Source organism: Nonomuraea cavernae, assembly GCF_040655715.1.
Lineage (GTDB): Bacteria > Actinomycetota > Actinomycetes > Streptosporangiales > Streptosporangiaceae > Nonomuraea > Nonomuraea cavernae_A.
The window spans coordinates 55,659-111,761 of record NZ_JBFAKL010000021.1 but is presented as its reverse complement, the minus strand read 5'-3'; the positions used below and the strand labels follow the sequence as shown (position 1 = coordinate 111,761).

53 protein-coding genes and 1 pseudogene (2 of these 54 running past the window's edge) are annotated in these 56,103 nt (G+C 71.9%); 38 read left to right on the top strand and 16 right to left on the bottom strand.

What is annotated here, in order from left to right; translation table 11 throughout:
* Nucleotides 1–427 carry the 5' portion of a SanA/YdcF family protein gene (locus AB0I38_RS27795; protein WP_358479014.1) on the bottom strand. The gene continues 290 nt to the left of window position 1, outside the view, so the window shows 427 of its 717 coding nt (coding positions 1–427); its start codon is at nt 425–427; its stop codon lies beyond the left edge, outside the window.
* Between the two features lie 61 nt (nt 428–488).
* On the bottom strand, nt 489–1,475 hold the full coding sequence (locus AB0I38_RS27790; RefSeq protein ID WP_358479004.1) for a COX15/CtaA family protein: 987 nt from the start codon (nt 1,473–1,475) through the stop codon (nt 489–491).
* 119 nt (nt 1,476–1,594) lie between these two features.
* Between AB0I38_RS27790 and AB0I38_RS27785 the strand changes: the two genes are divergently transcribed.
* The 8 genes from AB0I38_RS27785 to AB0I38_RS27750 are packed head-to-tail and all read left to right on the top strand — an operon-like array spanning nt 1,595 to nt 8,992.
* The gene (locus AB0I38_RS27785; protein ID WP_358478999.1) at nt 1,595–2,758 is read left to right on the top strand and encodes an NAD(P)/FAD-dependent oxidoreductase; all 1,164 of its coding nucleotides are present in this window, start codon (nt 1,595–1,597) and stop codon (nt 2,756–2,758) included.
* Complete coding sequence (locus tag AB0I38_RS27780) at nt 2,755–3,003, top strand: (2Fe-2S)-binding protein (protein ID WP_358478997.1); 249 nt, start codon at nt 2,755–2,757, stop codon at nt 3,001–3,003. The genes AB0I38_RS27785 and AB0I38_RS27780 overlap by 4 nt, the downstream gene beginning before the upstream one ends.
* Before the next feature lie 46 nt (nt 3,004–3,049).
* On the top strand, nt 3,050–4,483 hold the full coding sequence (locus AB0I38_RS27775; RefSeq protein WP_358478995.1) for an NAD(P)/FAD-dependent oxidoreductase: 1,434 nt from the start codon (nt 3,050–3,052) through the stop codon (nt 4,481–4,483).
* Entirely contained in the window at nt 4,480–5,373 is an 894-nt protein-coding gene (locus AB0I38_RS27770; protein WP_358478991.1) for a dihydrodipicolinate synthase family protein, read from the top strand. The genes AB0I38_RS27775 and AB0I38_RS27770 overlap by 4 nt, the downstream gene beginning before the upstream one ends.
* Nucleotides 5,370–6,371 (top strand): proline racemase family protein, encoded by a 1,002-nt coding sequence (locus AB0I38_RS27765; protein ID WP_358478985.1) that lies wholly within the window; start codon nt 5,370–5,372, stop codon nt 6,369–6,371. Before AB0I38_RS27770 ends, AB0I38_RS27765 begins: the two co-directional genes overlap by 4 nt.
* Nucleotides 6,368–7,339 (top strand): proline racemase family protein, encoded by a 972-nt coding sequence (locus AB0I38_RS27760; RefSeq protein WP_358478980.1) that lies wholly within the window; start codon nt 6,368–6,370, stop codon nt 7,337–7,339. The genes AB0I38_RS27765 and AB0I38_RS27760 overlap by 4 nt, the downstream gene beginning before the upstream one ends.
* Nucleotides 7,340–7,347: 8 nt before the next feature.
* Nucleotides 7,348–8,328 carry an ornithine cyclodeaminase family protein gene (locus AB0I38_RS27755; RefSeq protein WP_358478972.1) on the top strand — a complete coding sequence of 327 codons (981 nt, stop codon included), beginning with the start codon at nt 7,348–7,350 and terminating at the stop codon, nt 8,326–8,328.
* Nucleotides 8,321–8,992, top strand: coding sequence for a GntR family transcriptional regulator (locus tag AB0I38_RS27750; RefSeq protein WP_358478971.1), 672 nt, complete (start codon nt 8,321–8,323; stop codon nt 8,990–8,992). Before AB0I38_RS27755 ends, AB0I38_RS27750 begins: the two co-directional genes overlap by 8 nt.
* Here the strand turns inward: AB0I38_RS27750 and AB0I38_RS27745 are convergent.
* On the bottom strand, nt 8,984–9,931 hold the full coding sequence (locus AB0I38_RS27745) for an EamA family transporter (RefSeq protein ID WP_358478963.1): 948 nt from the start codon (nt 9,929–9,931) through the stop codon (nt 8,984–8,986). The genes AB0I38_RS27750 and AB0I38_RS27745 overlap by 9 nt on opposite strands.
* A 118-nt stretch (nt 9,932–10,049) precedes the next feature.
* Between AB0I38_RS27745 and AB0I38_RS27740 the strand changes: the two genes are divergently transcribed.
* The gene (locus tag AB0I38_RS27740; protein WP_358478958.1) at nt 10,050–11,309 is read left to right on the top strand and encodes an MFS transporter; all 1,260 of its coding nucleotides are present in this window, start codon (nt 10,050–10,052) and stop codon (nt 11,307–11,309) included.
* On the opposite strand, the gene AB0I38_RS27735 is transcribed toward AB0I38_RS27740, so the two are convergent.
* Both AB0I38_RS27735 and AB0I38_RS27730 read right to left on the bottom strand, forming a co-directional pair.
* Complete coding sequence (locus AB0I38_RS27735; protein ID WP_358478951.1) at nt 11,271–12,035, bottom strand: ABC transporter permease; 765 nt, start codon at nt 12,033–12,035, stop codon at nt 11,271–11,273. The two genes, AB0I38_RS27740 and AB0I38_RS27735, sit on opposite strands and share 39 nt — an antisense overlap.
* Nucleotides 12,032–12,940: an ABC transporter ATP-binding protein gene (locus AB0I38_RS27730; RefSeq protein ID WP_358478946.1), complete on the bottom strand. Its 909-nt coding sequence runs from the start codon at nt 12,938–12,940 to the stop codon at nt 12,032–12,034. Before AB0I38_RS27730 ends, AB0I38_RS27735 begins: the two co-directional genes overlap by 4 nt.
* A gap of 337 nt (nt 12,941–13,277) precedes the next feature.
* Here AB0I38_RS27730 and AB0I38_RS27725 point away from each other — a divergent pair, with 337 nt between their 5' ends.
* The 10 genes from AB0I38_RS27725 to AB0I38_RS27680 all read left to right on the top strand — a co-directional run bounded on the left by AB0I38_RS27725 (nt 13,278) and on the right by AB0I38_RS27680 (nt 23,253).
* Nucleotides 13,278–14,501 (top strand): multidrug effflux MFS transporter, encoded by a 1,224-nt coding sequence (locus AB0I38_RS27725; RefSeq protein ID WP_358478933.1) that lies wholly within the window; start codon nt 13,278–13,280, stop codon nt 14,499–14,501.
* A 171-nt stretch (nt 14,502–14,672) separates the two neighbouring features.
* Entirely contained in the window at nt 14,673–15,380 is a 708-nt protein-coding gene (locus tag AB0I38_RS27720) for a helix-turn-helix transcriptional regulator (RefSeq protein ID WP_358478925.1), read from the top strand.
* Complete coding sequence (sufB, locus tag AB0I38_RS27715) at nt 15,377–16,789, top strand: Fe-S cluster assembly protein SufB (RefSeq protein WP_358478916.1); 1,413 nt, start codon at nt 15,377–15,379, stop codon at nt 16,787–16,789. The genes AB0I38_RS27720 and sufB overlap by 4 nt, the downstream gene beginning before the upstream one ends.
* Nucleotides 16,789–17,913, top strand: coding sequence for a Fe-S cluster assembly protein SufD (gene sufD / locus AB0I38_RS27710; RefSeq protein ID WP_358478910.1), 1,125 nt, complete (start codon nt 16,789–16,791; stop codon nt 17,911–17,913). The genes sufB and sufD overlap by 1 nt, the downstream gene beginning before the upstream one ends.
* Complete coding sequence (locus tag AB0I38_RS27705; protein ID WP_358478906.1) at nt 17,910–18,227, top strand: Rieske (2Fe-2S) protein; 318 nt, start codon at nt 17,910–17,912, stop codon at nt 18,225–18,227. Before sufD ends, AB0I38_RS27705 begins: the two co-directional genes overlap by 4 nt.
* A gap of 4 nt (nt 18,228–18,231) precedes the next feature.
* Nucleotides 18,232–18,978 carry a Fe-S cluster assembly ATPase SufC gene (gene sufC / locus AB0I38_RS27700; RefSeq protein WP_358478904.1) on the top strand — a complete coding sequence of 249 codons (747 nt, stop codon included), beginning with the start codon at nt 18,232–18,234 and terminating at the stop codon, nt 18,976–18,978.
* A complete protein-coding gene (locus AB0I38_RS27695) occupies nt 18,975–20,252 on the top strand; it encodes a cysteine desulfurase (RefSeq protein WP_358478899.1) in 1,278 nt (425 codons plus the stop codon). The genes sufC and AB0I38_RS27695 overlap by 4 nt, the downstream gene beginning before the upstream one ends.
* Nucleotides 20,253–20,254: 2 nt before the next feature.
* Nucleotides 20,255–20,695 carry a Fe-S cluster assembly sulfur transfer protein SufU gene (sufU, locus tag AB0I38_RS27690; protein WP_358478891.1) on the top strand — a complete coding sequence of 147 codons (441 nt, stop codon included), beginning with the start codon at nt 20,255–20,257 and terminating at the stop codon, nt 20,693–20,695.
* A 10-nt stretch (nt 20,696–20,705) separates the two neighbouring features.
* Nucleotides 20,706–21,065: a metal-sulfur cluster assembly factor gene (locus AB0I38_RS27685; RefSeq protein ID WP_358478881.1), complete on the top strand. Its 360-nt coding sequence runs from the start codon at nt 20,706–20,708 to the stop codon at nt 21,063–21,065.
* A 313-nt stretch (nt 21,066–21,378) separates the two neighbouring features.
* Nucleotides 21,379–23,253 carry a DEAD/DEAH box helicase gene (locus AB0I38_RS27680; protein ID WP_358478874.1) on the top strand — a complete coding sequence of 625 codons (1,875 nt, stop codon included), beginning with the start codon at nt 21,379–21,381 and terminating at the stop codon, nt 23,251–23,253.
* 39 nt (nt 23,254–23,292) lie between these two features.
* On the opposite strand, the gene AB0I38_RS27675 is transcribed toward AB0I38_RS27680, so the two are convergent.
* Both AB0I38_RS27675 and AB0I38_RS27670 read right to left on the bottom strand, forming a co-directional pair.
* Nucleotides 23,293–24,522 (bottom strand): MFS transporter, encoded by a 1,230-nt coding sequence (locus AB0I38_RS27675; RefSeq protein ID WP_358478864.1) that lies wholly within the window; start codon nt 24,520–24,522, stop codon nt 23,293–23,295.
* A gap of 88 nt (nt 24,523–24,610) precedes the next feature.
* Entirely contained in the window at nt 24,611–25,774 is a 1,164-nt protein-coding gene (locus tag AB0I38_RS27670) for a cytochrome P450 (RefSeq protein ID WP_358478851.1), read from the bottom strand.
* 188 nt (nt 25,775–25,962) lie between these two features.
* Between AB0I38_RS27670 and AB0I38_RS27665 the strand changes: the two genes are divergently transcribed.
* From AB0I38_RS27665 to AB0I38_RS27655, 3 genes are all read left to right on the top strand, one after another.
* Nucleotides 25,963–26,226 carry a phosphoribosyl-ATP diphosphatase gene (locus tag AB0I38_RS27665; RefSeq protein ID WP_189126889.1) on the top strand — a complete coding sequence of 88 codons (264 nt, stop codon included), beginning with the start codon at nt 25,963–25,965 and terminating at the stop codon, nt 26,224–26,226.
* Between the two features lie 62 nt (nt 26,227–26,288).
* The gene (gene hisG / locus AB0I38_RS27660) at nt 26,289–27,134 is read left to right on the top strand and encodes an ATP phosphoribosyltransferase (RefSeq protein WP_358478836.1); all 846 of its coding nucleotides are present in this window, start codon (nt 26,289–26,291) and stop codon (nt 27,132–27,134) included.
* A 115-nt stretch (nt 27,135–27,249) separates the two neighbouring features.
* Entirely contained in the window at nt 27,250–27,903 is a 654-nt protein-coding gene (locus AB0I38_RS27655) for an acVLRF1 family peptidyl-tRNA hydrolase (protein WP_358478825.1), read from the top strand.
* A gap of 25 nt (nt 27,904–27,928) precedes the next feature.
* Here AB0I38_RS27655 and AB0I38_RS27650 read toward each other — a convergent pair whose 3' ends face one another.
* Complete coding sequence (locus AB0I38_RS27650; protein ID WP_358478818.1) at nt 27,929–28,747, bottom strand: NAD(P)H-binding protein; 819 nt, start codon at nt 28,745–28,747, stop codon at nt 27,929–27,931.
* Between the two features lie 85 nt (nt 28,748–28,832).
* On the opposite strand from AB0I38_RS27650, the gene AB0I38_RS27645 reads away from it, so the two are divergent.
* The 5 genes from AB0I38_RS27645 to AB0I38_RS27625 all read left to right on the top strand — a co-directional run bounded on the left by AB0I38_RS27645 (nt 28,833) and on the right by AB0I38_RS27625 (nt 34,415).
* The gene (locus AB0I38_RS27645) at nt 28,833–29,408 is read left to right on the top strand and encodes a TetR/AcrR family transcriptional regulator (protein ID WP_358478788.1); all 576 of its coding nucleotides are present in this window, start codon (nt 28,833–28,835) and stop codon (nt 29,406–29,408) included.
* Between the two features lie 185 nt (nt 29,409–29,593).
* Nucleotides 29,594–31,192 (top strand): ABC-F family ATP-binding cassette domain-containing protein, encoded by a 1,599-nt coding sequence (locus AB0I38_RS27640; protein ID WP_358478753.1) that lies wholly within the window; start codon nt 29,594–29,596, stop codon nt 31,190–31,192.
* A 113-nt stretch (nt 31,193–31,305) separates the two neighbouring features.
* Nucleotides 31,306–31,521: a helix-turn-helix domain-containing protein gene (locus tag AB0I38_RS27635; protein ID WP_020547488.1), complete on the top strand. Its 216-nt coding sequence runs from the start codon at nt 31,306–31,308 to the stop codon at nt 31,519–31,521.
* Nucleotides 31,522–31,641: 120 nt separating this feature from the next.
* Nucleotides 31,642–32,475 carry an enoyl-CoA hydratase/isomerase family protein gene (locus AB0I38_RS27630; protein WP_358478728.1) on the top strand — a complete coding sequence of 278 codons (834 nt, stop codon included), beginning with the start codon at nt 31,642–31,644 and terminating at the stop codon, nt 32,473–32,475.
* A 71-nt stretch (nt 32,476–32,546) separates the two neighbouring features.
* Nucleotides 32,547–34,415: an ABC transporter ATP-binding protein gene (locus tag AB0I38_RS27625; RefSeq protein ID WP_358478713.1), complete on the top strand. Its 1,869-nt coding sequence runs from the start codon at nt 32,547–32,549 to the stop codon at nt 34,413–34,415.
* Nucleotides 34,416–34,429: 14 nt separating this feature from the next.
* Here AB0I38_RS27625 and AB0I38_RS27620 read toward each other — a convergent pair whose 3' ends face one another.
* Nucleotides 34,430–35,314 (bottom strand): sulfotransferase family protein, encoded by an 885-nt coding sequence (locus AB0I38_RS27620; protein WP_358478704.1) that lies wholly within the window; start codon nt 35,312–35,314, stop codon nt 34,430–34,432.
* Nucleotides 35,315–35,432: 118 nt separating this feature from the next.
* On the opposite strand from AB0I38_RS27620, the gene AB0I38_RS27615 reads away from it, so the two are divergent.
* Together AB0I38_RS27615 and AB0I38_RS27610 are read left to right on the top strand one after the other, a co-directional pair.
* Nucleotides 35,433–36,326: a S66 peptidase family protein gene (locus AB0I38_RS27615; RefSeq protein WP_358478691.1), complete on the top strand. Its 894-nt coding sequence runs from the start codon at nt 35,433–35,435 to the stop codon at nt 36,324–36,326.
* Between the two features lie 41 nt (nt 36,327–36,367).
* Complete coding sequence (locus AB0I38_RS27610; protein ID WP_358478683.1) at nt 36,368–37,231, top strand: hypothetical protein; 864 nt, start codon at nt 36,368–36,370, stop codon at nt 37,229–37,231.
* Between the two features lie 6 nt (nt 37,232–37,237).
* Here the strand turns inward: AB0I38_RS27610 and AB0I38_RS27605 are convergent, their stop codons facing one another.
* Together AB0I38_RS27605 and AB0I38_RS27600 are read right to left on the bottom strand one after the other, a co-directional pair.
* Nucleotides 37,238–39,034: a glycoside hydrolase family 15 protein gene (locus AB0I38_RS27605; RefSeq protein WP_358478678.1), complete on the bottom strand. Its 1,797-nt coding sequence runs from the start codon at nt 39,032–39,034 to the stop codon at nt 37,238–37,240.
* Between the two features lie 93 nt (nt 39,035–39,127).
* A complete protein-coding gene (locus AB0I38_RS27600) occupies nt 39,128–39,772 on the bottom strand; it encodes a YczE/YyaS/YitT family protein (protein ID WP_358478670.1) in 645 nt (214 codons plus the stop codon).
* Between the two features lie 112 nt (nt 39,773–39,884).
* Here AB0I38_RS27600 and AB0I38_RS27595 point away from each other — a divergent pair, with 112 nt between their 5' ends.
* A complete protein-coding gene (locus AB0I38_RS27595) occupies nt 39,885–41,315 on the top strand; it encodes a PLP-dependent aminotransferase family protein (protein WP_358478658.1) in 1,431 nt (476 codons plus the stop codon).
* Here AB0I38_RS27595 and AB0I38_RS27590 read toward each other — a convergent pair.
* A complete protein-coding gene (locus tag AB0I38_RS27590; protein WP_358478614.1) occupies nt 41,299–41,913 on the bottom strand; it encodes a trimeric intracellular cation channel family protein in 615 nt (204 codons plus the stop codon). The two genes, AB0I38_RS27595 and AB0I38_RS27590, sit on opposite strands and share 17 nt — an antisense overlap.
* 11 nt (nt 41,914–41,924) lie before the next feature.
* Entirely contained in the window at nt 41,925–43,412 is a 1,488-nt protein-coding gene (locus AB0I38_RS27585; protein ID WP_358478585.1) for a peptide MFS transporter, read from the bottom strand.
* A gap of 149 nt (nt 43,413–43,561) precedes the next feature.
* Here AB0I38_RS27585 and AB0I38_RS27580 point away from each other — a divergent pair, with 149 nt between their 5' ends.
* From AB0I38_RS27580 to AB0I38_RS27570, 3 genes are all read left to right on the top strand, one after another.
* Complete coding sequence (locus tag AB0I38_RS27580) at nt 43,562–45,397, top strand: AMP-dependent synthetase/ligase (RefSeq protein ID WP_358478576.1); 1,836 nt, start codon at nt 43,562–43,564, stop codon at nt 45,395–45,397.
* Between the two features lie 69 nt (nt 45,398–45,466).
* Complete coding sequence (locus AB0I38_RS27575) at nt 45,467–46,330, top strand: hypothetical protein (protein ID WP_358478572.1); 864 nt, start codon at nt 45,467–45,469, stop codon at nt 46,328–46,330.
* 146 nt (nt 46,331–46,476) lie between these two features.
* Complete coding sequence (locus tag AB0I38_RS27570; protein WP_358478565.1) at nt 46,477–46,956, top strand: hypothetical protein; 480 nt, start codon at nt 46,477–46,479, stop codon at nt 46,954–46,956.
* Here AB0I38_RS27570 and AB0I38_RS27565 read toward each other — a convergent pair.
* Nucleotides 46,931–47,467, bottom strand: coding sequence for an Lrp/AsnC family transcriptional regulator (locus AB0I38_RS27565; RefSeq protein ID WP_358478539.1), 537 nt, complete (start codon nt 47,465–47,467; stop codon nt 46,931–46,933). The two genes, AB0I38_RS27570 and AB0I38_RS27565, sit on opposite strands and share 26 nt — an antisense overlap.
* 175 nt (nt 47,468–47,642) lie before the next feature.
* On the opposite strand from AB0I38_RS27565, the gene AB0I38_RS27560 reads away from it, so the two are divergent.
* The 5 genes and pseudogenes from AB0I38_RS27560 (at nt 47,643) to AB0I38_RS27540 (ending at nt 54,514) form a co-directional block, all read left to right on the top strand.
* A complete protein-coding gene (locus tag AB0I38_RS27560) occupies nt 47,643–51,050 on the top strand; it encodes an indolepyruvate ferredoxin oxidoreductase family protein (protein ID WP_358478517.1) in 3,408 nt (1,135 codons plus the stop codon).
* 128 nt (nt 51,051–51,178) lie between these two features.
* Nucleotides 51,179–51,631, top strand: a pseudogene (locus AB0I38_RS27555) (aldehyde dehydrogenase family protein); the annotation flags it as partial.
* Between the two features lie 234 nt (nt 51,632–51,865).
* Nucleotides 51,866–52,609, top strand: coding sequence for a class I SAM-dependent methyltransferase (locus AB0I38_RS27550; protein ID WP_358478496.1), 744 nt, complete (start codon nt 51,866–51,868; stop codon nt 52,607–52,609).
* Entirely contained in the window at nt 52,602–53,858 is a 1,257-nt protein-coding gene (locus AB0I38_RS27545) for a sensor histidine kinase (RefSeq protein WP_358478466.1), read from the top strand. Before AB0I38_RS27550 ends, AB0I38_RS27545 begins: the two co-directional genes overlap by 8 nt.
* Nucleotides 53,855–54,514: a response regulator transcription factor gene (locus AB0I38_RS27540; protein WP_358478445.1), complete on the top strand. Its 660-nt coding sequence runs from the start codon at nt 53,855–53,857 to the stop codon at nt 54,512–54,514. Before AB0I38_RS27545 ends, AB0I38_RS27540 begins: the two co-directional genes overlap by 4 nt.
* Nucleotides 54,515–54,571: 57 nt before the next feature.
* Here AB0I38_RS27540 and AB0I38_RS27535 read toward each other — a convergent pair whose 3' ends face one another.
* Nucleotides 54,572–55,828, bottom strand: coding sequence for a cation:proton antiporter (locus AB0I38_RS27535; protein ID WP_358478410.1), 1,257 nt, complete (start codon nt 55,826–55,828; stop codon nt 54,572–54,574).
* A gap of 145 nt (nt 55,829–55,973) precedes the next feature.
* Nucleotides 55,974–56,103 carry the final stretch of an ArsB/NhaD family transporter gene (locus AB0I38_RS27530; RefSeq protein WP_358478392.1) on the bottom strand. It continues 1,160 nt past the right edge of the window, so the window shows 130 of its 1,290 coding nt (coding positions 1,161–1,290); its start codon lies beyond the right edge, outside the window; it ends in the stop codon at nt 55,974–55,976.

Here is a 56,103-nt window from a genome sequence, read left to right as displayed (position 1 = left end):
CACGGGCTCGCACGCACGAGTCCCAGGTGTCGAACCCGGCGTAGTCGAGCACCATCACCGCGTCGGGCACCCCTTTGGCCCGCAGGTGGTCGCGCATGGCCGTCGGCTCGTCGTAGTCGGAGCGGCTGTTGTCGCCCGACAGCAGCAGCGCCCTGACCTTGCCCGAATGGTAGAGCTCGGCGGCGAGGTCGAGCCTGCCGGCCAGCATGGACGAGGGCCGCCCGCCGTACAGGCCGGCGCCGAGCACCAGGGCGGCCTGCGAGGCGGGCACCCGGGCCAGCCAGCCGTCGGTGCCGGCGACCACCCGGTGGCCCGAACTGTCGAGCCAGGCCCAGGTCATCGGTGCCAGGGCGAGCACGCTGAGCACCACCAGGCCCTGGTAGGAGCGTCGGAGAGCGGTGCGAGAGGGGCGGACGAACAGCCGCAAACGGGACCTCGCCTCGGTGGGGGAGTGGCCGACATATCTCCCCATAGCCTGGCATAGCGGCTCAGGCTGTGGCGGCCATTTCGGCGGGGGAGGGGCGGACCTCGGCCGGCGGAGCGCCCCGGCCGCGCAGCGCGGTGACGGTGCGCAAGGTGGCGATCCAGACCAGGGTCGAGCCGAGCACGTGCAGCCCCACCAGGAACGCGGGCACGGCCAGGAAGTACTGGGTGTAGCCGATCACGCCCTGGGCCAGCTCGATCACGAGCAGGGCCAGCGCCGCACGGCGGGCGGGCCGTGGCGCGTCGGACACGCGCAGCGCGAGCAGCAGCGCGAAGGTCAGCCCGACCACCAGGTAGACGAGGTCGGCGTGCAGCCGCGCCATGTCCTCGATGTCGAGGTCGAACCGCGAGGCCAGCACGTCGCCCGAGTGCGGCCCGGTGCCGGTCACCACCACCCCGGCGACGATCAGCGCGAACACCGCCGCGACCAGGACGTGGCCGAGGCGGCGGAGGTCGCGGTGGACCAGGTCGCGCGCCGGGCCGTCGCCCTCGGTCGCGCGCCGGTAGAGCATCCAGGACGCCGCGATCAGCCCGGTCGAGAGCAGGAAGTGCATGCCGACCGTGAACGGGTTGAGCATGGTCCGCACCACCAGGCCGCCCCAGAGCGCCTGGGCGACGATGCCCACCGGCTGCAGCAGGGCGAGCAGGAGCACGGAACGGCGGCGCGGGATCAGCCGCCAGGCGGCGACCACGCAGGCGAAGCCCACCGCGAGCACGAGGAAGGTGAGCAGCCGGTTGCCGAACTCGACCGCCATGTTGATCGGGGAGACCTCGGGGTGCGGGACGGGCACGAAGCTGTCGGGTGTGCACTTCGGCCAGGTCGGGCAGCCGAGCCCGGAGCCGGTGACCCGGACGGCGGCGCCCGTCACCGTGATGCCCGCGTTGACCACCACGGCCGCGATCGCCCAGCCACCCATCGACCGGGCGGTGGGCGCCCAGAACGAGAGCAGGAACCGGGCGAGCAGGTGGGGACGGTCGGTGGGTAGCTTCACGACATCGATGGTATGGGCCTGCCCGGCCGGTCCCGCCACCGGGAACGGGCTCACCCGGCGGGCTTCTCCCGCGTCTTCTCAAACGCAAAAGTATGTGACATGTTACTGGCGGAGGTGTGATGCCGGACGTGATCGTCATCGGCGCCGGAGTGGTCGGCGCGGCGTGCGCCCACTACGCGGCGCGGGCCGGACTCGACGTGACCGTGCTCGACCGCGGGCCCGTCGCCGGCGGCACGACCGGCGCGGGCGAGGGCAACGTGCTGGTCTCCGACAAGGAACCCGGGCCCGAGCTGGACCTCGCCGTGCTGTCCTGCCGCCTGTGGCGCGCGCTCGCCGAGGACGCCGGGCCCGGCGGCTTCGAGTACGAGCCCAAGGGCGGCCTGGTCGTCGCCGAGACCCCCGAGATCCAGCGGCGGCTGGCCGCGCTGGCCACGCTGACCGCCGCGCACGGCGTCGAGCACACCGTGGTGACGGGCGAGGACCTGCGCGGCTACGAGCCGCATCTGGCCGGTGGGCTGGCCGGCGGTGTCCACTACCCGCAGGACGCCCAGGTGCAGCCCATGCTGGCGGCCGCCCGGCTGCTCGGCCACGGCTCGGTCCGGCTGCGCACCGGAGTCACCGTGACCGGATTCACCCGCTCCGGCGACCGGGTGACCGGCGTGCGCACCGACCGGGGCGACCTGACCGGCGACGCGGTGATCAACGCGGCCGGCACATGGGGCGGCGAGATCGCCGCGCTGGCCGGCGTCGAACTGCCCATCCTGCCCCGGCGCGGGTTCATCCTGGTCACCGAGCCGCTGCCCGAGCCGCTGATCCGGCACAAGGTCTACACCGCCGCCTACGTGACGAACGTGGCCAGTGACGCGGCCGGTCTGGAGACCTCGGCCGTCGTGGAGGGCACCCCGGCGGGGACCGTGCTCATCGGGGCCAGCAGGGAACGGGTCGGCTTCGACCGCACGACGTCGGTACCGGTGTTGTCCCGGCTGGCCGCGCAGGCCGTCGCCCTGTTCCCGGCGCTGCGCGACGTGCGGGTCATCAGGTCCTACTGCGGGTTCCGGCCGTACTGCCCCGACCACCTGCCGGTGATCGGCCCCGACCCGCGCGCGCCCGGGCTCTACCACGCGTGCGGCCATGAGGGCGCGGGCATCGGGCTCGCGCCGGCGACCGGTCACCTGCTCGCCCAGGTCATCACCGGCCGGCGCCCGGGGCTGGAGCTGAGCCCCTTTCGCCCCGACCGATTCGAGCCCGCCCTTCGCCCTGACCGATTCGAGGAGCCGGCGTGAGCGACGCCTTCCAGATCACCGTCGATGGCCGGCCCGTGCCCGTGACGCGCGGCCAGACGATCGGCGCGGCGCTGCACGCGGCGGGCGTCCGCTCGTGGCGCACCACCCGCCTCGGCGGCCGGCCGCGCGGGCTCTTCTGCGGGATCGGGGTCTGCTTCGACTGCCTGGTCAGCGTGAACGGCCGCCCGCCGGAACGCGCCTGCCTGCTGGACGCCCAGCCGGGAGACGAGGTGACCACGTCATGACCTCCTCCCCAAGGCTGAAGTCGGGGTCTCCGGCAAAGGAGATCCGATGACGTCACCGCCGTCCATGTCCGGTCAGCCCGGCTCGGATCCGGTGACCTGCGACGTCGTGGTGGTCGGCGGTGGGCCGGCCGGGGTGGCGGGTGCCCTCGCGGCGGCCCGGCGGGGGCTGCGCGTCGTGCTCCTCGACTCCGGCGCGCGGCTCGGCGGCCAGTACTTCCGCCATCCCGCCGTCGCCGCGCGGCCCGTCACGGCGGGGTTCGACCGTTTCGTACGCCAGGCGCGCGCCCTCGGCCGGCAGGCCCGGGTGCTGCTCAGGCACCAGGTGTGGGCCGTGAGCCGCGACGGTGACCTGGTCGTGCACTGCCTGGCCCCCGGCGGGGGCGCCGTCACCGTCCGGTGCCGCGCCCTGCTCATCGCCACCGGGGCGTACGATCGGCCGCTGCCGTTCCCCGGCTGGGACCTGCCCGGGGTGCTCACGGCGGGCGGCGCCCAGGCGCTGCTCAAAGGCGACGGCGTGGTGGCCGGGCAGCGGGTCGTCGTGGCCGGGACCGGCCCGTTCCTGCTGCCCGTCGGCGCCGGCCTGGCCGGGGCCGGAGCGCGGGTGCTCGGCGTGTTCGAGGCCAACGGCGGCCTCGGCCTGGCCCGTCACCCGTTGCCGGCGCTGGCCAGGGCCGGGGAGGCCGCGGGGTACGCGCTGGCGCTGGCCCGGCGCCGCGTGCCGTACCGGACCCGGCGGGCCGTGGTCGCCGCGCACGGCGAGCGCGAGCTGGAGGCCGTCACCGTGGCCCGGCTGGACCGCGACTGGAACGTGCTGGCCACCCGCCGGATCGCCTGCGACACGCTGGCCGTCGGCTACGGTTTCGTGCCCCAGATCGACCTCGGCGTCCAGCTCGGCTGCGACACGCGCGCCGACGTGGACGGCAGCCCCGTTCTGGCCGTGGACGGCGCGCAGCGCACCTCGGTGGAGGGCGTCTGGGCGGCCGGCGAGCCCACCGGCGTCGGCGGGTGGCGGCTCGCCGAACTCGAAGGCCATCTCGCGGGCCTGACCATCGCCGCCGCCCAAGTCACCCGCGAGGCCGGCGCGGCACGGGACGGCGCCCAGGTCGCCGGGCAGGTGCCGGAGGCGCTGATCAGCCGGCGCGGGCGGCTGCGGGTGTTCGGGCAGGCGCTGCTGGAGGCGTACCCGGTCCGGCCGGGCTGGCAGGGATGGCTGCGCGACGACACGCTGGTGTGCCGGTGCGAGGAGGTGCCGCTCGGCCGGATCCGCGAGGCGCTGCGGCTCGGCGCCACCGACGCCCGCTCGGTCAAGTCGCTGGCCAGGCCCGGCATGGGCTGGTGCCAGGGCCGCGTCTGCGGCTACGCCGTCGCCCGTCTGGCCGGTGAGCCGCCCGGCCCGCCGCGCCGCCCCGTCGTTCAGCCCGTCAGCCTCGGCACCCTGGCCGAGCGACCCCAACCCCTCTCCTGGAAGGATCTGCCGTGATCGAACGCGTCAAGCCGTGGCAGGGCGTCATGGTGGCCACCGCCCTCCCGCTCCGCGACGACCTGTCCGTCGACTTCGACGGCTACGCCGAGCACTGCCGCTGGCTGACCGCGGGCGGCTGCGACGGCGTGGTGCCCAACGGTTCGCTGGGCGAGTACCAGACGCTCACCGCCGAGGAGCGGGCCCGGGTGGTGCTGACCGCAGTCGAGGCCGTCGGCGGGGCCAACGTGATGCCGGGCGTCGGCGCGTACGGCGCGGCCGAGTCGCGGCGCTGGGCCGAGCAGGCGGGCGAGGCGGGCTGTGGATCGGTGCTGCTGCTGCCGCCCAACGCCTACCGGGCGGACGAACGGGCCGTGATGGAGCACTACCGCGAGGTGGCCAGGGCAGGGGTGCCCATCGTGGCGTACAACAACCCCTACGACACCAAGGTGGACCTGACGCCCGCGCTGCTCGCCCGGCTGTCCGAGGAGGGCCTGATCGTGGCGGTGAAGGAGTTCACCGGCGACCCGCGCCGAGCCTACGAGCTGGCCGAGCTGGCTCCCCGGCTCGACCTGCTGATCGGGTCCGACGACGTGCTGCTCGAACTGGCGCTGGCCGGAGCCGTCGGCTGGATCGCCGGCTACCCCAACGCACTGCCCGCCTCCAGCGTGGCGCTCTACCGGGCGGCGCTGGCCGGCGACCTGGACACCGCGCTGCCCCTGTACCGCACGCTGCACCCGCTGCTGCGCTGGGACTCCAAGACCGAGTTCGTCCAGGCCATCAAGCTGTCCATGGACCTCGCGGGACGGCACGGCGGGCCCTGCCGGCAGCCCCGCGCCCCGCTGACGGACGAGCAGGCCGCGGCCGTCCGCGCCGTGACGGAGAAGGTCCTGGCGGAGGGGCTGCGATGAGGACCGGGCGGGTCTTCCACGCCGTCGACTCGCACACCGAGGGCATGCCCACGCGGGTCGTCGTCGGCGGCGTCGGCGTGATCCCCGGCGCGAGCATGGCCGAGCGGCGCGTCGACTTCCGCGATCACCTCGACCACATCCGCAGGCTGCTGATGAACGAGCCGCGCGGCCACGCCGCCATGAGCGGCGCCATCCTGCAGCCGCCCACCCGGCCCGACGCCGACTGGGGCGTGCTGTTCATCGAGGTGTCCGGGCTGCTGCCGATGTGCGGCCACGGCACCATCGGCGTCGCCACCGTCCTGGTCGAGACCGGCATGGTGGAGGTCGTCGAGCCCGTCACCACCGTGCGGCTGGAGGTGCCCGCCGGGCTCGTCACGGTCGACGTGGCCGTCCAGGACGGCATGGCCACCTCCGTGACGCTGCGCAACGTGCCCTCCTACAGCGACCGGCTCGACGCCGTGGTGACCGTGCCGGGATACGGCGAGATCCGCTACGACCTGGCCTACGGCGGCAACTTCTACGCCATCGCCGGCCTCGACTCCTACGGCCTGCCCTTCGACCGGGCGGCCAAGAACGAGATCCTGGCCGCCGGGCTGGCCACGATGGAGGCGATCAACGCGGCCGACGAGCCGGTCCACCGCGAGGACGACCGCATCCGGGGCTGCCACCACGTCTACTTCGCCGCCCCCGGCTCCGACGCCCGCCATTCGCGCCACGCGATGGCGATCCACCCCGGCTGGTTCGACCGCTCGCCCTGCGGCACCGGCACCAGCGCCCGGATGGCCCAGCTGCACGCCCGCGGCGAGCTCCCGCTGGGCCGTGACTTCGTCAACGAGTCGTTCATCGGCACCCGCTTCGTCGGCCGGCTACTGGAGGAGACCACGGTCGGCGGCGCGCCCGCCGTGGTGCCGTCGATCACCGGCCGCGCCTGGGTGACCGGCACCGCCCAGTACTTCCTCGACCCGCGCGACCCGTTCCCCGAAGGGTTCGAGCTGTGACCGTCACCACCGTCGACTACCACACCGGCGGTGAGCCGTTCCGGATCGTCACCGGCGGCGTGCCCGCCATCCCCGGCGCCACGGTGCTCGACCGCCGCGCCGCCGCGAGCGCGCCGGAGATCGACCGGGTACGGCGGCTGCTCTGCCACGAGCCGCGCGGCCACGCCGACATGTACGGCTGCTTCCTGGTCCCGCCCGACGACGACGGCGCCCACCTGGGCGTGCTGTTCTGGCACAAGGACGGCTACTCCACCGCCTGCGGCCACGGCACGATCGCGCTCGGCGTGCACGCCGTCCAGGAGGGCCTGGTCGAGGCCGATCCCGACGGCGACACCGACGTGCTCGTGGACGTGCCGTCGGGCCGCGTCACCGCCCGGGTGCGCTGCTCGGGCGGGCGTGTCCGGTCCGTCACGTTCGTCAGTGTCCCGTCGTACGTGATCGCCCGCGCCGTCCCCGCCGCCGGAGTCGAGGCCGACCTGTCGTACGGCGGGGCGATCTACGCCTCCGTGCCGGCCGGGGCGCTCGGCCTGGCGGTCGAGCCGGAGTACCTGACCGAACTGATCGCCCACGGCCGCCGGATCAAGGCTGATCTCGCCGGACATCCGGCCGCCCGGCACCCGGGCGACGACCGGCTGTCCGGCGTCTACGGGGTGATCTTCTACGACGAGCTGCCCGGCGGCGACGGCCACGTCCGCCAGCGCAACGTCACCGTCTTCGCCGACGGCGAGGTGGACCGCTCGCCGTGCGGCTCCGGCACCGCCGCCCGGCTCGCGCTGCTGCACGACCAGGGCGTGCGCGAGCCGCTCGTGCACGAGAGCATCGTCGGCAGCGTCTTTCGCGCGCGGGTCGCCCGGGTGACCGGCGAGGGCGTGGTGCCCGAGATCGAGGGCATGGCCTACCGCACCGGCAGGCACGTCTTCGAGCTCGACCCCGCCGACCCCCTCGGCACCGGATTCACCCTGCGATGATGCCGGTCATGGACCATCTCGACGCCACCGCCATCGAGCGCCTGGTGCCCGTGGCGCGGGCCGTACAGATCCTGGAGGACGCCCTGCGCGCCGGCCTCGATCCTGAGGCGACGCCGCGACGGCCGGTGGTCGAGCTGCCCGCCGGGCAGCTCCTGCTGATGCCCGCCGCCGCGGGCCGGTACGCCGGGGTCAAGGCCGTCACCGTCGCGCCCGGCAACCCCGGGCGCGGCCTGCCCCGCGTCCAGGGCACCTACCTGCTGCTCGACGGCGAGACCCTGGCCCCGCTGGCCACCCTGGACGGCCTCGCGCTCACCTCGTCGCGCACTCCGGCCGTCTCCGCGCTCGCCGTCCGTCACCTGGCCGGCCCGGACGCCCGCGAGCTGGTGGTGTTCGGCACCGGCCCGCAGGCGTGGGGGCATGTCGTCGCGCTCAGCGAGGTGCGGCCGGTCGAGCGCGTGACCGTCGTCGGCCGAGACCCCGGCCGCCTGGCGGCCTTCGCGGCCCGCTGCCGCGCGCGCGGGCTGACCACCCGGGCCCTGCCCGGCGGGACCTGGGGCAGCGCTCGCGCCGCGGACGAGGAGCTCGCCGAGGCGCTGGCGCGGGCCGACCTCATCGCCTGCTGCACGACCGCCAGGGAGCCGCTGTTCCCCGGTAAGCTGCCCCGCGACGGCGCCACCGTCGTCGCGATCGGCTCGCACGAGCCCGACGCCCGTGAGCTCGACGACGACCTGATCGCTCGCGCCACCGTGGTCGTCGAGGCCAGGTCGGCCGCGCTGGCCGAAGCCGGCGAGGTGATCGTCCCGATCCGCCACGGTACGATCACCACTGGTCATCTTGCCGGAAATCTCGCCGACCTGATCGCCGGCCGAGTGTCCGCCGGTCCCGGGCCTCGTGTGTTCAAGGGCACGGGCATGGCCTGGGAGGACCTGGTGGTCGCGGCCGCCGCCTACGAAGCGTGGAACGCAGGGAAGGGAGGAGCGGATGGCTGACCGGCTCGACCTGCCGATGGTGGGGGAGCGGCAGAGCCTGCGCGAGCAGGTCGCGCACGCGCTCCGCGCCGCGCTGATCACCGGCGAGATGCGGCCCGGCGTGGTCTACTCCGCGCCGATGCTGGCCCAGCAGTTCGGCGTCTCCGCCACGCCGGTCCGCGAGGCGATGCTCGACCTGGCCAAGGAGGGCCTGGTCGAGGCCGTGCGCAACAAGGGCTTCCGGGTGACCGAGCTGTCCGACCGCGACCTCGACGAGCTGACCGAGATCCGGCGGCTGATCGAGGTGCCGACCGTGACCCGCCTGGCCGACGCCTCACGCGCGGCCGACTTCGAACGGCTCCAGCCGCTCGCCGAGGAGATCGTGGCCGCCGCCGAGCGGGCCGACCTGCTCGGCTACGTCGACGCCGACCTGCGTTTCCACCTGGAGCTGCTGGCCCTGTCGGGCAACGTCCACCTGGTGGCCGTGGTCAAGGACCTGCGCAACCGGGCCCGGCTCTACGGCCTGTCACAGCTGGTCGCGCGCGGCGGGCTGGCCGACTCGGCGCGCGAGCACCTGGCCTTGCTCGACGCCCTGGCCGACGGCGACCAGGCGGCCGTCGGCCGGCTCATGGCCGAGCACATCCACCACGTACGCGGCATCTGGGCGGGTTCGCCGTCAACCTGACGGAGGCGCCTGGCGCGGCTGGGGTGTCTTAGGCGTCCGAGTCGAGCCGAGGCTGGCGGCCACGATGCAGACGATGGCCGCCCACTGCTGGGCGTGCAGCATCTCGCTCAGCACCAGCACGCCGATCAGCGCGGCCACGGCCGGTTCCAGGCTCATCAGGATGCCGAAGACGTGCTTGGGCATCCGCCGCAGCGCCTGCAGCTCCAGCGAGTACGGAATCACCGACGACAGCAGCCCCACGCCCACGCCGATCAGCAGCAACTCCGGCTGGAGCAGGCTCGCGCCGCCCGTCGTGACGCCCACGGGCGCGATCAGCACGGCCGACACGATCATCGCGATGGCCAGCCCCGAGGTGCCGGGGAAGCGCTGGCCCGCCGCGGCCGACAGCAGGATGTAGGCCGCCCAGCAGGCGCCGGCCGCCAAGGCGAAGCCGATGCCTGCCCAGCTCGTCGTCTCCGACTCGCCCCACGGCGCGAGCAGCGCCACGCCCAGGCCGGCGAGACCGACCCAGATCAGGTCCAGCCGTCGCCGCGACGCCGCCACGGCGACGCCGAGCGGCCCGAGGAACTCGATGGCCACCGTGACGCCCAGCGGCAGCCTGGACAGTGCCTCGTAGAACGACAGGTTCATCAGCGCGAGCGTCACGCCGAAGGCCAGCCCCACGGCCCAGTCGCGCCAGGACATGCCCTTCAGTTTCGGCCGCACCACCACTGCCATGATCAACGCGCCCGCCGCGATGCGGACGAACACCACCGCGCTCGGCGGCAGCGCCACGAACAGCTCCTTGGCGAACCCGGCGCCCAGCTGCACGGAGAAGATCGCCAGCAGCACCAGCCCGGACGGCGGGATCGAGTCGGCCGCCGTGCGCAGCAGGCTCCCCGGCCGGGGCAGGCCGGAACCGCGATCCAGAGGATCGTCGAGGGCGAAGGCGGTGGTCACGGAACTCCTCATGGACAGGTATCCGTAGAGGTTAGTCAGCGCGACCGACATATCTGCACTTAGGGTGGTACTACCGGGCATCTGGATCAGCTGCCGCGGGCCCCCGACCATGGAAGGCATGACGGCACTCGCCCCGCCCATCACGCTCTCCCGGCCACCGCTCGCCCTGTCCGTCGCATCCTTCGTCAGCAGCTTCGACCGGTTCGCCGTGAGCCCGATGCTGGTTCTGATCGCGCTCGACCTGCACGTGCCGCTGGCCGCGGCCGTGGCGGCGGCCAGCGGCTACTTCCTCGCCTACGGCCTGTCGCAACCCCTGTGGGGCGTGCTGTCCGACCGCTTCGGGCGGGTGCCGGTGATGCGGGCCGCCCTGCTCGGGGCGGCAGTGGCCGGAGCCGTCTCGGCCCTGATGCCGGCGCTCGGCGCGCTCATCGCCGCCCGGATCGTCGCCGGCGCCTGTTTCGGCGCGGTGATCCCCACCTCGCTGACCTACGTCGGCGACACCGTCCAGCCCTCCATCCGCCAGCGCGCCCTGACCGACCTCATGGGCGCCACCGCCCTCGGCACCGCCGCGGCCACCGGGCTCGGCGGCGTGCTGGCCGACCTGGTCGACTGGCGCGTGGTCTTCACCGTGCCGGCGGCTCTGGCGCTGGGCTGCGCGATCTGGCTGCGCCGCGTGCCCGAGCCGCCCAGCGGCGCGAACGGCCGGCTCGGCACGCACGTCGGCGCGGTGCTCAGGCACCGCTGGGCACTGCTGGTCTTCGCGCTGGCCTTCGTGGAGGGCGCCGTGCTGCTCGGCGTCATGCCGTTCCTCGCCCCCGCCCTCCAGCACGGCGGCACCACCGCCGCCGTGGCCGGGCTCGCGACCGCCGTCTACGGGGTGGGCCTGTGGCTGCTCACCCGGCTGGTCAAGCGGCTGTCACGCCGGTGGCCGCCCCCCGTGCTCATCGCCGTCGGAGGCACCCAGGTGTGCGCGGGGTACGCGCTCGTCGCGGCGCACGTCAGCCTCGTCACGGTGATGGTGGCGGCACTGCTCTTCGGCGGCGCCTGGTCGTTCATGCACTCGTCATTGCAGACCTGGGTGACGTCCGTCGCGCCGCGGGCCAGGGGCACCTCCGTGGCGTTCTTCGCGGCGGCGCTGTTCGTCGGCAGCGCGGTCTCCTCCTGGGCCGGCGGCCCGGTGGCCGGCGACGGCAGGTACGCGCTGCTGTTCGGCCTGGCGGCGGCCGTGGCGCTGCCGCTGACGGTGGTGGCCGTCATCGGCAGGCATCGTTACGGCTCACTCCCAGCCGAGGAAGGCTCACTCCCAGCAGAAGAAGGCTCGCACCCAGCGAAAGCAGGCTCACTCCCAGCGGAAGAAGCGGGAGGCCAGGCCCAGTGACACGACCGCCCACGCGGCCAGCACCGCGATCGCCCCGAGCGGCAGGGCGCCCGCGCCGAGCACCGTGCGCAGCCCGCTGGTCAGCGCCGAGATGGGCAGTAGCTCCAGCACCGACCGCATGCCCGACGGGAACTTCGACAGCGGGAACACCACTCCGCCCACGCCCAGCAGCACCAGGTAGACGAGGTTGGCCGCGGCCAGCGTCGCCTCGGCCCGCAGCGTGCCCGCCATGAGCAGCCCGAGCCCACTGAACGCCGCGGTGCCGAGCACGACCAGCAGCGCCGCGGCCGCGAACGAGCCCTGTGGCCGCCAGCCGAGCGCCAGCGCCACGGTCACGATCACCGCGACCTGGACCAGCTCCACCGCGAGCACGGCCAGCGTCTTGGCCAGCATGAGCCCCTGCCGGGACAACGGGGTGGCGCCCAGCCGCTTGAGCACGCCGTAGCGCCGCTCGAAGCCGGTCGCGATCGCCTGGCCGGTGAACGCCGTCGACATGATCGCCAGCGCGAGCACCCCGGGCGTCAGGAAGCCGACCCGGCTGCCCCCGCCGATGTCGACCAGCGGCGCCAGCGAGAAGCCGACGAGCAGCAGCACCGGGATGATCATCGTCAGCAGGAGCTGCTCGCCGTTGCGCAGCGTGGCGCGCACCTCGGCGCCCGCCTGCGCCAGCACCATGCGCGGCAGCGGCGCCGCGCCCGGCGCGGGTGTGAGGTCGAGCGTGGTCATCGCAGCTCCCTGCCGGTCAGCTCAAGGAAGACGTCTTCGAGGGTGCGGCGTTCGATCCGCAGGTCGTCGGCCGTGACACCCTCGGCCGCGCACCAGGCGGTCACCGTGGCCAGCAGCCCGGGATCGACCTGGCCCTCGATGATGTAGTGGCCGGCGGGCGACTCCTTGGCGACGCTGCCCACGGGCAGCGCGTTGAGCAGTTCCTCCAGCGCCAGGCCGGGCCGGGCGCGGAAGCGCAGCTGGCGCTCGGCCCCGGTGAGCGAGGCGGGGCTGCCCTCGGCCACCACCCGCCCCCTGTCGATGATCACCACCTGGTCGGCCAGGCGTTCGGCCTCGTCCATGTGGTGCGTGGTGAGGACCACCGAGACACCGGCGGCGCGCAGCTCGCCCACCAGGTCCCAGCAGGCGTGCCTGGCCTGCGGGTCGAGCCCCGCCGTCGGCTCGTCGAGGAAGACCAGCTCGGGCCTGCCGATGACCGCGGCGGCCAGGGAGAGCCGCTGCTGCTGGCCGCCGGACAGCCGGCGGTAGGGCGTGCGGGCGTGCTCGGCCAGGCCGAGCCGGGTCAGCAGGGCCCGTGGATCGAGCGGATGGGCGTGGAAGCGGGAGACCAGGCGCAGCCACTCGGCGCAGCGCATCGCGGGCGGCACGCCGCCCGCCTGGAGCATGACCCCCACCCGCGGCCGCAGCGCCGGTGTCGCGGGCGGCTCGCCCAGCACGCGGACGGTGCCCGAGTCGGCCGTGCGGAAGCCCTCGCAGATCTCGATCGTGGACGTCTTGCCCGCCCCGTTGGGGCCGAGCACGGCGGTGACCGCTCCGGCCGGGGCGCGCATGGACAAGCCGTCGACCGCCGTCGCGCCGCCGTAGCGCTTGACCAGGTCGATGAGCTCGACGGCTGGGGAATCCATGGGTTGAGTTTAGGGACTGTCCGGCGCGGTCCGGCTCGCGCCCCGTCGTGGCCGGATATGGACAGGTACTGACAGGGCTTTTCCCGGCAGGTCGCCGGCCGGGGTGAGCTCCGGCGGCACCGTCCTGATGGACCCGGCGCGGATCTCCGGCGCGGGCTCGACGGCCGTCCTCCAGAGCCCCGACGGAGCGTGTCGTGTCGGTCCGGCAGGCGGACCGCAACCCCGGCCTTCACGAAATCGAATGAAAAGTCAGATAATTGGGAATTAGGAGGACCGAATTCCGGTTTGACCCCTCGGCCCTCGTGGGCCACAACCCACGAGGGAGAGGGGTTCACGCATGTCCGTGGCAGAAGCCGCGCCGGCCACCGTCGAGGGTAGAAGAGGCCGCCGCGGTCTGCTGCTGTTCATCCTGGGCGCCCTTTCGGCCATCGGGCCGCTCTCGATCGACATGTACCTGCCCGCCCTGCCCGCCATCACCGCCGAGATGCTCAGCGTCCCCGCGCAGGTGCAGCTCACCCTGACCGCCTGCCTCATCGGAGTCTCGGTCGGCCAGGTGATCGCCGGGCCGGTGAGCGACGTACGCGGGCGCAGGGTGCCGCTGATCGTCGGCGTGGCCGGCTTCGCGATCGCCTCCCTGCTGTGCGCGTTCGCGCCGTCGGTGCCGATGCTGATCGCCTTCCGGCTGCTCCAGGGCATCCTCGGCGGCACGGCTCTGGTGATCGTCCGGGCCGTGGTCCGCGACCTGTACGAGGGCGCCGCCATCGCCCGCATCTTCGCCACGCTCATGCTCGTCAGCGGGCTGGCCCCCATCCTCGCCCCGATCGCGGGCGCCCAGCTGCTGGCCTTCACCTCCTGGCGCGGGGTGTTCGTCGCGCTCAGCCTGACCGGGCTGGCGCTGCTGCTGGCCGTGATCCCCGGCGTGCGCGAGACCCTGCCCGCCGACAGGCGGGAGGGCGGCGGCCTGCGGCACACCGCGCGCACCTTCTGGCGTCTGCTGCACGACCGGCCGTTCATGGGCAACGCGCTCACCGCGGGCCTGGCGTTCGCCGCGATGTTCGCCTACATCTCCGGCTCGCCGTTCGTCCTGCAGGAGGTGTACGGGGCCACGCCGCAGCAGTTCTCGCTCATCTTCGGGCTGAACGCGCTCGGCCTGACGATCCTGGCCCAGGTCGGCGGGCGGCTCGCGGGCCGGTTCGCGCCGGAGCGCCTGGTCCTCGCCGGCCTGCTGGTCTCCCTGGTGGGCGGCGCCCTGCTGCTGACCGCCGCGGTCACCGGGATCGGGCTGCCGGGCGTCGTGGCCGGTCTCTTCGTGATCATGTGCGGTCAGGGGCTGGTGATGCCGGGCACCGGCGCGCTGGCGCTGGCCGGCCAGCCGCCCCAGGTCGCGGGCAGCGCCTCGGCGTTGCTCGGCGTCCTGCAGTTCGCGCTGGGAGCGTTCGCCGCCCCGCTGGTCGGCCTCGCCGGATCGGGCTCGGCGGTGCCGATGGCCGCGGTCATGCTCGGCCTGCTCGCCCTGTCCGTCCTGCTGTTCATCGTGCTCGGCCGCCATTCTGTTAGGTAAGCCTTACCTGAGTGAGAAATTGCATTGACTGAGTTACGTGGATCCGTTTGTGAACGGGGAAGGAATTACGGCACACTGATGTTGTGAAAAACGGGAGCGAGTCCGACGCGGTGCGCGAAGCAGGGGGCCGCCGGGCCTCCCGCCGAGCGAACGAGGAGTGGTGAGCGACCGATGAGCTACGTGCCCACCCTTGAGCCTGGCAGCGAGCGCGGCACCCGCGCACGCGTCGCCCGGCTCATTCTGGAGCACGGACCCGTCGCGGCCGCCGCGCTGGGCGAGCGGCTCGGGCTCACGCCCGCCGCCGTCCGCCGCCACCTCGACGCGTTGCTGGCCGACGGGATGATCGAGCCTCGCGCCGTACGACCGCGTGGCCAGCGTGGGCGGGGGCGGCCGGCCAAGCTGTTCGCCATCACCGACGCGGGCCGCAGTGCCTTCGAGCACGCCTACGACGACCTGGCCGGGAGCGCGCTGCGTTTCCTGGCCGACCGCATGGGACACGAAGCCGTGACCGACTTCGCCCGCTCGCAGGTCTCCGGCCTGCTGAGGCGGCTGGAGCCGGTCATGCGGACGGTGCCGGCCGACCAGCGCGTGCAAGTGCTGGCGCAGGCGCTGTCGGCGGAGGGGTACGCCGCCTCGGCCAGCAAGGCCAAGTCCGGCGGCGACCAGCTCTGCCAGCATCACTGCCCGGTGGCGCACGCGGCGGCGGAGTTCCCGCAGCTGTGTGAGGCCGAGACGGAGGCGTTCGCGCAGCTGCTCGGCACGCCGGTGCAGCGCCTGGCCACCATCGCCCACGGCGACGGGGTCTGCACGACACATGTGAGCCCGCAAACGCTGGGTCATTCCGCATATAGAGACAAGAGCAAGGAGACCGGAAGGTGACTGTCACCGACCGCCCGGAGCTGGAAGGCCTCGGAAATTACAAGTTCGGCTGGGCCGACTCGGATGTCGCCGGGGCGACGGCCAAGCGTGGCCTGTCCGAGGAAGTCGTCCGCGACATCTCCGCGCTGAAGAACGAGCCGGAGTGGATGCTCGACCTTCGCCTGAAGGGCCTCCGCCTCTTCCACCGGAAGCCGCTGCCGACCTGGGGCTCCGACCTCACGGCCATCGACTTCGACAACATCAAGTACTTCGTGCGCTCGACCGAGAAGCAGGCCGCTTCCTGGGAGGAGCTGCCCGCCGACATCAAGAACACCTACGACAAGCTCGGCATCCCCGAGGCCGAGAAGCAGCGCCTCGTCGCCGGTGTCGCCGCCCAGTACGAGTCCGAGGTCGTCTACCACAAGATCCGTGAGGACCTCGAGGAGAAGGGCGTCATCTTCGTCGACACCGACACGGGCCTGAAGGAGCACGAGGAGCTCTTCAAGGAGTACTTCGGCTCGGTCATCCCGGTCGGCGACAACAAGTTCGCCGCGCTCAACACCTCCGTGTGGTCGGGTGGCTCGTTCATCTACGTGCCGCCGAACGTCCAGGTCGAGATCCCGCTGCAGGCCTACTTCCGGATCAACACCGAGAACATGGGCCAGTTCGAGCGGACCCTGATCATCGTCGACGAGAACAGCTACGTCCACTACGTCGAGGGCTGCACGGCGCCGATCTACTCGTCCGACTCGCTGCACTCCGCGGTCGTCGAGATCATCGTGAAGAAGAACGCCCGCTGCCGTTACACGACCATCCAGAACTGGTCCAACAACGTCTACAACCTGGTCACCAAGCGCGCCGTCGCCTACGAGGGCGCGACCATGGAGTGGATCGACGGCAACATCGGCTCCAAGGTCACGATGAAGTACCCGGCCGTCTACCTGATGGGCGAGCACGCCAAGGGCGAGACGCTGAGCGTCGCCTTCGCCGGCGAGGGCCAGCACCAGGACGCCGGCTCCAAGATGGTGCACCTGGCTCCCCACACGAGCTCCACCGTCATCTCCAAGTCGGTGGCCCGTGGCGGCGGCCGCACCTCCTACCGCGGTCTCGTGCAGATCGAGGAGGGCGCCCACGGCAGCGCCAGCACGGTCAAGTGCGACGCGCTCCTGGTCGACCAGATCAGCCGCTCCGACACCTACCCCTACGTCGACGTCCGCGAGGACGACGTGCGGATGGGCCACGAGGCCACGGTCTCCAAGGTCAGCGAGGACCAGCTGTTCTACCTCATGAGCCGCGGGCTCGACGAGGACGAGGCGATGGCGATGATCGTGCGCGGCTTCGTGGAGCCGATCGCGCGCGAACTGCCCATGGAGTACGCCCTTGAGCTCAACCGCCTGATCGAGCTGCAGATGGAAGGAGCCGTCGGCTGATGGGCCTGAACGAGAAGCCCTTGTCGACCCTGCATGAGAAGGCGTCCTACGACCTGGACGACTTCGAGGTCCCGACCGGGCGCGAGGAGGCGTGGCGCTTCACGCCGCTCTCACGCCTGAGAGGCCTGCACGACGGCAAGGCGGAGGTCACCGGCCAGGTGCTGGTCCAGGTCCACACGCCGACCGGCGTAACCGCCGAGTGGGTGGGCCGTGAGGACCCGCGGATCGGCCAGGCGTACGTGCCGGCCGACCGGGTCAGCGCGCAGGCGTACAACGCCTTCGAGAAGGCGCTGGTCGTCACCGTGCCCAAGGAGTCGGTGCCCGCCGAGCCGATCCGCGTCGAGGTGCGGGGCGGCGGCGTCGACGGCGCCTCCTACGGACACATCGTGGTCAAGGTCGAGGCGCTCGCCGAGGCGCTGGTCGTCATCGAGCACCAGGGCAGCGCGGTCTACGCCGACAACATCGAGTTCGTGGTGGGCGACGGCGCCTCCCTCAAGGTCGTCACCCTGCAGGACTGGGCCCACGACGCCGTGCACGTCTCCCACCACCACGCCCAGCTGGGCAGGGACGCGACGTTCCGTGGCTTCACGGTGACGCTCGGCGGAGACGTCGTGCGGCTGTCGCCCAGCGTCTCCTACACCGGCCCCGGCGGCGACGCCGACCTGTCAGGCGTCTACTTCGCCGACGCGGGCCAGCACCTGGAGCACCGCCTGCTCGTCGACCACTCGCACCCCAACTGCAAGAGCAACGTCGACTACCGCGGTGCGCTGCAGGGCGAGGACGCCCACACCGTCTGGATCGGCGATGTGATCATCAGGGTCGCCGCCGAGGGCACCGACACCTACGAGCTCAACCGCAACCTGATCCTCACCGACGGCGCCCGCGCCGACTCGGTGCCCAACTTGGAGATCCTCACCGGTGAGGTGGCCGGCGCGGGGCACGCCTCGACGTCGGGCCGCCTCGACGACGAGCACATCTTCTACCTCCAGGCCCGCGGCATCCCCTTCGACGAGGCCCGGCGCCTGGTCATCAGGGGCTTCCTCGGTCAGCTCATCGAGAAGATCCAGATCGACGAGCTCCGCGAGCGCGTGATGAGCGCGGTGGAGGCTGAGCTCGCGCGATGAGTTTCGACAAGGTGTGCAAGATCGACGACATCCCCGACGGCGGGGTGATCGGCGTCGAGGTGGGGGAGACCCCCGTCGCGCTGGTCCGCAAGGGCGCCGAGGTCTACGCGCTGCACGACGTCTGCTCCCACGCCGAGGTGAAGCTCAGCGAGGGCGAGGTCTACGACGGCACCCTGGAGTGCTGGCTGCACGGCTCGTGTTTCGATATCCGCTCGGGCAAGCCCACCGGACCGCCCGCCACCAAATCCGTGAACGTCTACACAGTCAAGATCGACGGCGATGACGTGCTCGTCTCGCTCTCGAAGGAGTCATAAGCACATGTCCACCCTAGAGATCCGTGACCTGAAGGTCGCCGTCGAGGACAAGGAAATCCTGCGCGGCGTCAACCTCACCGTGAAGTCGGGCGAGACCCACGCCATCATGGGTCCCAACGGCTCCGGCAAGTCCACGCTCGCCTACGCCATCGCCGGCCACCCCAAGTACACGATCACCGGCGGCGAGGTGCTGCTCGACGGCGTCGACCTGCTCGCGCTGTCCGTCGACGAGCGCGCCCGGGCCGGGCTGTTCCTCGCCATGCAGTATCCGGTCGAGGTCCCCGGCGTCTCGGTGTCCAACTTCCTGCGCTCGGCCGTCACCGCCATCCGCGGCGAGGCGCCCAAGCTGCGCCAGTTCGCCAAGGACCTCAAGGCCGGCATGGACTCCCTGTCCATCGACGGGGCCTTCGCCCAGCGCAACCTCAACGAGGGCTTCTCCGGCGGCGAGAAGAAGCGCCACGAGATCCTCCAGCTGGAGCTGCTCCAGCCGAAGATCGCGGTGCTCGACGAGACCGACTCCGGTCTCGACGTCGACGCGCTGCGCGTGGTGTCCGAGGGCATCAACCGCTTCCGCGCCTCGGGTGAGACCGGCGTGCTGCTCATCACCCACTACACGCGCATCCTGCGCTACGTGACGCCGGAGTTCGTGCACGTCTTCGCCGGCGGCAGGATCGTCGAGGAGGGCGGGCCCGAGCTGGCCGAGAAGCTCGAAGCCGAGGGCTACGAGCAGTACACGAAGGCGAGTGCATGACTTCCACCAGCTTGGACGTGGAGAGGATCAGGAAGGACTTCCCGATCCTCTCCCGCGAGCTGCCCGGCGGGCGTCCGCTCGTCTACCTCGACTCGGGCAACTCCTCCCAGAAGCCCGCGGCGGTCGTGGAGACCATCCGCGAGCATCTGGCGATGCACTACAGCAACGTCGGGCGCGCGATGCACGTGCTCGGCGCGGAGTCGACCGAGGCCTACGAGGGAGCGCGCGACAAGGTGGCCGCGTTCGTCGGCGCCCCGTCGCGCGACGAGGTGATCTTCACCAAGAACGCCTCCGAGGCTCTCAACCTCGTCGCCTACTCCTTCGGGCAGCATCTCTGGCGCGGCACGGCCGACACCGACCCCCGCTTCACGCTCGGCCCCGGCGACGAGATCGTCATCTCCGAGATGGAGCACCACTCCAACATCGTGCCGTGGCAGCTGCTCGCGCAGCGCACCGGGGCGACGCTGAAGTGGTTCGGCGTGACCGACGACGGCCGGCTCGACCTCTCCGGCATGCCGGAGCTGATCACCGAGCGAACCAAGATCGTGTCGATCGCCCACCAGTCCAACGTGCTCGGCACCGTCAACCCCGTCGCCTCCGTGCTGGCACGGGTCCGCGAGGTGGGCGCGCTGATGATGCTCGACGCGTCCCAGTCGGTGCCCCACCACCCGGTGAACGTCGCCGAGCTGGGCGTCGACTTCGTGGCCTTCACGGGGCACAAGATGCTCGGTCCCTCGGGCATCGGCGTGCTCTGGGGACGGGCCGAGCTGCTCGACGCGATGCCCCCGTTCCTGGGCGGCGGCGAGATGATCGAGGCGGTCTGGATGGACCACTCGACCTACGCGCCGATCCCGCACAAGTTCGAGGCCGGCACCCCGCCGATCGTCGAGGCCATCGGTCTCGGCGCGGCCGTCGACTACCTTCAGGCGATCGGCATGGAGGCGGTGGAGGCCCACGAGCGCTCGCTGACGGCGTACGCGCTGGAGGCGCTGCGTGAGGTGCCCAGGCTCCGGCTGATCGGGCCTGACTCCCTTGAGCGGCGCGGCGGCACCCTGGCGTTCACGCTGGAGGGGATCCACCCCCACGACGTCGGCCAGATCCTCGACGACGAGTTCGGCATCGCGGTGCGCGTCGGCCACCACTGCGCCCGCCCGCTGCATCTCAGGTTCGGAATACCGGCGACCACCCGGGCGTCGTTCTATCTGTACAACACCACGGGCGAGATCGACGCCCTGGTCCGCGGCCTCCACCACGTTCAGAAGGTGTTCGGATAGCCATGATCGGCGAGTCGATGTACCAGGAGCTGATCCTGGAGCACTACAAGCACCCCCAGGGCCGGGGGCTGCGTGAGCCGTACGACGCCGAGGTTCACCACGTGAACCCGACCTGCGGCGACGAGATCACGCTCCGGGTCAAGGTGGGCACGGCCGGGCGGATCGAGGACGTCTCCTACGATGGCCAGGGTTGCTCGATCAGCCAGGCGGCCGCCTCGGTGCTGCACGAGCTGACCACCGGCTCGACGGTCGAGGAGACACTGTCGGTCGTCGCCGAGTTCACTCGCCTCATGCAGGGCAGGGGGCAGGTCGAGGCCGACGAGGACGTGCTGGGCGACGCGGTGGCCTTCGCGGGCGTGGCGAAGTTCCCGGCGCGAGTGAAGTGCGCCCTGCTGTCCTGGATGGCGTACAAGGACGCTGTTGTGAGGAGTGCTGCGCTGTGAGGAGAGTGTCATGAGCAAGCCGGTGGAGACGCCGACCGGGGTCGATGGAGACGTCAGCCTCGACGAGGTCATGGAGGCGCTCAGGGATGTCGTCGACCCCGAGCTGGGGATCAACGTGGTCGACCTGGGGCTGATCTACGGCCTCAACCTCGACCCGTCCGACGGCGGCCAGCCGGTGGCGACTATTGACATGACGCTGACCAGCGCCGCCTGCCCGCTGACCGACGTGATCGAGGACCAGGCCCACTCGGCGCTCGACGGCATGGTCTCCGATGTTAAGATCAACTGGGTCTGGCTGCCCCCGTGGGGGCCGGACAAGATCACTGATGAGGGTCGCGAGCAGCTACGTATGCTAGGATTCAACGTCTGATCTTTTGCTGAACGGCTGACGCCTCGGCGTCGGCCGTGTCAGCGTGCTAAAGTCCGATAATCGGACTAGCCGGGGAATACATGGTGTTTTCCCCGCGTTGGCACCACGTGCACCTAGCGCACCAATGTGCGTTATCGCCGCCTGCGGCCGGCAATGGGGTGCGCGTAGACGGCCCGTCGATTTCGGGCCAGTCCCCACCCAGCGGGTCCGAATTCCCGCGAACGTAACGCAGTACGGCACTGCCGTACGTCCTGGCACGTCCTTTCGCAGAAGTGACGCGCCACTTCGACTGAAAGGCACGACTTTCGTGACCATGCTTGATGCTGTCCTGCCCGAGCTCACCCCCGAGCAGGGCCCGTCCGAGTTCGAGCTGCTGGGTCTGCCCAGGCCGCTCATCACCGGGCTGGCCAAGCAGGGCATCGCCAGCCCGTTCCCCATCCAGAGCGCGACCATCCCCGACGTGCTGGCCGGCGCCGACGTGCTCGGCCGCGGCCAGACCGGCTCCGGCAAGACGCTCGCCTTCGGCCTGCCGACCATGACCCGCATCGCCGGAACACGGCCGGCCCCCGGCCGTCCCCGCGCCATGATCCTCGTCCCCACCCGCGAGCTCGCCTTGCAGGTGCACGACGCCCTTGAGCCGCTCGGCCGCGGCCTGGGCCTGCGCATGAAGGTCATCGTGGGCGGCATGTCCATGGGCAAGCAGATCGAGGCGCTGCGCCGCGGCGTCGACGTCGTCATCGCCACGCCGGGCCGGCTCGGCGACCTCATCCGCCAGGGTGAGTGCTCGCTGTCCGACATCGAGGTCAGCGTCATCGACGAGGCCGACCACATGTGTGACCTCGGCTTCTTCCCCGTCGTGACCGAGCTGCTCGCGCAGACGCCGGCCGACGGGCAGCGGCTGCTGTTCTCGGCCACCCTCGACGGCGACGTCGACAAGCTCGTGCGCCGTTTCCTCAAGGACCCGATCACGCACTCCGTCGCCCCCGCGACCTCCCCGGTCGACACCATGGAGCACCACGTGCTCCAGGTGACGCGCGACGACAAGTTCGACATCACCGCCGAGATCGCCAACCGCGAGGGCCGGACGATCATGTTCGTCCGCACCCAGCACGGCGTCGACCGCCTGTGCAAGCAGCTCGCCAGGGTCGGCGTCAAGTCGGGCGGCCTGCACGGCGGCAAGCGCCAGAACCAGCGCACCCGCATCCTGGCCGAGTTCCGCGAGGGCTCCGTCAACGTGCTCGTCTGCACCGATGTCGCCGCCCGCGGCATCCACGTCGACAACATCAGCCTGGTGCTGCACGTCGACCCGCCGCAGGACCACAAGAGCTACCTGCACCGCGGTGGCCGCACGGCCCGCGCCGGCGAGAAGGGCACCGTCGTCACGCTGGTGCTGCCCAACGAGCGCCGCTCGACCGACCAGCTCACCCGGCGCGCCGGCATCCAGCCGTTCCGACTCAAGGCCACCCCGGGCCACCCCAGGCTCGCCGAGATGGCGGGCGCCCGCTCGCCGAGCGGCGAGGCCGTCCCCGTCTGGGAGCCCGACGTCCGCAAGCCGCTGCGCCCGCGCCGCGAGGGCGGCCACAACGGCGCCGAGCGTCGCGGCCGCCGCCCGCGCCGTGACTTCGACGGCGACCGGCGCCCGCGCCGCCACGAGGACGGCGACCGCCCGGTCGCCGGCTCGGGCGACGACCGGCGTCCCCGCCGCCACGACGGCGAGGACCGCTACCCCCGTCGTCACACCGACGCCGCCGAGCCGCGCACCTTCGGCGACCGCCGCTCCGGTGGCGACGACCGCCCCCGTGGCGGCTACCGCTCCGACGACCGCGGCCCCCGTAGCGGTGGCCCCCGCTCCGACGACGGCCCGCGCGGCGGCGGCTTCCGCTCCGACGACGGTTCGCGTGGTGGCTACCGGTCCGACGACCGCGGTCCGCGTGACACCCGCCCCGACGACCGTGGCCCGCGTGGGTTCCGGCCCGACGACGGCGGCTCCCGTGGGGCTTTCCGCTCGGACGACCGCGCCCCCCGCGCCGCCGGTGACCGTGGCCGCCCGTTCTCGGCCGACCGCGAGCGGGGCAACCGGCCCGACGACCGTTCCCGTGACGGCTACCGGTCCGGCGGCTCCCGCACCGAGGGTCGTGGCAACGGTGGCTACCGTTCCGGTCAGGGTGAGCGCCGCTACGGCCGCTGACCGCCTGGCGACCTCTGCCGACGCCCGCCGTACCTCTCCCTAGGGAGCGGTACGGCGGGCGTCGCCGTTTCCGGGGTCATCGCGGCCCAGGCGCAGGAGCGGCACCAGGAGGAGGCCCAGCGCGGCGGTCACCGTGATGACGAGCGAGGGCGAGGCGAACTGGGCGGCGGCGCCGGCCACGGCGAATCCGACGCCCTGCCAGAACATCAGGCCGGCCGTCTGGATGCTCAGCGCCCGGCCGAGCAGCTCCTCGGGGGCGGCGTCCATGAGGAGCTGGTCCAGGCCGAGGTGGTGGGCGAGCCCCAGGCCCGACAGGACGAGCAGCGTGATCGCCAGCGGCAGGCCCGGCCGCAGCCCGAACAGCAGCTGCGGCAGGAACACCAGCAGTGCCAGCGGCGTGATGAGCCGCAGCCTGCGGGCGGGGGAGGGAATCCACAGGCACAGCAGTTCGCCCAGGACCGTGCCGACCGGCAGCGCCGACATGAGCAGTCCCAGCCCGGCCGTGCCGAACCCGGCCAGGTCGGCGTACGGCGCGGCCAGCGCCTCGGGCGCCACCCCGAGGGCGGGCACGGCCCAGCCGAACACGAGGACGCGGCGCAGCCGTGCCTGCCGGAAGATCCGGCCCAGGCCGGTCAGCGAGTCGCTCACCAGGGACCGCGTCCCGGCGGAGACCGCCGGGCGGGCCGTGAGCCCGGCGGCGAGCAGCGCCGCCGACAGCAGGAAGGCGCCGGTGTTGAGCATCAGGGCCGCGCGCGGCGTCAACGCGATGAGCAGCAGCCCGCCGAGGGCGAAGCCGCTCACCTGCGCGCCCTGCGCGACCAGCCGGAACAGGCTGCGGGCGGCGATGTAGACGTCGCCGTCGAGGACGCGCGGCAGCATCGCGGCCCGCGCCCCCGCGAAGACCGGGGCCACCAGCCCCATGCCGAGGGCCAGGGCCAGCACGACGGCCACCGGCAGCCCGGGCAGGGTCATGGCGGCGGCGAGGGCGGCGGTCAGCAGGTTGCAGCCCACCAGCAGCCGGCGGATCGCCACCCGGTCGACCAGTGCGGACAGCAGCACCCCGCCGAACAGGTAGGGGACGAACGCCACGGTGAACACCAGGGCGGCCAGCAAGGGAGAGCCGCTCTGGCGGTAGACCAGCACGGTCAGGGCGAACTGGGTCACCATCGTGCCCAGCATGCAGAGCACGTGTGAGAGGAAGAGGGTCCGGAACTCGGGCACGGCCAGGGCGTCGCGATAGCGGCCCCGGGCACCCGTCGGATGGGTCATCGAGCTCCTCGGGGGGAGGCGCCGTTCGCCGTGGCCTGGCCGGCCACGGCGACTATCGGTCAGTAGACGTAGCGCATGGGACCACCTCCTAGGCGAACGTGACCGGCAGGATTCGCACGCCGCGCAGGGTTCCGCTGTCCCACATCACCGGATCGGCGTGCGGGCGGACGGTGTGACCGGCGCGGGCGAGTTCGGTGAAGAGCACCCGGGTCTGCGTCGAGGCGACACCGGCGCCGAGGCAGGCGTGCAGGCCGCGACCGAAGCCCAGGTGCGGGTTGGGGGTGCGGTCCAGCCGCAGGGCGTCGGGGTCGGCGAAGGCGGCCGGGTCGCGGTTGGCGGCCCCGATGATCAGGGTCACGCCCTCTCCCGCGCGCACCTTGCGGCCGCCGATCTCGGTGTCCGTCAGGCAGGCGCGGGCGAGCACCTGGACCTGGCTGGTGTAGCGGATCAGCTCTTCCACCCCGGAATCCGGATTTTTCGGGAAATCGTGGAGAGTGCCAGGATTATCGATGAACGCGAGCAAGGAGAGGGCGAGTAGCCGGGCCGACGATTCGAAACCCGCGTGGAAAGTCGAGCGCAGCGAATTCAGCAGGAGCCGTCGGTCGACGTCCACGCTGCGCAGTTTTTCGGCGACAAATGCGAACATGCCGTCCGGGCGGTGGTCGGTCATCCATTGTTCGATGACCGCGTCGATTTCCGCCCGCGCGGCGATCCCCGCGGGCATCACTTCGGGGCGCAGCCCGGCGTCCATGGTGTCGACGACCGGCGGGGAGACGGAGTTGAGCCAGTCGAGATCGGGCGGATCCACGCCCAGCAGGTCGCAGATCGTCTCCACGGTGAGCGGGATGGCCACCTCGTGCACGAACTCCACCTCGGCCCCGTTCAGCCCGGCCAGGTGGCGTCGTACGCGCGCGGCGGTGCGCTCGGCCAGCGCGGAGTGGTCCTGGGCCCGGTAGGCGGCCGCGAGCAGTCGCCGCACGGGCGGGTGGTCGGGCGGATCGACGGACTGCAACATGATCAGCTCGTCGGGCATCCGCTCGCCGACCCGCCGCCAGTCGGAGGAGAACAGGTCCAGCCGCTTGAGGACCTCGGCGCAGTCGGCGTGGCGGGTCAGCACCCACGTGCGGAGTTCGTCGAACCAGAAGAAGGGGTCGGTCTCGCGCCAGGCGGAATAGACGGGGGCGGGATTCCGGAGAGTATCCGGTCTGAGGAGCGTGCGGAGCGAATGCGGAAAGAGGCTTTCCGTCGACACTAAGTCTCCATATTCGGCGCCAATGACCTAATGAAATGATTTAACCGTGTGAACGATAAGGGAGTGCGGGGGAATGGTCAACATCGCCGCCCCGGCTCCCTGCGTCTCGCGTGGCGGACGCCGGGCCATCCGACCCGCGCGCGCAGACTAGGCTTGTCATGCACGCCAGCCGACCGACGAGAGAGATCATGAAGACCTTCGAAGAGCTGTTCGCCGAGCTGTCAGAGAAGGCGCAGACCCGGCCCGCGGGCTCGGGCACCGTCGCCGCGCTCGACGCCGGCGTCCATGCCATCGGCAAGAAGGTCGTCGAGGAGGCCGCCGAGAGCTGGATGGCCGCCGAGCACGAGTCGAGTGACCGGGCCGCCGAGGAGATCTCGCAGCTCCTCTATCACGTGCAGGTGCTCATGCTCGCGAAGGGCATCGGGCTGGACGAGGTGTACAAGCATCTCTAGGGCGCCCGCGCCCGCCCTCGTCCCACCCGTTCAGACCCGCGAGACCCAAGGACACGATCCACATGATCCGCCTGGCAGTACCCAACAAGGGCGTGCTCAGCGAAGCCGCCCAGGTCATCCTCAAGGAGGCTGGCTACCGGTCCCGAAAGGACAGCAAGGAGCTCGTCGTCGTCGACGCCGACAACGGCTGTGAGCTGTTCTTCCTGCGCCCCCGCGACATCGCCGTCTACGTCGGCGAGGGCACCCTCGACGCCGGCATCACCGGCCGCGACATGCTGATCGACTCGGGCGCGCCCGTCGAGGAGATCATGACGCTCGGCTTCGGCGGCTCCACCTTCCGGCTGGCCTGCAGGGCCGGCGAGATGACGTCGGTCAAGGACCTCGACGGCATGCGCATCGCCACCTCCTACGCCGGGCTGCTCGACAAATACCTGTCCGACACGGGGGTCGACGCGCGCGTCATCAAGCTCGACGGCGCCGTCGAGACCGCCATCAGGCTCGGCGTGGCCGACGCGATCGCCGACGTCGTCGAGACCGGCACCACGCTGCGCAACGTCGGCCTGGAGGTCTTCGGCGAGCCGATCATGCGCTCGGAGGCCGTGCTGATCAAGCGGCACAGCGCGCCCGAGGCGGCCGGCGTCGCCCAGTTGGCGCGCCGTCTCCAGGGCGTCGTGCACGCTCGCGACTTCGTGATGATGGACTACGACATCCGCGCCGAGCGCATCGAGGAGGCCATCGCCCTCACACCCGGTATGGAGGGCCCCACGGTCTCGCCGCTGCACCGCGAGGGCTGGGTCGCCGTCCGCGCCATGGTCCGCCGCAAGGGCCACCAGCAGGTGATGGACCAGCTGTGGGACATCGGCGCGCGCGCCATCCTGGTCACCGACATCTACGCCTGCCGCCTTTGATCTGGGGCCGTCGCCGGGTCGGCCGGCCTTCGGGGTTGACTTCCTCCCCGGGCTGAAGCCCGGGGTCTCCAGCGAACCAGGGCTGAAGCCCGGGGTCTGCAGCAAAGGAAATCCGATGAACGCGCGACCGGCGAAGGGCGGCGGCCGGTGGGTTTCGGTGCCGCCCGAGCGCGTGCACCCGTGGATCGACGGCTTCGCCGCCCGGCACGGCGCCTTCGAGGCCGCCGGTGACGAGCGGGTGGTGCGCCTGGTGGCCGCCGACGGGGCGCTGGCCGAGCTGCACGTCCCCTTCCCGCCGATGCCGCCCGGGCCGCCGCACGTCACCCGGCTGGTCACGCACGCGCGGGCCGAGCGGCGCGTGGGCGTGGTGCTGGTGCGGCTGGGCGGCTACGCGGCCGGAGTGTTCCACGGGTCGCGGTTGGTGGCCTCCAAGGTCGGCTCCCGGCTGGTCCAGGGGCGCACCGCCGCGGGCGGCTGGTCGCAGCAGCGTTTCGCCAGGCGCAGGCAGAACCAGGCGGGCCAGGCCGTCGAGTCGGCGGTGGAGACGGCGCTGCGGGTGCTGTCGCCGCACCTGGCCGAGCTGGACGCTGTCGTGTTCGGCGGTGATCGCCGCGCGGTCGACACTCTTCGGGCCGACCGGCGGCTGGCGCCGCTCCTGGCCCTCGAATCCGAGCCGTTCCTCGTGGTGCCCGACCCGAAACTGGCGGTGCTGCGCGACACACCCAAGCTGTTCCGCGAGGTACGGATCCGGGTGGTCGACCCCGCCTGAGACGCCGCCCGCAGGTTCCGCCTGGTCAGCGCTCGAAGGCGGGTGCGTGGTCGGTGAGGAAGGTGGCCAGGGAGCGGGGCGGTCGCCCGGTGATGTCCTCGACGGCCGTGGTGACCGAGGACCAGCGGCCGTCTCCGACCTCGGCCATGAGCGCGGCGAGAGCGTGGTTGACGGGCTCCGGGAGGCCCTGCCGGGCCAGATGGGCGGCCATCTCCGGCACCGGGAGGTCGGTGTACGCGACCGGCCGGCCCAAAGCGGCGCCGATCGCGGCGGCGATCTCGTCGTGGGAGTGCGCCTCGGGGCCGGTGAGAACGTGGACGCCGCTCTCCCCGACCGGGCGGGTCAGCAGCGCCGCCGCCACGTCCGCGATGTCCCGGGCGTCGATGTAGCCCACCGGGGCGGAGCCGTACGAGCCGTACATGCGGCCGTCGCGCACCTCAGCCGGGAGGTTCTGCATGAACCCCACGGGTTGCAGGATCGACCACGGCACCCCGGACTCCCTGAGGTGGGCGTCGACCTCGCCGTGCACGCCGCCGCCAAGGAGAGCGCCGGGTGCGGCGCCGCGCACCGACACGGTCACGATCTGCCCGGCGCCCGCCTCACGGGCCAGGTCGATCATCCTCTGGTGGGCCTGGACGAACCCCGGCCAGAGCGAGCTGTTGAGGAAGAGCCGGTCGCCGGGCGAGAGCGCGGCGGCGATGGTCTCCGGCCGTTCGAGGTCGCCGAGCACGTGGGCGCAGTCCAGGTCGGCGGGGCGGCGGAGCGCGGCGACGACGTCCTCGCCGCGCAGCCTCTCGATGAGCGCCCTGCCGATCGTGCCCGTGGCTCCGGTCACCAGGATCATGTCGGTCCTCCTAAGTGGAATATTGGATTCCGGTTAGCCGGACGATACAATAAGCGGAATCTCTTCGTCCAGTTCGGAGTCGTACGTGCGCGCGGACGCCAGACGCAACCTCGACAAGATCCTCGACGCGGCCGCCGACGTGATCGCCGAGCGCGGTGTCAACGCGCCCATGGAGCTCATCGCCCGTCGCGCGGGCGTCGGGGTCGGCACCCTCTACCGGCGTTTTCCCGACCGCGGCGCGCTGGTCGCGGCCATCGGCGACCACTACGTCCATTCCCTCGCCGACGCCCTGAACGGTGCCATCGAGCGCGCGCCCGACGCCTGGACCGGGCTGTACGACTTCGTCGTCTGGGCGGGGGATCCCGGCCGCGGCGCGCTCGCCACGGCGCTGGCCGATGTGCCCGAGGAGACCTTCACCGGCCGCGCCGAGTTCGCCAGGGCGCGCCGGGAGTGGCTGGAGCGGCTGGACGAGCTGGTCCGCCAAGCCCAGGCCGAGGGGACGCTCCGGCTCGACGTCGGCACCGATGACATCGTGGCGCTGCTCGGCCTGTTCGCCTGCCATCCCGCCGGCCTGCCCGCCCACATCGCCGCCCGGCCGGAGCGGTTCCTGCGCCTCATGCTCGACGGCATGCGGGCGAGCGCGGCCACGCCCGCCGATTGAGCCCGGCGCGTAACCGGCCCGGTGGTCATCTGGAACCCGGCGGTGATCGCTGGGTGCCCGCCGGAGGTTTAAGCAGAGGTGGAACCCCAGATCGGGGTCATACACTGATCTGTATGCACACTCCCGATTGACCGGCGTCGCACGCCCAAACCCTCGTTTCCTAGCTCGGGAGTGTTCCCTTCATCATGATCATCGCCAGTGACATCGAGCTGCGCGCCGGCGCGCGCCTGCTCATCGAGAAGTCGTCGTTCCGCGTCAACCCGGGCGACAAGATCGGCCTCGTCGGCCGCAACGGCGCCGGAAAGACCACGCTGACCAAGGTGCTCGCCGGGGAGGGGCTGCCCGCCGCGGGCGCGGTCAGCACGACCGGCAACGTCGGCTACCTGCCCCAGGACCCCCGCACCGGCGACCTGGAGGTGCTCGCCCGCGACCGCATCCTGTCGGCCAGGGGCCTCGACGAGGTGCTGCGCAAGCTGCGTCAGGCCGAGCTCGGCATGTCCTCCGCCGACGAGCGCACCCGGGAGAAGGCCGTGCGGCGTTACGGCGCCCTCGAGGACCAGATGCACGTGCTCGGTGGCTACGCGGCCGAGTCCGAGGCGGCCTCGATCGCCTCCAGCCTCGGCCTGCCGGACCGCGTGCTGGGCCAACCGCTGAAAACGCTTTCCGGCGGTCAGCGCAGGCGCGTGGAATTGGCGCGCATTCTTTTCAGCGGGGCGGAAACTCTCCTTCTAGACGAACCGACAAACCACCTAGATGCCGACTCAATCGGGTGGCTTCGTGATTTTTTGCGATCGCATCAGGGCGGCTTGGTGATCATCAGTCACGATGTCGACCTTCTTGAAGCGACGGTCAACAAGGTCCTTCACCTCGACGCCAACCGCTGTGTGATCGATCACTACAACGTCGGCTGGAAGGCCTATCTGGCGCAGCGTGAGACCGACGAGAAGCGCCGCAAGCGCGAGCGCGCCAACGCCGAGAAGCAGGCCGGCGCGCTGCTGGCGCAGGCCGACAAGATGCGCGCCAAGGCGACCAAGGCCAAGGCCGCCCAGGACATGATGCGCCGCGCCCACCGGCTGCTCGCGGGCACCGAGGAGGAGCGTGCGAGCGACAAGGTGGCCAAGCTGCGCTTTCCCGCGCCGCTGCCCTGTGGCCGCACTCCGCTGATGGCCGAGGGGCTGTCCAAGTCCTACGGTTCGCTGGAGGTGTTCACCGACGTCAACGTGGCCATCGACCGTGGCCACCGGGTCGTCATCCTGGGGCTCAACGGCGCGGGCAAGACCACGTTGCTGAGGCTGCTCGGCGGCGTCGAGCAGCCTGACACGGGCGAGATCAGGCCCGGCCACGGCCTCAAGGTCGGCTACTACGCCCAGGAGCACGAGACCCTCGACAGCGACCGGACCCTGCTGGAGAACATGCGTTCGGCGGGCGGGGAGTTCACCGACACCGAGTTGCGCAAGGTGCTCGGCTCGTTCCTGTTCAGCGGAGACGACGTCGACAAGCCCGCCGGAGTGCTGTCCGGCGGTGAGAAAACCCGGCTCGCGCTCGCCATGCTGGTGCTCTCCAGTGCCAATGTCCTGCTGCTCGACGAGCCGACGAACAACCTCGATCCGGTCAGTCGCGAGCAGGTTCTCACCGCTCTGAGGTCGTATTCAGGAGCGATCGTACTGGTCACCCATGACGAGGGTGCCGTTGACGCCCTTTCACCGGATAGGGTGATCTTGCTACCCGACGGAACTGAAGACGCATGGAGCGCCGAATTTTCCGATCTTGTGGCACTTGCCTGATCTTAATTTGGGTGGGTACGGATCTTTTCCCGTGGAGTAGGTAGCCGATCCCGCTGAAATGACTGATCATGGCGGAGTAACGCTGCGGAAGTCCGGCACTACAGGAGGTACTCGTGGCCGAGACACTGAAGAAGGGCACCCGGGTCACCGGGGCCGACCGAGAGAAGCTGGCAGGTGATCTCAAGAAGCGCTATGCCGCGGGTGAGAGCATCCGCGCGCTGGCCGCTTCGACCGGCCGGTCCTACGGGTTCATCCACCGCATCCTGAGCGAGTCCGGTGTGACTCTGCGCGGGCGCGGAGGAGCGACCCGAGGCAAGTCCAAGCGCTGACGGCCGCCTCGGAACGTGCGACCGCAGCCGCTCGTCCCTAGTCGGCCAGCCGTCGCGCCCGAGCCAGAACGATATTCTGTAGGCTCGGGCGCGACGGTCTAGCACACAGGGAGACGGGCGATGTCGGAAGCGAAGGCGCCACAACAGCGCGGGGGGCAGACGGAGGACGTCTCTGTCGAGACACTGGCGGAGATCGGCCTGCGCTTCGAGGTGGACGGTGAGATCGCGACGATCACGCTGGACCGGCCGGACAAGCGAAACGCACAGACGTTCGCGACCTGGTCGGCGCTGGCTCGCATCGGCGACAACCTGCCGGAGCAGGTGCGCGTCGTCGTGGTGCAAGGTGAGGGACCGTCCTTCTCGGCAGGGATCGACCTGCGCATGTTCACACCCGAAGGAGTGCCCGGACAGGGCTCGTTCGGCTCGGCGGCGCGACTCGACAGCGCGTCGTTCGGGCAGCGGATCAAGGAAGCCCAACAGGGATTCCGTTGGCTCCGCAGACCAGAGATCGTTTCCATCGCGGCCGTGCACGGTCACGCCATCGGCGCGGGATTCCAGCTCGCGCTCTCCTGTGACCTGCGGATCGTGGCCGACGACGTAAAATTCTGCATGAAAGAGCCCGCCCTGGGGCTGGTGCCCGATCTGACCGGCACCAAGCCGCTGGTCGAGCTGGTGGGCCTGGCCAAGGCGATCGACATCTGCCTGACCGCCAGGTTCGTGGAGGCCGACGAGGCCATGCGCATCGGCCTCGCCGAGCGAGTAGTCGCGGGGGGCGACCTCGCCAAGGCCGTACAAGACAAGACCGCTGAGCTGCTGTCGACCAACCGGGACGCGGCGGCGGCGACCAAGCGACTCCTCCAGGGTGCGCAGAACCGCACCCTGGAGGAGCAGTGCGCGGCGGAGGGCGCCGAGCAGATCAAGCGGCTCAAGGCGCTGTTCGGCGGAGCCACCTGAGTTTCGCGCTGAGCTGACCCGGGAATCACCGTGTGTCCCCACGGCGCTCATACCGGGGGAGGAGGCCCCGGATGTCGATGATGGGTGGGGGGTTCGGCCCCCATGTGATGGCGTCGCTGCGACGCGACGGCTCGGTGACCAAGCAGCGGCTCACGCCGGGCACGGTGCGGCGCATCGCGCGCTACGCGCGGCCGCACACCCGGCAGATCTGCGCGTTTCTGCTGCTCGTGGTCGCGGGCGCGGTCATCGTGGTGGCCAATCCGCTGCTGATGAAGGCGATCATCGACGACGGCATCCTGCCGAAGCGCGGCGATGTGGTGATCGGCCTGGCGGCGGCGATCGCGGCGCTGGCGGTCGTCGACGCCGGGCTCACGCTGGCGCAGCGCTGGTTCTCCGCCCGCATCGGCGAGGGGCTCATCTACGACCTGCGCACCGAGGTGTTCGACCACGTGCAGCGGATGCCGGTGGCCTTCTTCATGCGCGCGCAGACCGGCGCGCTGGTCTCCCGGCTCAACACCGACGTCATCGGCGCGCAGCGGGCCCTGACCAGCACCCTGTCGTCGGTGGTGGCCAACGTCATCAGCCTGGTGCTCGTGCTCGGCGCGATGCTGGTGCTGTCGTGGCAGGTGACGCTGGCCGCGCTGGTGCTGCTGCCGATCTTCGTCATCCCGGCCAAGCTGGTGGGGCGGCGCATGTCGGTGCTCACCCGCGAGCAGATGCAGCTCGACGCGGAGATGAGTTCGGTCACCACCGAGCGGTTCAACGTGGCAGGCGCGATGGTCGCCAAGCTCTACGGCAGGCCCGACGACGACGCGGCCGTGTTCGGCGCCCGGGCCGCCCGGGTGCGCGACGTGGGCGTCACGGTCGGGATGTACGGAACGGTGTTCAGGGTCGCGCTCGGCCTGGTCGCGGCGCTGGCCACCGCGCTGGTCTACGGCATCGGCGGTGTGCTGTCGGTCAACGGCGTGTTCGAGCTGGGCACGCTGGTCGCCCTGGCGGCGCTGCTCATGCGCCTGTACGGCCCGCTCACCTCGCTGTCCAACGTGCACGTCGACGTGATGACCGCGCTGGTCAGCTTCGACCGGGTCTTCGAGATCCTCGACCTGAAGCCGATGGTCTCCGAGCGGCCCGGCGCCGAGCCGGTGCCCGAGGGCCCGGTGACGATCGAGTTCGACGACGTCCACTTCCGTTACCCGTCGGCCGAGGAGGTGTCGCTGGCCTCCCTGGAGTCGGTCGCCAGGCAGGACACCGGCCCCTCGCAGCCGGTGCTCAGGGGCGTCTCCTTCACCGCCAAGCCGGGGCAGCTGATCGCCCTGGTCGGCCCCTCGGGCGCGGGCAAGACCACGATCACCTCACTCGTGTCGCGGCTCTACGACGTCAACGGGGGGGAGGTCCGTGTCAACGGGCTCGATGTGCGTGACGCCACGCTCGCGTCGCTGCGCGACACCGTGGGCGTCGTCATGCAGGACCCCCATCTCTACCACGACACGATCGAGGCCAACCTGCGCTACGCGCGTCCCGGGGCGAGCGAGGAGGAGCTGTGGGACGCCCTGAGGGCCGCGCAGATCGGCGATCTGGTCGAGTCGCTGCCCGACCGGCTGGAAACCGTGGTGGGCGACCGCGGCTACCGGCTGTCCGGCGGCGAGAAGCAGCGGCTGGCCCTGGCCCGGCTGCTGCTCAAGGCGCCGCGCGTGGTCGTGCTCGACGAGGCCACCGCGCATCTCGACTCCGAGTCGGAGGCGGCCGTGCAGCGGGCGCTGAAGACCGCCCTGGAGGGCCGCACCTCGCTGGTCATCGCGCACCGGCTGTCGACGATCAGGGAGGCCGACGAGATCCTCGTGGTCCAGGACGGCCGCATCGCCGAGCGAGGCGGCCACGACGAACTGCTCCGGCGCGGCGGGCTCTACGCCGAGCTGCACCGCACGCAGTTCAGCCGGTGAGGCAGCCCGGCGGGTCAGCCGGTGAGGTAGCCCAGCCGGGTGAGTTCCTGCTTGGCCACCTTCTCCACCAGCTCCAGGTCGGCCGGCCGCAGCCGGGTGCGCCAGCAGCCGACCTCGGGGGCGCGGGTGTCGTACAGGGCGACCTTGGAGACGCGCGTCTCCAGGAAGTCGGTGAGCGCCGCGACCGACTCGGCGGGCCGCTGCAGCAGGTCCTCGTAGCGCAGTGTCAGTAGCCGGCCGGCGGGCAGCTCCTGGCGCAGCGTGGCGCTGAGCCGGACGGCGCTGCGCCAGCGCAGCGCGCTCTTGCCCGCGGCGGGCATGGTCTTCCACCGCTCGACGTGCTCGTCGCGGTTGACGCCGAGGAAGTCGTTGGGGAACTCGGTGTGCTCGGCCAGCATCACCGGTTTGAACCAGGCCAGGCAGGCCGGGTCGGCGAGCATGTCGGCGACCACGTCGCGGCCGTCGCGGATGAGCTGCACGAACTGCGCGTCGGGGAAGGCCTGCTGGAGCACCGCGGCGCTGTAGAGCAGGTCGGGGCTGCCGTCGCCGAAGCGGGTGATCGAGTCCGTCGACACGCACGGGCCGCTGCCGGTGACGCCGCCCGCCTCGCGGCACGGCTCGGGGCACCGCTCGCAGGCGCCGGGGAGCACCTGCCACGACTCGGCCAGCGCGTCGCGCAGCACGCGTACGGCGCCCGAGCCGCGGCCGATCGACGGCTTACGGGCGAAGGCGTAGACCACGTGCGCCACGCACGCACGGCCCATCGTCAGGTGGAAGCCCGGCGACCGTTTCAGGACACGGCCCAGCAGGTCCGCGCCGGAGTGCGGGGCTCCCAGCAGGAAGACCGGCTTGCGGACCTTGATGCCGTTGACCACGAGGATGTGGGGCGGAAGTCGCATACGACAGGTAAGTGTGACACCGTTTGCCAGGTGTACGAGCCAATGTCGGTGTCGCTGCTCACAGCGGCCGGCGTCACCACCGGCCAGGGCGTTCTCACCCTCGTCAAGGAGTTGATCGATGCGGCAAGGTGACACGGTCGCGATCGTCTCGCCGTCGGGCCCGCCGGACGCCGTCCTGCTGAGACGCGGGATCGGGCGATTGGAGGAGCTCGGGCTGAAGGTGGTGACCGGCGAGCACGTGCTCGACCGGCAGGAGCTCGACTTCCTGGCCGGGCCCGACGCGGCACGCGCCGCGGATCTGCAGGCGGCCTGGTGCGACCCCGGGGTCTCCGCCGTCTTCTGCTCCAGGGGCGGCTACGGCGCGGCCAAGCTGCTCGATCTGCTCGACTGGGACGCCATGCGGGCGGCGGGGCCCAAGGTCCTCCTCGGATCCAGCGACATCACGGCGCTCCATCACGCGTTCGCCGTCGAGCTGGGCGTGCCGACGCTGCACGGCCCGATGCCGGCCTGCTCGACGATCGCCGCAGAACAGGGGCCGGAGCCCGAGTCCTGGGAACACCTGCGGGCCGCGCTCTTCGGCACGGCGCCGCCGGTCCGCGCGGACGCGGTGCTCGCGCCCGGCCGGGCCGAGGGTGTGCTGACCGGCGGCAACCTGTCGCTGCTCGCGTCCTTGTGCGGCACGCGCTACCAGCCGTCGTTCGCCGGGAAGATCGTGCTGCTGGAGGACATCGGCGAGGAGCCCTACCGGATCGACCGCATGCTGACCCAGCTGCTGCAGGCGGGCGCGTTCGCTGGGGTGCGGGGCATCGTGCTCGGCTCGTGGGTGGAGTGCCGCGACCCCTTTCCCGTGCTCCGCGAGCGGCTGCTGCCGCTCGGGGTGCCGATCCTGGCCGGGCTGCCGGTCGGCCATGGATCACCACAGCTGAGTGTGCGGCTTGGGGCGCTTGGTGTTATCGATACCGAATCGTGCTCGCTGACTGGCCTGTTCCGCAACGGCGAGCAGGCAAGGTAGGAGAGACAGATCGGGGCAAACCGGACAGAAGGGGGCACGGCGTGTTCGGACGCGACCGGAAGCCCTCGCGTAGAGCGGTCGAGGACGTCGACCTCGACTCGCTCCTCGCGCTCGTCGCCGAGTCCCGCGGGTACACCTGCGTGTTCGCCGCCGACGGCGGCTCGCTGACGCTGGGAGGCGGCAGGGAGATCCGGGTCAGGCTCACCGGGCTGCGCCGCGAGGCCGGCCGCAGAGCCCGCGAGGACTGGCCGTCCCTGGTCTCCGAGCATCTCGCCAACGCGGTCGCGGCGGCCGGCGACCTGCTCGACGTGTGCGATCTCGACCAGGCCGGGCCGCTGCTGCGCACCCGCGTCGAGGCGGTCGACGAGGTGCCCGACCTGACCCGGGTGGTGGGCCGCCACCTCAACGGCGAACTGGTGGAACTGCTCACCGTCGCCTCCCGTCCGGTGCGCCCCGAGGAGGCCGGCTGCTGGCCCGTCCCGTCGGGTGAGGCGCTGGAACTGGCCGTCTCCAACGTCCGGCGCGCCGAGAGGCTCTCGCTGGAGACCGTCGAGCTGTCCGGCACGCGCGTGACCCGGCTGTCCGGCCATGACGCCTCGACCGCCACCCACCTGCGCTGGCTGCGCGACTACCTGCCGGTGCCGCCCGACGGCGTGCTCGCCGTCCTGCCCGACCCCTACACGTTGCTCGTGCACCCTGTCGACGGGATCGCCGTGGTGCGGGCCATCGAGCGGCTGCGCGTGCACGCGGCCCGCACCGGGAGGCTCAGCCCGCAGGTCTACTGGTGGCACGACGAGCAGCTGACGCTCATCAAGGCCGACGTGGTGCTCCAGCGGGGCCAGACCCGGCTGGTCGTCGCTCCGCCGCCGGAGTTCGCCCGGGTGCTGGCCCGCCTGGCCGTCTAGGGCCGTCTAGGGCCCCCGCGGGCCGTCCGGGAGCCCGCCCGTCTCCGCCTGGGAGAGCGCGCGCGCCGCGTGGATGAGCGGGACGTGGCTGAACGCCTGCGGGAAGTTGCCCACCAGCCTGCCGTATCTCGGGTCGTACTCCTCGGCCAGCAGCCCCACGTCGTTGCGCAGGGCCAGCAGCCGCTCGAACAGCTCCCGGGCCTCGTCCGTGCGGCCCTGCATGGCCATCACCTCGACCAGCCAGAAGCTGCACGCCAGGAACGCGCCCTCACCTCCCGGCAGCCCGTCGACCTCGTTGTCGGCCGCCACCGGATAGCGCAGCACGAACCCGTCGGCCATCAGCTCCTTCTCGATGGCCGCCACCGTGCCGGTCACGCGCGGGTCGTCCACCGGCAGGAACCCCAGCATCGGCATCATCAGCAGCGACGCGTCGAGCTCGGCGGAGCCGTAGGACTGGGTGAAGGTGTTGCGACGGGCGTCGAAGCCCTTGTCGCAGATCTCCGCGTGGACGGTGTCGCGCAGCGCCCTCCACCGCTCGACGGGGCCGGACCGGCCGAACCGCTCGACGTACTTCACCGCCCGGTCGAGCGCCGTCCAGCACATCATCTTGGAGTGGGTGAAGTGCCTGCGCGGGCCGCGCACCTCCCACAGCCCTTCGTCGGGCTCGTCCCAGTGCTCCTCGACGTAGTCGAGCAGCTCACGCTGGATCGACCAGGCCCGGTCGTCGGCGGGCAGGCCGGAGGTCCGCGAGGCGTACAGGCAGCTCATGACCTCGCCGTAGACGTCGAGCTGGAGCTGGGTGACGGCGTCGTTGCCGATGCGGACCGGGCGGGAGGACTCGTAGCCGTCGAGCCAGTCGAGCGTCATCTCGGGCAGCCGGCGTTCGCCCGCGACGCCGTACATGATCTGGAGGTCCTGCGGCCGGCCGGCGATGGCGCGCAGCAGCCACGACCGCCAGGCGGCGGCCTCATCGAGGTAGCCGTTGCCGATCAGCGCCTCCAGCGTCATCGTGGCGTCGCGCAGCCAGCAGAAGCGGTAGTCCCAGTTGCGCACGCCGCCGAGGTCCTCGGGCAGCGAGGTGGTCGGGGCGGCGACGATGCCGCCGGTGGGGGAGTAGGTGAGCGCCTTGAGCGTGATCAGCGAGCGCACCACGGCCTCGCGCCAGGGGCCCTGGTAGGTGCACGTGGCCACCCAGTCGGACCACATGGCCTCGGTCTCGGTGAGCTGGGTCTCGGCGTGGATCTGGGTCGGCATCGGCTGGTGGGAGGGGTGCCAGGTGAACACGAACGGCAGCCGCTCGCCGGCCTTGACGGTGAATGTGGCGATGTGGGCGTAGTCGCCGCCCTTGAGCGGCACGGGGGAGTGCAGCCAGACGGAGTCGGGGCCGCCGATGGCCTGCAGGTGGCCGTCGGTGCGGCGCACCCATGGCACGATCCGGCCGTAGTCGAAGCGGACCCTCAGCTGCGTGGACATCTCGACGGTGCCGGACACGCCCTCCACGATGCGCACCACGTCGGGGTTGACGTCGCGCGGCGGCATGAAGTCGATCACCCGGACCGTGCCCGTGGGGGTGTCCCACTCGCTCTCCAGGATGAGCGTGTCGGGACGGTAGCGGCGCCGGGTGGCGGGCCGCCGGCCGGCCGGCCCGAGCCACCAGTGGCCGTTGCGGTCGCCGCCGAGCAACGCCGAGAAGCACGCGGGGGAGTCGAACCGGGGCAGGCACAACCAGTCGATCGAACCGTCTCTGGCGACCAGGGCCGCCGACTGCATGTCCCCGATCAGGGCGTAATCCTCGATCAGCATGCCTCAGACGCTACTCGGCGGGGGCTGAAGGCGCGTCCGGTCCGATCAGGCCGCGTCACGATCAGGCCGCGTCACGATCAGGCCGCGTCACGATCAGGCCGCGTCACGATCGGGGCGCCGCGCGGTCTCGCCGGCGGGGGACAGCGGGAACCAGCGGGTGAAGAGCTGGGTCAGCGGGCCGATGGCCAGGGCGAAGACCAGGGTGCCGAGGCCGACGGTGCCGCCGAGCAGCCAGCCGGCGGCCAGCACGGTGATCTCGATCAGGAAGCGGCTCAGCCGTACGGACAGGCCCAGCCGGATCAGCCCGGTCATGATGCCGTCGCGCGGCCCGGCTCCCATGCCGGCGCCGATGTAGAACAGGGTGGCCAGCGCGATCGACAGCACGCCGAGCGCCAGGTAGAGCCAGCTCAGTGTCCAGTGCGCGGGCGCGGGCAGCAGCAGGATGGTGGCGTCGGCGAACAGGCCGACGAAGACGACGTTGCTGATCGTGCCGAAGCCGGGCCGCTGTCGCAGGGGGATCCACAGCAGCATCACCAGCGCCCCGGCCACGATGATGACCGTGCCGATCGACAGGCCGGCCCTGAGTGCCACGCCCTGGTGGAAGACGTCCCAGGGGGAGTTACCGAGGCCGGAGGAGACCTGCAGGCCGATGCCCGCCCCGTAGAGCGCCAGGCCGCCGTAGAGGCGCAGGAGGCGGACGGGCAGGGAGCCGAGGTACGGGACGGTCGTTTCGCGCATAGTGTCCTCAGGATGGCGGCTCGCTGCTTTGTCCTTCCAGGGCCAATCATGAAAAATGGCCTTATAGGGATTAAGGTCTGATGAGAAGCGCGAGGCGTGAGGTATCCGAGGTATGAGGCATCTGTCCGCGAGCCAGGTGGCCAGGCTGGCGGGCATCCCGCCGGAGGCCAGGCCCTACTACCGGGCACTGGCCGGCGCCGTCCGGGCGCTCGTCATGGACGGCCAGATCCCCGTGCGCGTGCGCATGCCGGCCGAGCGGCACCTGGCCGGCACGCTGAAGGTCAGCCGCACCACCGTGACCGCCGCCTACGACCTGCTGCGCGAGCAGGGCTACCTGGAGAGCAGGCAGGGGGCGGGGAGCTGGACCACGCTGCCCGCCCCGGCCGGCGGCGCGGACAACCCGTGGCTGTCGACCGACGGCGACGGGCTGATCCAGATGCGCAACGCCGCCCCTGCCGCGCCCACGGCGTTGGGTGAGGTGATGGTGGAGGCGGTCGAGGACCTGCCCAGGTACGGCATGGGCAACGGCTACGACCCGATGGGCCTGCCCTGCCTCAGGGAGCGGATCGCCGCCCACTACACCGCGCGTGGCCTGGCCACCCGGCCCGAGCAGATCCTCGTCACCACCGGCTCCCAGCACGCCATCCAGCTGGTCATGGGGCTGCTGGCCGGGCCCGAGGTCCCCGTGCTGGTCGAGTCACCGACCTATCCGCACGCCATGGACGCGGTGCGCGGGTGCGGGGGGCGCATCGTGCCCGTCGGCGTCTCGCCCGAGGGCTGGCAGGCCGACCTGGTGGCGGGCGCGATGCGGCAGTCGGGGGCGCGGCTCGCCTACCTGATGCCCGACTTCCAGAACCCGACGGGCGCGCTCATGGACGACGCCACCCGGGCCGCCGTCGCCGTCGCGGCCCGGCGCGCCGGCACCACGCTGGTGATCGACGAGACCTGGTCGGAACTGGCCCTGGAAGAGGTGCCGCGGACGGCGCCCATGGCGGCGTTCGACACCGGCGGCCGGATGGTCAGCGTCGGCTCGGCCTCCAAGCTGTGGTGGGGCGGGCTGCGCATCGGCTGGATCCGGGCCACCGCTGCGCTGGTCCGGCGGCTGGCCCTGCACCGCGCGAGCGTGGACATCGCCAGCCCCGTTCTGGAGCAGCTCGTGGTCGCCCGGTTGTTCGACCGGATCGAGGAGACCAGGGCCGAGCGCCGCCGCACGCTGCGGGCCTCGCGCGACGCGCTCGTGGCCGCGCTGCGCGAGCGGCTGCCCGGCTGGGGCTTCACCGTGCCGCGCGGCGGCGGCACGCTCTGGGTCCGGCTGGACACCGGCTCGGCCGTCTCCCTCGCCGAGGCCGCCGCCTGCCACGGTGTACGGCTCGCGCCCGGCCCGTGGTTCGGCCTGGACGGCACCCTGGAGGGCCACCTGCGGCTGCCGTACACCCAGCCGCCCCGGGTGCTGGAGGAGGCGGTGGACCGCATCGTCACCGCCCGCGAGCGCGGCCCGGTCGGTGTCCCGCGCCCGGCCAGCTGCCTCACTCCAACGGTGTGACGCCCCGGGCCAGCGGGGCCCGCCACTTGTAGCGCATGGCCGCGATGCGCGTGCCGAAGGCCAGCAGGGCCGCGGCCAGGGTGGCCGGCCAGCCGTACAGGCCGACGGTGAACAGGCCGGCCATCGCGCCGGAGCCGAGCAGCGCGGGCACCGCGTAGAGCTCCCGGTCGTACAGCAGGGTCGGGATCTCACCGGCCAGCACGTCGCGCAGCATGCCGCCGCCCACGCCCGTGGTGACGCCGAGCAAGCTCGCGTGCAGCGGGCTGAGCCCGTACTCGAGCGCCTTGAGCGTGCCGAGCGCGCAGAACAGGCCGAGACCGGCGCCGTCGAGCACCAGGATGGCGGGCATCACCCGGGCCACGTGCGGATGCCAGAAGAACACGATGGCCGTGGCCGCCAGCGGCACGAGCACGTAGCCGAGGCTCTGGAAGGCGGCGGGCCGGACGTTGAGGATCAGGTCGCGCATGACGCCGCCGCCCAGCGCGGTGATCTCGGCGAGCACCCCCATCCCGACCACGTCGAGCCGTTTGCGTACGCCCATGAGAGCGCCGGACAGGGCGAAGACGAAGATTCCGGCGAGATCGAGAAGTTCGGGCACGGTGGCCATCTTTACCGGATCGGCGGCTCGGCCGGCACATGGTGCTCGGACATCATCGCCCGCAGCCTGCGGGTGAACATGAACAGGGCCAGCCCGGCGACGATCGCCATGGCGGCCAGCAGCAGGTAGTAGGCGGGCTCGGACATGACCTGGCTGAGCCGCCCGGTCTGCCCGCCGACGGCGTCGCCCACGGACACCGCGATGAACCAGATGCCGAGCATCTGCCCCTTGAACGCCCGCGGTGCCAGCTTGGTGGTGACCGAGAGGCCGACCGGGCTGAGCGACAGCTCGCCGAAGACCTGGACGAGGTAGACCAGCACCAGCCACCACACCGACACCTTGCCGGTCTCGGCCAGCGCGGCGGCCGCCGCCATGACCACGAAGCTCAGCCCGACCATGACGAGCGCGAAGGCGAACTTCTGGGGGGTGCTCACCCGGGTGCCCAGCCGGACCCAGAGCGCCGCGAAGACCGGCACGAAGATCATGATGAACAGCGGGTTGAACGACTGGGTCGTGGCCGCCTGGATGTGCACGCCGAACAGCGTCAGGTCGGTGTTGTTCTGGGCGAAGAACAGCAGCTTGCTGGGCGCCAGGTCGTAGATCATCCAGAAGATCGCGGCGGCCACGAACAGCCAGATGTACGCCTTCATCCGCGAACGCTCGTCCTCGGTCAGATCGTGGCTGCCGAAGAGGATGAAGGCGAAGTAGCCCACCGGCACCGCCAGGATGACCACCGTCACCACCAGCGTGAACCCGTCGAGCGTGAAGGCGCCCGTGGCGGCCCAGGCCCCCAGCGCCACCGCGACGGCCACCGTGACCACGCTCACCAGCCGGATGACGCGCCCGCGCTCGCGGGGGGTGAGCGGCATGCCGGGCCGGTCGCCGACGCCGCGCAGGTGCCGGCGGCCCAGAACGTACTGCAGCAGGCCGAGCGCCATGCCGACCGCCGCGGCGCTGAACCCCAGGTGCCAGCGGTCGTCGCGGGCCAGCCAGCCCACCACCAGCGGCGCGAAGAAGGCGCCCAGGTTGATGCCCAGGTAGAACAGCGAGAACCCGGCGTCCCTGCGGCCGTCGTCGTCCTCGGGATAGAGCTTGCCGACCATGACCGAGATGTTCGGCTTGAGCAGGCCGGTGCCGACGATGATGAGCAGCAGGCCGAGCCAGACGAAGACCCCCGAGGTGACCGGGATGGCCATGCTGATATGGCCGCACATGATGACGAAACCGCCCCAGAAGACCGAGCGGCGGGCGCCCAGGATCCGGTCGGCGACCCAGCCGCCGGGCAGCGCCACCAGGTAGATGAGCGCGCCGTAGACGCCCACGACCGCCTGCGCGGTCTGCTCCGACATGCCGAGGCCCTGGTGGGCGGGCGAGGCGGCGAGGAACGTGGCCAGGATGGCGCGCAGGCCGTACCAGCTGAAGCGCTCCCACATCTCGGTGCCGAACAGGGTGGCCAGACCGCGCGGGTGCCCGAAGAACGTCCTGCCTTCGGTAGTCATGCCCGCCCCCCGGCCGCACGGATGCGCATGTGAATTCATCACTCTACGTGACGGATCAGTTTCTTTCCCCGGAGGGTCTTGCCGCTGTCCCGGCGGTGTGGTGCGATGCATGCCACCTGCAAGTGATTACTGACTGGAGGCGGGTGTCCATGGCCGATGTCCTCGAGGTGCGGGCCGAGATCGAGCGCGAGATCGCTGGCCGTACCGTGTGCGAGCAGTTGAGACAGGTCGCCGAGCGTCATCCTGACGCACCCGCCTACTCCGACCCGGTCGAGGGAGGCTGGAGCACGCTCACCTACTCCGAGGCCCGCCGGCGGGTGCTGGAGATCGCGGCCGGCTTCATCGCGCTCGGGCTGGAACCGGGCGACTCTGTCGCGCTGATGATGGTCAACCGGAGCGAGCACGTGCTCGCCGACCTTGGAACGGTGCACGCCGGAGGGGTGGGCTGCACGGTCTACTCGACGTTCGCGGCCGACCAGATCGCCTTCGTGGCCGGCGACGTGGGGGCGAAGTTCGCGGTGCTCGGCGGCCCCGCCGACCTGGCCCGCTGGGAGCCGGTCCTCGGGCGGCTGCAGGGGCTGAGCAAGGTCATCATGCTGGAGGGCGCGCCGGCCGACGAGCGCTTCCTGACGTGGGACGACTTCCTCGAGCTCGGCCGTGCCTCGCTGGCCGAGGACCCGTCGGCCGTCGAGGCGCGGGCACAGGCCGTGACCCAGGACGACGTGGTCACCGTCCTCTACACCTCGGGCACCACCGGCATGCCGAAGGGGGTGCCGCTCACCCACCACAACGTGTTCTACGAGGTGGCCTCGACCGACCGGCTGACCTCGCTGCCGTCGCAGGGCACCCAGATCTCCTACCTGACGTACGCGCACATCGCCGAACGGGTGCTCAGCCTCTACCTGCCGCTGGTCAAGGTCTCCCACGTGCACTTCTGCACCGACCTGGCCAACCTCGGCGCCACGCTCGGGCAGGTCAAGCCGATGATGTTCTTCGGCGTGCCGCGCGTGTGGGAGAAGATGATGGCCCGCCTGCAGGCGGTCCTCGCCTCCCAGCCGGCCGAGCAGCAGGACGCCGTACGCCAGGCCATGGCGGCCGGCGTCGCCTACGTCGAGGCCGGCCAGTTCGGCCACACCGTGACCCCGGAGATCCAGGCGGCCTACGAGCAGGCCGACCAGTCGCTGCTGTCGATCATCCGGAGCATGATCGGTTTCGACCGGGCCGAGTGGACCGCCACCGGCGCCGCGCCGTTACCGGACGAGGTGCAGCGGTTCTACGCCGGCCTTGGGCTGAAGGTCATCGACGTGTACGGCATGACCGAGACGACCGGCGCGTTCACCGGCAACAGCCCTGCCTGCTACCGCCTCGGCACCGTGGGCCGGGCCGAGCCGGGCGCCGAGGTGCGCATCGCCGAGGACGGCGAGATCCTCACCCGCAGCCCGCTCAACACCCGCGGCTACCTCAACCGGCCCGAGGCCACCGCCGAGCTGATCGACGCCGACGGCTGGCTGCACACCGGCGACATCGGCTCGGTCGACGAGGAGGGCTTCTACCGGGTCGTCGACCGCAAGAAGGAGCTCATCATCACGGCGGGCGGCGAGAACATCTCCCCGGCCGCGATCGAGAACCACCTGAAGGAGCACCCCCTGATCGGCCAGGCGCTCGCCTACGGCGACGGCAGGCCCTACCCGGTCGCGGTGCTCACCCTGGACGGCGAGGTGGCGCCGGGCTGGGCCGGTTCGCGCGGCATCGCCTTCGCCTCCCTGGCCGAGCTGGCCGAGCACCCCGACGTGCTGAAGGAGATCGAGGCGGCGGTGGAGGCGGCCAACGCCAAGCTGGCCCGGGTGCAGCAGGTCAAGCGATGGGCACTGCTCGGCGCCGAGTGGACGGCCGAGACCGAGGAGCTGACCCCCAGCCTGAAGCTGAAGAGGCGGATCATCCACGCTAAGTACGGCGACATCATCGAGGGCCTCTACGCCGGCTGACCGGGTTTTGCCTTCCGGGGCGTGTGTCGTGGAACTGGTCATGACCGTGCGGTTCCTACCGTCTGGCTCATGACCAGACGATTCCTTCTCGTCTCGCTCGCGGCGGGGGCGCTCATGGCGCCCGCGCCGGCGTACTCCGCCGCGAACGAGCTCACCATCCGCGAGATCAACGTACGGCCCGCCGACCCGGTGGTCGGATTGGGGGACTCCGTCCGCCTGCTGGTCGACGTGATCGTCAAGGGGGCGCGGGGCAAGGACGGGGTGACCATCAAGGTCGAACCCGGCCCGCCGCCCAAGCCCGCTCCCACCACCCCACCCGGCGCGGGCACCGCGGGGACTCCCGGACAGCAGGCCGGCTGGGACCGGACCAGGCCGGAGGGACGGCCCGCCATCGTCACGCCGCAGTCGGAACGCAGGCCCGAACCGCGGCCGATCCACGTGAACCCGGCCGCCGCGCGGCTGGCGGCCCCCGACGGTGGCACCGAGGCCTGGGAGACCTGGCGCTTCCTGCCCGACAAGGGGCTCAACCGCTTCTACCCGGCAGGCACCTGGACGGTGACGGCGACGGCCAGGGGCGCCGACGGGGCGACGGTGACGGACTACGCCTCGTTCCAGCTGCGCAGGGACACGAGGCTGACGGGGGTCCAGGTGGGCAGGGCCCGCGGTTCGGAGTCGGTGCGCGTGAACGGCTCCCTCACCCGGGTCGGCCCGAAGGGACTCGCCGACTACGCCCCGTTCGCCGGCCAGGAGGTGGAGATCCTCCGGCGGGAGGGGACCACCGGCTCGTGGGAGCGGGTCGGCACGGCGACCACCGGCGAGAGGGGCGACTTCACCAGGACCGTGCAGGGGCACTCCGGCGGCTACTGGCAGGTCCGCTATCCGGGAACCGGACACTATGCCTCGGCACTGTCCTCGGTGCGCCAAATCCCCTAATGAACGGCGCCCTAGCGAGGCGTGACCAACCGGTCGTTGCGGAATCGTGATCAATTTTACTCAAACTTTTCCTTACCCTTACCCGTCATTGGCGTTGACGCGCATCGTCGCGGTGCGCGTTCGATACGGGGAAGGAAGTTGATCTCATGATGCGACGACTCGCCGCAGGGCTGGCGGCCGCCGCCCTGGGCGTCACGGTGGCGGGGCTGGCCGCGTCGCCGGCGCTGGCCGATCCCGGCGCCGACGACGGTCACACGCAGCTCACGTTCGACGCGAGCCCCGAGCCCGCCTGGCGGGGCAAGCCGCTGACGCTCACCGGCAAGCTGTCGGTGCGCTGCGACGACGACTACATCGACGGCTTCGTGTCGGTGCACCACGCCGACTACTGCAGGGACTCCGAGGCGTGGCACCGCCTCGGCCGGAAGCGGATCGTGATCCTCTTCCAGCCGGCCCGCAGCGGCAGGTGGGAGTACGTCGAGACGGTCAGGACCAGCCACAAGGGCTACTTCCACACCAAGGTCCCGGCCTACACCTCGGGCACGTGGCGCGCCGTCTTCGAGGGCGACCACCGGCTCGAGCCCGCTGGGGCCACCGACTGGGTCAAGGTCGTCGGCCACCGCCGCTGACCGCCTCGCCCGCCCGCGCCCGGTTCCCCTCGGGGGCCGGGCGTTTCGCGTCTCCCGAGAGGGTCCCCTCCAGGTCGTCGCGGGTCCAGGAGCCCAGCACCAGCAACGTCTTGGTGCCCGTGACGTTGCCGGCCCGGCGCAGGTCGTCGATCACCCGCTGGAGGTGGCCGAGGTCGCGCACCCGGACGTGGATCAGCGCGTCGGGGTCGCCGGCGACGGTGAAGACCGCCTGCACCTCCGGCGCGTCCGCGGCCGTGCGGACGATCTCGCTCACCGGAGTGGAGCCGGCGTAGCGCAGCTCGGTGAACGCCTCGATGCCCCAGCCGAGCTTGTCGTGGTCGATCTGGACGGTGAAGCCGGTGATCACGCCGACCTCCCGCAGGCGGTCCACCCGCCGCTTGACCGCCGCCACCGACAGGCCGACCTCGGTCGCCATCTCGGAGAACGTCCGGCGCCCGTCGGCGCGCAGCAGGCGCAGCAGCCGATGATCGATGTCGTCTATGTCGGGCATGTGATCGTCTCGGGCATGCGAAAACTCCTCCGCTCGATGAAACGAACAGTAGCTGAGACCGGAAAGTCCGCAAAGAGTTTGCGTATTGGCCCGGTTTTCTCCGCTGATACTTGCGCATGTCGTGCCGGCTTGCTGTGCTGGGGGTCCCCCTATGCACGAAGCCGAGGAGATACGCGTGAGCGCCGTTCCCGCCGAGGTGTCGCTCGAGGACAAGTACACGGCCGGCAGTGGCCGCGTGCTGATCTCGGGCATCCAGGCCCTGGTCCGCCTGACGCTCGAACAGCGCCGCCTGGACCGGTCGCGCGGGCTGGACACGGGCGTCCTCGTCTCCGGCTACCAGGGCTCGCCGCTGGCCGGCGTCGACATGGAGATGGCCCGCGCCGCCCGCTTCCTCCAGCCGGAGGGCGTGGTGTTCCAGCCCGGCCTGAACGAGGAGCTGGCCGCCACCGCCGTGGCCGGCACCCAGCTGCTGGGCCTGCTGCCCGGCCGCCGGCACGACGGGGTGACGGGCTTCTGGTACGGCAAGAACCCCGGCCTCGACCGGGCCGCCGACGCCATCCGGCACGGCAACCTGGCCGGCACCTCAGCCCTCGGCGGCGCCGTCGCGTGGATCGGCGACGACCCCGGCAGCAAGTCCTCGACGGTGCCCAGTTCCTGCGAGCCGATGTGCCAGAGCCTGTCCATGCCGCTGCTCGCGCCCGGCTCGGTCGCGGAGATCATCGAGTTCGGGCTGCACGCGGTCGCCCTGTCGCGCGCGACCGGCCTGTGGACCGGCCTGAAGATCCTCGCCGACGTCGCCGACGCCTCCGCCACCGTCGAGCTGGACTCACTGCGCGCGGACGTCCCGGCGCCCGGCCCCGCCGCGCGGGCCACGTCACCCGCGCTCGTCGGCCCCGCCGCGCTGGACGCCGAGCACGACATGCTCACCCGCCGGCTCGACCTGGCCCGCGCCTACGCCGACGTCCACGGCCTGAACCGGGTGATGTCCGGCGCCGGGCGCACCGGTCTCGGCATCCTCGCCTCCGGCACCTCGTACGCGGTGGTCCTGCGGGCACTGGCCGACCTCGGCCTCGACGAGAGCGCGCTGGACGACCTCGGGCTGCGGCTGATCAGGCTCGGCATGCCGTTCCCGCTGGCCGCCGACCGGCTGGCCGCGATGACCGCCGGCCTCGAACGGGTGCTCGTGGTCGAGGACAAGACGCCGTTCCTGGAGGGGCAGCTCAAGCAGGCGCTCTACGGCGGCGAGCACACCCCCGCCGTGCACGGCCGCGACCTGCTCACCGCCCGCGGCACCCTGGGCGCCGAGGACGTGGCCAAGGCGCTGAGCGGCCTGCTCGGCGCCGACCGGCTCCCGCCCGCCGCCGTCCGCCTGACCACCCCGGTCAGACCCGGCCGCGCGCTGCCGATCGTCGCCTCCCGCACGCCGTACTTCTGCTCGGGCTGCCCGCACAACACCTCCACGCGTACGTCCGACAGCACGCTGGTCGGCGTCGGCATCGGCTGCCACGCCATGATCGCCATCGACGGCGCCGGGCGCGGCACCCAGGTCGGCATCACCCAGATGGGCGGTGAGGGCGGCCAGTGGATCGGGCTGTCGCCGTTCACCGACGACCGCCACTTCACCCAGAACCTCGGCGACGGCACCTTCCACCACTCCGGCTCCCTGGCCGTCCGGGCCGCCGTCGCCGCCGGCGTCACCATGACGTACAAGCTGCTCTACAACGACGCCGTGGCGATGACCGGAGGCCAGCGCGTGGAGGGCCGGCTCGACGTGCCGGCGCTGACCCGCGCGCTGGCCGTCGAGGGGGTCCGGCGCATCGTGATCACCACGCCCGAGCCCGAGACCTACCGGGGTGTGCGGCTCGCCCCGATCGCCGCCGTCCGGCACCGCGACGAGCTCGCGACGGCAGAGGAGGAGCTCGCGGCGGTCGAGGGGGTGACCGTGCTGATCCATGACGACCGGTGCGCCGCCGACGAACGCCGGCTGCGCAAGCGCGGCAGGCTCCCCACGCCCGTGCGCAAGGTCGTGGTCAACGAGCGGGTGTGCGAGGGCTGCGGCGACTGCGGCGACGTCTCCACCTGCCTGTCCGTGCAGCCCGTAGAGACGGCGTTCGGCCGCAGGACGCGCATCCACCAGGCGTCCTGCAACTCCGACCTGAGCTGCCTCAAGGGCGACTGCCCGTCGTTCCTGCTGGTCGAGCCGGGCGAGCGGAGCGCGCGGCCGGTCCCGCCGCCGCCGGTCGAGCCGCCCGAGCCGGTCAGCAGGTTCGCCGGCACGGGGGCGCTGCTGCGGATGCCCGGCATCGGCGGCACCGGCGTCGTCACGGTCTCGCAGATCCTGCAGATGGCCGCGCACCTCGACGGCCTGCACGCGGCCGGGCTGGAGCAGACCGGGCTCGCGCAGAAGGGCGGCCCGGTCGTCAGCGACGTCCGCGTCTCCCCGCGGCCCATCTCCGGCTCGCTGCGCGCCTCGCGCGGCACCGCCGACGTGCTGATCGGTTTCGACCTGCTCGGCGCCGCCGCCGACGGCAACCTGGCCGCCGCGACGCCCGAGCACACCATCGCCGTGGTCAACACCGGTCTGGTGCCGACCGCCGCCATGGTCACCGGACGCGCCCCCGTGCCCGGCACGCCCGCCGGCGCCCTCGCGCGCGTCGAGTCGGCCACCGCGCGGGCCGGCAACCTCTACCTCGACGCGCTCGGGCTGTCCGAGGCGCTGTTCGCCGACCACCTGCCGGCCAACATGCTGCTCGTCGGCGCGGCTTTCCAGCACGGCTGCGTGCCCGTCTCCGCCGCGTCGATCGAGCGGGCCATCCGGCTGAACGGGGCCGCCGCCGAGCAGAACCTGGCGGCCTTCCGCTGGGGCCGCGCCGCCGCCGTGGACCTCAAGGCCGTGCTCCGGGCCCTCTCGCTCGACGGCCCCGCGCCCGAGGACGACGACCTGGAGCAGGTGCTGGCCGTCCGCGTCGTGGACCTGACCGGCTACCAGAACGCGGCCTACGCCGCCGGCTACGCCGAGGAGGTACGCCACGTGCTGGCCGCCGCCGTCGAGCGGGCGGGGCAGGAGGCGGGCACCCGGATCGGGCTCGCCTACGCCAAGGGGCTGCACAAGCTGATGGCGTACAAGGACGAGTACGAGGTGGCCCGGCTGCACCTGGACCCGGCCGAGAAGGCGCGGCGGGAGCGGGAGTTCGGGCCGGACGCGGTCGTGTCGGTGCTGCTGCACCCGCCGGCGCTGCGCGCGCTGGGGATGAAGCGCAAGATCAGGCTGGGCCGCTCCGCCGGGGTCCTGTTCCGCGCGCTGCGCGCCGCCCGCGTGGTGCGTGGCACCGCGTTCGACGTCTTCGGCCACGCCCGGGTACGCCGCGTCGAGCGACGCCTCGTCACCGAGTACCGCGACCTCGTGCGGGCGGCCCTCGACAGGCTGAACCCGGACACCGCCGGCACGGTCGAGGAGATCGCGGCGCTGCCGGAGATCGTCCGTGGCTACGAGGACATCAAGCTGGCCCGCGTCGCGGAGTTCCGCGAGCGCGCCGCGACCGCCCTCACGGCACTGAACGAGCCCGTCACGCATCCGGCCTGATCCGCGGTTCTCGCGGCGATCACAGCGGGGACTCGGGCGCGAACCCGGCCTACTGCGGCGTGAAGACGGCAGGCCGTGCCCGCACAGCGGTGAAACACATCTCTAGAAGGCGAAGGGGCGCGGCTCGTCAGGGCCAGATCTGCATGACGACCGGGCGGCACCTGGTGCACGAGAGCGTCTACGGCGACTTCGACGGGCTCTGCTACGCCGCGACGGTGCTGACCGAGGTGACCCCGTCGGTGCTCGCCTTCTCCCAGGAGGTCTTCGGGCCGGTCGCCCCCGTCGCGCGCTTCTCCACCGTGGAGGAGGCCGTGGCGCTGGCCACCGCCGGTGAGTACGGGCTCTCGCTCGGCATCGTCACCCGCGACGTGATGAAGGGCCTGGCCGTCGCCGACCGCATCCCGACCGGCATCGTGCACATCAACGACCAGACCGTCAGCGACGAGGCCAACAGCCCGTTCGGCGGCATCGGGGCGTCCGGCACCGGCTCGCGGTTCGGCGGCCCGGCGGCCAACGTCGAGGCGTTCACCGAGACCCGATGGGTCACCATGCGCGCCGACCCCCCGCCCTACCCCTTCTAGCAGGCGTCTGACTGACCGGCGTATCCGTCGACCCCGGCGTGCTGTCCGGCTCGCCACCGGAGGAGCCGCCGAAACGCCCTTCCACGGCTGCGGCGGGGCGAGCCGAGCCCCGGCCCGCCCTTCTCACCCCCCTCTACCTGAGAGCCAGAGAACGTCATGGCTCCGCCGGGTGATGATGTCCGGGCCCGCGCGCCCTAGCTTCGGCCGAGATCGATCTCGACCGAAAGGATCGTCGTGACGCGCCTCCCCGAGCTGACGCACCGGGCACTCTTCAGAGCCGTCTCCCTGCTGTCCACTCGCAGGCAGGCAGAGGCGCTGCGCCGCTACTTCAACTGGTGGCACCGCACACCAGACCCGTGGCGGCTCGGCACCGCCCCCTACGAACAGCACAAGTACGCGACCACGCTCGGCCAGGTGCCCGCCCGGCCCTACCGCCGGATCCTGGAGGTGGGCTGCAGCGAGGGCGTGTTCACCCGGCTGCTGGCCCAGGAGCATCCTCAGGCGGAGATCACGGGCATCGACATCTCGCACCGGGCGCTGCTCCGCGCCCGCGAACGCACCGCGGACGCGCCGGCCCGGACCCGCCTCGTCCAGGCCGACATCGCGACCTTCGCCCTCGCTCGCCGGTTCGACCTGGTCTTCTGTGCGGAGACCCTCTACTACGTTGGCCGCCGCGCCCGGCTCCGGCACGTCTCGGCACGGCTCACCGGCCTGCTCGCCCCGGCCGGCGTCCTCGTCATGGTGCATCCGTGGCCGGAGGCGGAGCGGTTACACCGGTTCGTCGACTCCGACCCGGCGGTGTCGCGGATAGCCCGGTTCGTGCACGACGGGGGGCACCGGCCCTTCACCGTGGCGGTCTACCAGGCCCGCGCGGACCTTCGCGGCGCGGCGCCCGTACCCCCATCTCGGGCGTTTCTCGGGCACAGTGGAAGCCAGGGCGATCTACGGGATCCGACGGAGAGGTGCCGGCGTGCGTGAGGGCGATCGGGGGGGCCGTGCCGCTCTGCGCGGCCTGCGGCAGGACCTGTCACCGGGCGCCGGGACGCCGCCGCTCCCGCCGTCACTACGGGCGTTCCCCTTCCTGGCCTGGGCGGCGCACGCGGCGGTGGCCGGTTACGCGCTGCTCGTCGCGGGCGTCGCCTGGCACACCCTGATCGAGGACTTCGGGCTGCGCAACGAGGTGGCGGGCACGCTGGCCGTCGCCCAGGCGGCCGCGCTGCCGCTCGCCCTCTACTGGCCGATGGCCTCCTGGTGGCTCTCGCTCGTGACGGCCACGCTGGTCGCCGTCACGGCCGGACTGCCGCCCGGCGAGCCGGTGTGGCCGACGCCGTCCATGCTCGTGCACCTGAGCGTACTCGCACTGGTGGCCCTCCGGGTACGGGTCCGCGTGTCGGCGGAGATGTGGCTGATCACGCTGCTGTCGGGGGTCGCCGTCCGGCTGGCCGCGCACGGCTCGATCGAGCCTGGCGCCGTGGCGGACATGACGGTGCTCAGCGCCGCCGTGCTCATCGCGGCCGGCGCGCTCCGTGGCCGCGCCGACGCCCTGAGCAGGATGGCCCGGGCCGAGCGGGTGAGCGGTGAGGAGCAGGCCCGGCGGGCGCTGCTGGAGGAGCGGGCCAGGATCGCCCGCGAGTTGCACGACGTTGTAGCCCACCACATGTCGGTGATCGCGATTCAGGCCGAGGCCGCCCCCTACCGCGTGGAGCACCCGCCCGAGGCACTGGCGCGGAGCTTCGCCGTCATCCGGGCCGGCGCATTGGAGGCGCTCACCGAGCTGCACCGGATCCTCGGCCTGCTCAGGAACGACACGGGCGGCGCCGACCCCGCGCCGCAGCCCACGCTGGACGACCTCGAAGGGCTGGTGGCCGGGGTGCGGGAGGCCGGTCTGGAGGTGACCCTGGTGACGGACACGGGCGGGCCGGTCCCGCCGGGCGTGCAGCTGTCGGCGTACCGGATCGTGCAGGAGGCGCTGAGCAACGTGCTGCGGCACGCGCCCGGCGCGGCCGCCCGCGTGGAGATCCGTCACGCGGCGCGCTGCCTCGAACTGCGGGTGGCGAACGGCCCCGCCGCGGTGTCCGTGCCAGAGCGCGCGGGGTCGGGTCACGGCGTGCTCGGCATGCGCGAGCGGGCCGCGATGCTCGGCGGCGAACTCGGGGCGGGTCCCGGGCCGGACGGCGGTTACACCGTGACGGCCAGGCTGCCCCTCGGGGAAGGCGCGGCCAGGTGATCCGGGTGGTGATCGCGGACGACCAGGCGATGGTCCGCGAGGGGCTGTCCGTCCTGCTCAACGCCCAGCCCGACATCGAGGTGGTGGGTGAGGCCGCGAACGGGCGCGAGGCCGTCGACAGGGTCTCCGAGCTGAGCCCCGACGTCGTGCTGATGGACGTGCGCATGCCGGTGCTGGGCGGGCTGGACGCCATCCCGCTGGTGGTCCCCGCCACGAGGGTGCTGGTGCTCACCACGTTCGACCAGGACGAGTACGTCTACACGGCGCTGCGCGCCGGAGCCAGCGGATTCCTGCTGAAGAGCGCCTCCGCGCGCGAACTGGGCGACGCCGTCCGCGTCGTGGCCGGGGGAGACGCCCTGCTGGCACCGTCCGTCACCCGCCGCCTCATCGCGGCCTTCGCCCGCCAGGCCCCGCCGCGGACTCGAGGGATCCGGCTCGGCGAGCTCACCGAACGGGAGAACGAGATCCTCGTGCTGATCGCGCACGGCATGTCCAACGGCGAGATCGCCGGCCACCTGGTGATCGCGGAGCAGACGGTGAAGTCGCATGTGAGCAACATCCTGGCCAAGCTCGGCCTGCGCGACCGCACCCAGGCGGCGGTGCACGCCTTCGAGACGGGCCTGGTCGAGCCCGGCGGCAGGCGACCACCACGGTAGCCGCCACCACGGGCCGCCACCACGGGCCGCCACCACGGGCCGCCACCACGGGCCGCCTCAGCCGTGCCGCTGGACGTCCCGCCGGTCCCTGAGCCGGTCGAGGCGGGCCATCACCGGGGTCGCGGTGACGCCGTGCAGCACGATGGAGGCGATCACGGTGAAGGCCACGACCGCCCACAGCTCCTCCGCCGGGACGCCGAAGTCGGCGTGACCGAGCGCGTACGCCAGGTAGTAGAGCGAGCCGATGCCCCGGATGCCGAAGAACGAGGTCGCGACCCGTTCCATCGGTGAGGCCGGGCCCCGCCACTGCGCTGGCCAGGCGGCCAGGGGACGGATCACCAGCAGGAGCAGTGCTCCGGCCACGGCCCCCTGCCAGGTGAGCGCGGCGAGCCCGCCCGCGGCCACGAAGCCGCCGAGCAGGAGCAGCAGCCAGGCGGTGAACAGCCGTTCGATCTGCTCGACGAAGCCGTGCAGCACGTTGTTGTAGCCGTGGCCGCGCTCCAGGCTCCGGATGGCGCACGCGGTGACGAAGACCGCGACGAAGCCGTACCCGTGCACCATCTCGGTCAGGCCGTAGGCCAGGAAGGTGGCGGCCAACGCGACGAAGCCGTCGCGGTGCTCGGCCAGGCGCAGGTTGCGCACCGGGGCGTGGAAGAACAACCGGCCCAGCAGGCGGCCGATCAGCAGCCCGGCGAGCACCCCGGCCGCGGTCCGGTAGAGCACGTCGACCAGCGCCCACTCACCGAGCCAGCCCGCTCCGCCCACGCTCGCCAGGGCGATGGCGGCGTACACGAAGGGGAAGGCGGCGCCGTCGTTGAGACCCGCCTCGGAGGTCAGCGCGAAGCGGACCTCGTCGTCGGCGTTCTCGGCGTCGACGGGCTCACCCACCTGCACGTCGGAGGCGAGCACCGGATCGGTCGGCGCCAGCACCGCGCCGAGCAGCAGTGCCGCGGCGAGCGGCCAGCCCAGCAGCCCGGTGGCGACGCCCGCGACGCCGGCCACGGTCAGCGGCATCGTCCAGCCGAGTAACCGCCAGGTCGACGACCAGCCGCGCAGGCTCACCCTGCGATTGAGCGCCAGGCCCGCGCCCATCAGGGAGACGACCACGCAGATCTCCGTGATGTGCTCCAGCGCGGCCCGGTAGGTCACCGGGTCGGGATCGGGCAGGCCGGTCGGCAGCAGGAACACCAGTACGCCGCCGAGCAGGCAGGCCAGCGGCAGCGAGAACGGACGGCGGACGAGGACGCCGGGCAGCGCGGCGGCGAGCAGCGCACCGGCGCCCGCGATGACGTAGACGAGATCAGCGGAGGGCATCGCGGCATTACTGCCCCGCCGATCATCATGCATCCCCGCCCATCACGACACATCACGACAAATCGCGACGGCCTACAACGGACTACGACATCACGGCGGGACAGATCACGGCGAAACCACCACGGATGACGACGGCCACCACAGATCACGCCAGGTAACGCAGCCACAGGTAGGGCGCCACCAGGCCGACCGTGACCGCGGTGACGACCAGCCCATACCTGGTGAACTGCCAGAAGCTGATCGGGACGCGGTTGCGGGCGGCGATGCCGATCACG

Coding starts and splice junctions, on each gene's coding strand:
- AB0I38_RS27595 (WP_358478658.1), top strand. CDS start 39,885: ATGAGGCATCTGTCCGCGAGCCAGGTGGCCAGGCTGGCGGGCATCCCG.
- AB0I38_RS27600 (WP_358478670.1), bottom strand. CDS start 39,772: ATGCGCGAAACGACCGTCCCGTACCTCGGCTCCCTGCCCGTCCGCCTC.
- AB0I38_RS27625 (WP_358478713.1), top strand. CDS start 32,547: ATGTCGATGATGGGTGGGGGGTTCGGCCCCCATGTGATGGCGTCGCTG.
- AB0I38_RS27735 (WP_358478951.1), bottom strand. CDS start 12,035: ATGACCACGCTCGACCTCACACCCGCGCCGGGCGCGGCGCCGCTGCCG.
- AB0I38_RS27630 (WP_358478728.1), top strand. CDS start 31,642: ATGTCGGAAGCGAAGGCGCCACAACAGCGCGGGGGGCAGACGGAGGAC.
- AB0I38_RS27695 (WP_358478899.1), top strand. CDS start 18,975: ATGACTTCCACCAGCTTGGACGTGGAGAGGATCAGGAAGGACTTCCCG.
- AB0I38_RS27580 (WP_358478576.1), top strand. CDS start 43,562: ATGGCCGATGTCCTCGAGGTGCGGGCCGAGATCGAGCGCGAGATCGCT.
- sufC (WP_358478904.1), top strand. CDS start 18,232: ATGTCCACCCTAGAGATCCGTGACCTGAAGGTCGCCGTCGAGGACAAG.
- AB0I38_RS27775 (WP_358478995.1), top strand. CDS start 3,050: ATGACGTCACCGCCGTCCATGTCCGGTCAGCCCGGCTCGGATCCGGTG.
- hisG (WP_358478836.1), top strand. CDS start 26,289: ATGATCCGCCTGGCAGTACCCAACAAGGGCGTGCTCAGCGAAGCCGCC.
- AB0I38_RS27755 (WP_358478972.1), top strand. CDS start 7,348: ATGGACCATCTCGACGCCACCGCCATCGAGCGCCTGGTGCCCGTGGCG.
- AB0I38_RS27725 (WP_358478933.1), top strand. CDS start 13,278: ATGTCCGTGGCAGAAGCCGCGCCGGCCACCGTCGAGGGTAGAAGAGGC.
- AB0I38_RS27535 (WP_358478410.1), bottom strand. CDS start 55,828: ATGCCCTCCGCTGATCTCGTCTACGTCATCGCGGGCGCCGGTGCGCTG.
- AB0I38_RS27750 (WP_358478971.1), top strand. CDS start 8,321: ATGGCTGACCGGCTCGACCTGCCGATGGTGGGGGAGCGGCAGAGCCTG.
- AB0I38_RS27740 (WP_358478958.1), top strand. CDS start 10,050: ATGACGGCACTCGCCCCGCCCATCACGCTCTCCCGGCCACCGCTCGCC.
- AB0I38_RS27665 (WP_189126889.1), top strand. CDS start 25,963: ATGAAGACCTTCGAAGAGCTGTTCGCCGAGCTGTCAGAGAAGGCGCAG.
- AB0I38_RS27575 (WP_358478572.1), top strand. CDS start 45,467: ATGACCAGACGATTCCTTCTCGTCTCGCTCGCGGCGGGGGCGCTCATG.
- AB0I38_RS27705 (WP_358478906.1), top strand. CDS start 17,910: ATGAGTTTCGACAAGGTGTGCAAGATCGACGACATCCCCGACGGCGGG.
- AB0I38_RS27680 (WP_358478874.1), top strand. CDS start 21,379: ATGCTTGATGCTGTCCTGCCCGAGCTCACCCCCGAGCAGGGCCCGTCC.
- AB0I38_RS27785 (WP_358478999.1), top strand. CDS start 1,595: ATGCCGGACGTGATCGTCATCGGCGCCGGAGTGGTCGGCGCGGCGTGC.
- AB0I38_RS27650 (WP_358478818.1), bottom strand. CDS start 28,747: ATGATCCTGGTGACCGGAGCCACGGGCACGATCGGCAGGGCGCTCATC.
- AB0I38_RS27685 (WP_358478881.1), top strand. CDS start 20,706: ATGAGCAAGCCGGTGGAGACGCCGACCGGGGTCGATGGAGACGTCAGC.
- AB0I38_RS27675 (WP_358478864.1), bottom strand. CDS start 24,522: ATGACCCATCCGACGGGTGCCCGGGGCCGCTATCGCGACGCCCTGGCC.
- AB0I38_RS27585 (WP_358478585.1), bottom strand. CDS start 43,412: ATGACTACCGAAGGCAGGACGTTCTTCGGGCACCCGCGCGGTCTGGCC.
- AB0I38_RS27655 (WP_358478825.1), top strand. CDS start 27,250: ATGAACGCGCGACCGGCGAAGGGCGGCGGCCGGTGGGTTTCGGTGCCG.
- AB0I38_RS27565 (WP_358478539.1), bottom strand. CDS start 47,467: ATGCCCGACATAGACGACATCGATCATCGGCTGCTGCGCCTGCTGCGC.
- AB0I38_RS27720 (WP_358478925.1), top strand. CDS start 14,673: ATGAGCTACGTGCCCACCCTTGAGCCTGGCAGCGAGCGCGGCACCCGC.
- AB0I38_RS27615 (WP_358478691.1), top strand. CDS start 35,433: ATGCGGCAAGGTGACACGGTCGCGATCGTCTCGCCGTCGGGCCCGCCG.
- AB0I38_RS27730 (WP_358478946.1), bottom strand. CDS start 12,940: ATGGATTCCCCAGCCGTCGAGCTCATCGACCTGGTCAAGCGCTACGGC.
- sufD (WP_358478910.1), top strand. CDS start 16,789: ATGGGCCTGAACGAGAAGCCCTTGTCGACCCTGCATGAGAAGGCGTCC.
- sufU (WP_358478891.1), top strand. CDS start 20,255: ATGATCGGCGAGTCGATGTACCAGGAGCTGATCCTGGAGCACTACAAG.
- AB0I38_RS27640 (WP_358478753.1), top strand. CDS start 29,594: ATGATCATCGCCAGTGACATCGAGCTGCGCGCCGGCGCGCGCCTGCTC.
- AB0I38_RS27620 (WP_358478704.1), bottom strand. CDS start 35,314: ATGCGACTTCCGCCCCACATCCTCGTGGTCAACGGCATCAAGGTCCGC.
- AB0I38_RS27765 (WP_358478985.1), top strand. CDS start 5,370: ATGAGGACCGGGCGGGTCTTCCACGCCGTCGACTCGCACACCGAGGGC.
- AB0I38_RS27605 (WP_358478678.1), bottom strand. CDS start 39,034: ATGCTGATCGAGGATTACGCCCTGATCGGGGACATGCAGTCGGCGGCC.
- AB0I38_RS27570 (WP_358478565.1), top strand. CDS start 46,477: ATGATGCGACGACTCGCCGCAGGGCTGGCGGCCGCCGCCCTGGGCGTC.